The following is a 55,364-nucleotide window of genomic DNA, read 5'->3' on the forward strand; positions in this document are numbered from 1 at the left end:
TGCAGATCTACAACACAGAACGGCCCCATATGGCCCTGAAAAACAAAACGCCCGATGCGGTGCATCGGGCGTTTTGAGGCCTATCGGCCTACCTGAACAGGTGTAAACCTATTTCAGGACTAGACACAGGGTAATCGCTACCCCGCCCTGCGTAGCAACCACACCCCCGCCAGCGCACAGATTGCCGCCGGGATCACCACCGCCAGCAGCGGCGGGAAGCCGAACACCTGGCTCGAAGGGCCCAGCAGGTCCTGGGCGATGCGGAACACGAAGCCCACCAGCACCCCGGTGAACACCCGCTGGCCCAGCGTCACCGAACGCAGCGGGCCGAAGATGAACGAAACCGCCATCAGGACCAGCGCCGCCGTGACCACCGGTTGCAGCACCTTGGTCCAGAACGCCAGCCAGTAGCGCGCGTTGTTCAGGCCCTGGTCGGAGAGGTAGTGAATGTAGTCCCACAGCCCGCTGATCGACAGCGACTCGGGCGCCAGTACCACGGTGCTGAGCAGCTCGGGGGTCAGGGCGACGTCCCAGCGCTCCTCGGCATTGTGGATGACTTCGGTGTGGTCCCCACGGAAGTGCGTGGTGGTCACGTCGGTCAGTTCCCAGTGGCCCTGGGTGTATTGCGCCCTGCGCGCAAAGCTGGAGGTCTGCATGTGACGCTCGTTGTCGAAGCGATAACGCGTCACGCCCAGCAACAGCCCATTGGGCTGCACGGTGTTGATGTGCACGAACTCTTCGCCCTGGCGGTGCCACAGGCCGCGCTTGGAGCTTTGCGCCTCACCGCCACCCTGCGCCAGCGAACGGTCGGCCTGGGCCTTGTTCTCGGTCACGGGTGCCAGGTACTCGCCCATCAGCACGCCGATCAGCATCAGTACCAGCATCGGCTTCATGACCGCCCACACGATGCGCCCGATGGACACGCCGGCAGCGCGCATGATGGTCAGTTCGCTGCTGCTGGCCAGGCTGCCCAGGCCGATCAGGCAGCCGATCAGCGCGGCCATCGGCAGCATGTCGTACAGGCGCCGTGGCGCGGTCAGCAGCACGTAGTTGCCCGCGTCCCACAAGGTGTAGGTATCGCTGATGTCGCCCATCTCGTCGATGAAGGCGAACAGCGACGCCAGGCCGAGGATGATCCCCAGCACGGCGAGGATGGCCATGAACACGCTCTGGCCGATGTAGCGATCGAGTTTAGCCACGGGCCACCTCCGCACGACGGCTGGCGCGCTTGAGGCGCAGCGGTTCCCAGAACATCAGGCCCAGGCCGATCAGCAGGAACAGCCCATGCACCGGCCACAGGCCCATGCCGATCGGCAACTTGCCTTTCTCCAGGGCGCCGCGGGCGGCAATCAGAATCGTCAGGTAAGCCATATACAGAAGGATCGCCGGCAGCAGCTTGAGGAAACGGCCCTGGCGCGGGTTGACCCGCGACAGCGGCACCGCCATCAGGGTCACGATGAACACCAGCAGCGGCAGCGACAGGCGCCACTGCAGTTCGGCACGCTCGCGCAGCCCGGTACTGCCGATCAGTTCGGACGTCGGAATGGCCTCGCGCTCGGTGACTTCCTGGCTGACCTCCGGCTTGGGCAGCAGCACACCGTAGGTGTCGTACTTGATGGCGCGGTAATCGGCCTGGCCCGGGTTGCCGTCGTAGCGGTAGCCGTTTTCAAGGATCAGGTAGCGGTTGCCGTCGGCCTGCACTTCCTGACGGCCCTTTTCGGCCACCAGCACGGAGATGCCACGGTCCTTGCTCTTGTCCTGGGACAGTCGCTTCTCGGAAATGAACACGCCGGCCAGCTTTGAACGGTCATCCGACAGCTGCTCGGTGTAGGTGACCCGCGAACCGTCGCGCAGGTTCTGGAAGCGGCCCGGCACCAGGGTGTCGAACTCGGTCAGCGCATCCTGCTGGTTGATGATCTGCGATACCTGGGTCACGCCCTGGGGCGCCAGGCTCAGGCTCAGCCAGGCTACCAGCACCGCGATCAGTGCAGCCGGCATCAGGGTCATGCCCAGCAGGCGCTGCTGGCTCATGCCGGTTGCCGAGAGCACGGTCATCTCGCTTTCCAGGTACAGCCGGCCGTAGGCCAGCAGGATGCCCAGAAACAGGCCCAGCGGCAGGATCAGTTGCAGAAAGCCCGGCAGGCGGTAGCCCATGATCAGGAACAGTACGCCCGGATCGAGCATGCCCTGGGCCGCCTGGGCCAGGTATTTGATGAAGCGCCCGCTCATGATGATAACCAGCAGCACAGCGCTGACGGCACTCAAGGTCACCAGGACCTCGCGGGACAGATAACGGAAGACGATCAAACCAGACACTCCTGGGTTGTCAGGCTCGGACAGCCGAACAAGGGAAAACGTTGCAACCAAGATAGTCGCCCGCCCGCCAAAGGCGAACCCGGACAAAAGTGCGCGCATTATCCTGTGAATGGCCGTGCCTGTCACTTGGCGCCGTGCAAAGCTTCATCTCGGGGTTGTCAGCGCGCCCGCCGCAGGCTCAAACTGGGCGCTTTCTGACTGGCCCGCCACGGCGCGCCAGGCCGCTTCGAGCGCCTGCACCGCCAGCGCGCACTGACAGTTCATTCGGGGACCCTGACATGGAATTGGTTGTAAAAAGCGTAGCCGCAGCATCCTTGAAAACCGCCACCCTGGTACTGAGCGTGGGTGAAGGCCGCACACTGGGCGCTACCGCCAAGGCCGTGGACGACGCCAGCAACGGCGCCCTGAGCGCAGTGCTCAAGCGCGGCGATCTGGCCGGCAAGGTCGGCCAGACCCTGCTGCTGCAAGGCCTGGCCGGGGTCAAGGCCGAGCGCGTATTGCTGGTGGGGACCGGCAAGGACGCCCTTGCCGACCGCGCCTGGCGCAAGCTGGCGGGCAGCGTGCTCAACGTGCTCAAGGGCCTGGCTGGCAGCGATGCGGTGCTGGCACTGGACGACGTTGCCGTGACCGGCCGCGATGCCAACTACGGCAAGGTACGCCTGCTGGCCGAGAGCCTGCTCGATGGTCAATATGTATTCGATCATTACAAGAGCAAGAAGGCCGAGCCGATCGCCCTGAAGAAGATCACCCTGCTCAGCGACAAGGCCGGCCTGGCCGAGGTGGAGCGCGCCGTCAAGCACGCCACCGCGATCGCCAACGGCATGGGCTTCACCCGCGACCTGGGCAACCTGCCGCCGAACATCTGCCACCCAAGCTACCTGGCCGAACAGGCCAAGGCGCTGGGCAAGGAGTTCAAGGGCCTCAAGGTCGAGGTGCTGGACGAGAAGAAGATCAAGGACCTGGGCATGGGCGCGTTCTACGCCGTGGGCCAGGGCAGCGATCAGCCGCCACGCCTGATCGTGCTCAGCTACCAGGGCGCCGCCAAGAAGAGCGAGAAGCCTTACGTACTGGTGGGCAAGGGCATCACCTTCGACACCGGCGGCATCAGCCTCAAGCCCGGTGCCGGCATGGATGAAATGAAGTACGACATGGGCGGTGCAGCCAGCGTGTTCGGCACCCTGCGTGCCGTGCTCGAACTCAAGCTGCCGATCAACCTGGTGTGTGTACTGGCCTGTGCCGAGAACATGCCCAGCGGTGGCGCCAGCCGTCCGGGCGACATCGTCACCACCATGAGCGGGCAGACCGTCGAAATCCTCAACACCGACGCCGAAGGCCGCCTGGTGCTGTGCGACGCACTGACCTACGTGGAGCGCTTCAAGCCGCAGGCAGTGATCGACATCGCCACCCTGACCGGCGCCTGCATCGTCGCCCTGGGCAGCCATACCTCGGGCCTGATGGGCAACGACGACGAACTGATCGGCCAACTGCTGGACGCCGGCAAGCGTGCCGACGACCGCGCCTGGCAACTGCCGCTGTTCGACGAATACCAGGAGCAGCTCGACAGCCCGTTCGCCGACATCGCCAACATCGGCGGCCCGAAGGCGGGCAGCATCACCGCCGGCTGCTTCCTGTCGCGCTTTGCCAAGGCCTACCACTGGGCCCACCTGGACATCGCCGGCACGGCCTGGACCAGCGGCGGCAAGGACAAGGGCGCCACTGGCCGCCCGGTACCGCTGCTGACCCAGTACCTGCTCGACCGCGCCAACGCCTGAGGCGCCGTCCACCGGCCGCGCTGCAAGGCGTAGCCGGTGGGCCACCCCACCATGAGCAAAGTCGACTTCTATATCCTGCCCAGCCCCGCGCCTGCCGCGCGGCTGGATTTCGCCTGCAAGCTGTGCGAAAAGGCCTGGCGCCTTGGGCACCGCGTGTACCTCAACTGCAGCGATGCGGCCCAGCGCGACGAGCTGGATGCGCGGCTGTGGGCGTTCAAGGGCGAGGCCTTCGTGCCCCACAGCGCGCTCGAGGACGACCCGCACGGCGCGGTGGCGCTGGGGGTCGGTGACGACCCGGGCGATCATCAGGACCTGCTGGTCAATCTCGACCTGAAGGTACCCGGTTTTGCCGCACGCTTTGCCCGCATTGCCGAGATCGTGGTGGAGGAGCCGGCCATTCGTGCGGCGGCGCGGGAGAGTTTCCGTTTCTACCGTGAACAGGGCTATGCTCTGCAAGACCACCGTTTACAGCGACTCTGATGATGGACAAACCTGCCCCCATGCCAAAACCTGCGCATTTGCTGGACGATCTGGAGTCGATTCGCCAGTTGCTGGGTGACGATGCCCTGGAACCGCCACTGCTGACCGAGACCGTCGAGGAGCAGATACCGTTGCTGCTCGAGCCGGCCGAACCGGCAGCGCGGGCCCCGGTGGCTGCCGAGCCGGCTGCCGAGCCCGACCCGCAGGCGCGCCGCCAGGACACCCTGCTGCACCTGGACAGCGAACTGCGCGCGGCGGCGCAGTTGATCATGCAGGATGTGATCAAGGACTTTACCCCGCATATCGAGAACGAGATCAAGCGGCGCCTGGATGCCCGCCTGGAGCGGTTGTTGAACTCACGCTCGTAATCAAAAACGGGGGGGCGAGCCTTTGGCTCGCTTCGCCGGCAAGGCCGGCTCCTACGCGAAGAATTCCCCACAGTTTTTTGCCCCACTCCCGCACCTCACGCTACGCCCCGGCCCTTATCCCCGCTATACTTCTCGGCTTTCCTGAATAAATGCCATAGGGTCCCGCCGCGCATGGATAAGACCTACCAGCCGCACGCCATTGAAACTTCCTGGTACAACACCTGGGAGTCAGAGAATTATTTCGCCCCGCAAGGCGCGGGCGATTCGTACACCATCATGATCCCACCGCCGAACGTGACCGGCAGCCTGCACATGGGTCACGGCTTCAACAACGCGATCATGGACGCCCTGATCCGTTTTCGCCGCATGCAGGGTCGCAACACCCTGTGGCAACCAGGCACCGACCACGCCGGCATCGCCACGCAGATGCTGGTGGAGCGTCAACTGGAGGCCAAGGGCCAGAACCGTCACGACCTGGGCCGCGACAAATTCCTCGAGAAAGTCTGGGAATGGAAGGATCAGTCCGGTGGCAACATCAGCCGCCAGATCCGCCGCCTGGGCTCGTCGGTAGACTGGAGTCGCGAGCGCTTCACCATGGACGACGGCCTGTCCGAAGCGGTCAAGGAAGCCTTCGTGCGCCTGCATGAAGACGGCCTGATCTACCGCGGCAAGCGCCTGGTCAACTGGGACACCAAGCTGCACACGGCGATCTCCGACCTCGAAGTGGAAAGCCACGACGAGAAAGGCCATCTGTGGAACCTGCGCTACCCGCTGGCCGACGGTGCCACCACGGCCGACGGCAAGGACCACCTGGTGGTCGCCACCACCCGCCCGGAAACCCTGCTCGGCGACGCCGCCGTGGCCGTCAACCCGAACGACGAGCGCTACCAGGCGCTGATCGGCAAGTTCGTCAAGCTGCCGCTGGTCGGTCGCCTGATCCCGATCATCGCCGATGACTACTGCGACCCCGAATTCGGCACCGGCTGCGTGAAGATCACCCCGGCCCACGACTTCAACGACTACGAAGTCGGCAAGCGCCACAACCTGCCGCTGCTCAACATCTTCGACAAGAACGCTGCGGTGCTGCCGGCAGCCCAGGTGTTCAACCTCGACGGCAGCCTGAACGAAAGCCTGGACGCCAGCCTGCCTGCCGCCTACGCCGGCCTCGACCGCTTCGTGGCGCGCAAGCAGATCGTTGCCGACCTGGATGCCGCAGGCCTGCTGGTCAGCGTCGACGACCACGCCTTGAAAGTGCCCAAGGGCGACCGCTCCGGCACCATCATCGAGCCATGGCTGACCGACCAGTGGTACGTGTCGACCAAGCCGCTGGCCGAGCCTGCGATCGCCGCTGTCGAAGACGGCCGCATCCAGTTCGTGCCCAAGCAGTACGAGAACATGTACTTCTCCTGGATGCGCGACATCCAGGACTGGTGCATCAGCCGCCAGCTGTGGTGGGGCCACCGCATTCCGGCCTGGTACGACGTGTCGGGCAAGGTCTATGTGGGGCGCAGCGAAGAAGAAGTGCGCGCCAAGCACCAGCTGGGCGACGACGTGGTCCTGAACCAGGACAACGACGTGCTCGACACCTGGTTCAGCTCGGGCCTGTGGACCTTCTCCACCCTGGGCTGGCCGCAGCAGACCGAATTCCTCAAGACCTTCCACTCCACCGACGTGCTGGTGACCGGTTTCGACATCATCTTCTTCTGGGTTGCCCGGATGATCATGTTGACCATGCACCTGGTGAAGAACGAGGACGGTACCCCGCAGGTGCCGTTCAAGACCGTGTACGTGCATGGTCTGGTTCGTGATGGCCAGGGGCAGAAGATGTCCAAGTCCAAGGGCAACGTGCTCGACCCGCTGGACATCGTCGACGGCATCACCCTGGACGCGCTGCTGGAGAAACGCACCAGCGGCCTGATGCAGCCCAAGCTGGCCGACAAGATCGCCAAGCAGACCAAGGCCGAGTTCCCCGAAGGCATCGCCAGCTACGGCACCGATGCCCTGCGCTTCACCTTCTGCTCGCTGGCGTCCACCGGTCGCGACATCAAGTTCGACATGGGCCGCGTCGAAGGCTATCGCAACTTCTGCAACAAGATCTGGAACGCCGCGCGCTACGTGCTGGACAAGGGCGAGGACTGCGGCCAGAACGGCGAGGCCTACGAGCTGTCGCTGGCCGACCGCTGGATCATCTCGCAGCTGCAGCGCACCGAAGCCGAAGTGACCCGCCAGCTGGACCAGTTCCGCTTCGACCTGGCCGCCCAGGCGCTGTACGAGTTCATCTGGAACCAGTACTGCGACTGGTACCTGGAGCTGTCCAAGCCGGTACTGTGGGACGAGAACGCACCGGTCGAACGCCAGCGCGGCACCCGCCGCACCCTGGTCCGCGTGCTGGAAGTGGCGCTGCGCCTGGCGCACCCGTTCATGCCGTTCATCACCGAGGAAATCTGGCAGCGCCTGGCGCCGCTGGCCGGTATCGAAGGCAAGACCATCATGCTGCAGCCGTGGCCGGTGGCCAACGAAAGCCGCATCGATGAAGCGGCCGAAGGCGATATCGAGTGGCTCAAGGAACTGATGCTGGGCGTGCGCAACATCCGTGGCGAAATGAACATCGGCCCGGGCAAGCCATTGCAGCTGTTCCTCAAGAACGCCAGTGCCGAAGACGTGCGTCGCCTGCAGGAAAACGAGGCACTGCTCAAGAAGCTGGCCAAGATCGAATCCTTCACCGTGCTGGGCGAGCAGGACGAGGCGCCGCTGAGCGCCACCGCCCTGGTCGGTGACCTGCAGGTGCTGGTGCCGATGGCCGGGCTGATCGACAAGGATGCCGAGCTGGCGCGTCTGAACAAGGAAATCCAGCGCCTGCAAGGCGAAGTGCAGCGGGTGGGCGGCAAGCTGTCCAACCCGGCGTTCGTCGACAAGGCGCCGCCTGCGGTGATCGACAAGGAGCGCGCCAAGCTGGCCGAGGCCGAACAGGCCCTGGCCAACTTCACCGAGCAGCATGCGCGGATTGCCGCCTTGTAATAGCGCTGATCACAGCGACGCCATCGCGGGTCAAGCCCGCTCCCACCAGGAACTGTGCATGCAGCCCCTGTGGGAGCGGGCTTGACCCGCGATGCTTTTCACCGGACACAAACATGACCACACCCAACAAACCCACCCTGCACCCGCGCAACCGCCACCAGGGTCGCTACGACTTCCCGCAACTGATCAAGAGCAGCCCCGAGCTGGGCCGCTTCATGATCACCAACCCCCACGGCAAGCCGAGCATCGATTTCGCCGACCCCGAGGCAGTGCGCGTGTTCAACCGCGCCCTGCTCAAGGCCCAGTACGGCATACAGCACTGGGACATCCCGGCCGACTACCTGTGCCCGCCCATACCCGGCCGCGCCGACTACCTGCATGGTCTGGCCGACCTGCTGGCCACCGACAACGGTGGCGAGATTCCGCGGGGTGCGATGATCCAGGCACTGGATGTGGGGGTCGGGGCCAACTGCATCTATCCGCTGCTGGGTCACGTCGACTACCGCTGGCGCTTCCTGGGCTCGGACATCGACCCGGTGGCCCTGGGCGCCGCCAAGGCCATCGTGCAAGCCAACGGGCTGGGCAAGGTCATCAGCCTGCGCCAGCAGGGCAATGCGCGGCAGATCCTCGCCGGCCTGCTCAAGAGCGACGAACGCTTCGACGTCACCCTGTGCAACCCGCCCTTCCACGCCTCGCGTGACGAAGCCACCCGTGGCAGCCAGCGCAAATGGCGGGCGCTGGGCAAGGCCGACCCCAAGCGCAAGCTGCCGGTACTGAACTTTGGCGGGCAGAACAACGAGCTGTGGTGCGAAGGCGGTGAAATCCGCTTTGTCAGCCAGCTGGTGAATGAAAGCGTGGCCCTGGGCCAGCAGGTGCTGTGGTTCAGCAGCCTGGTGTCGAAGGCATCGAACCTGCCGGGTATCGAGGCGGCCCTGAACAAGGCCGGCGCAGTAGAGCACCGCGTGCTGGAGATGGGCCAGGGGCAGAAGCAGAGCCGCCTGGTGGCCTGGACCTTCCAGACACCTCAGGCGCGCGCTGCGTGGCGCCAGCTGCGCTGGACGAAACCCGCCCCCTAGGGGCATGCGCAGCACCCACAAAAAAACCGCGCCTGGCTCGCACCGGACGCGGTTTTCAGAAGCTGTTTACAATTACTTGTTTACAGCGTCGGTCAGCACTTTGGCTGGAACGAACTTGACGACTTTCTTGGCAGCGATTTCGATGGCAGCGCCAGTCGAAGGGTTACGACCGGTACGGGCAGGACGCTCGGTGATCTTCAGCTTGCCGATACCCGGCAGGGTGATTTCGCTGCCATTTTCCAGTTGATCAGCAACGATCTGGCCCAGTTGCTCCAGAGCGTTACGCGCGGTGGTTTTCGGCGCGTCGATAGCTTCGGCGATATCGGCGATCAGTTGGTCTTTGGTCAATGCCATGGTGGTGTTCCTTCCCTATCAAATTCAGTTGGTTTGCAGAGTGCAGCGTCAGCCATCGGCCCAGACCCGCGAGTCTTCGGCGGTCCGGGGTATATCCATTGCCAATCGCGTATGTAGATACACAAAAATGCGTTTGGTTCGACGTGACATCAGCGGTCTGCCAGCAATGCGCCACACGCGGTGCGCAAGACCGGGCAAAACTACCACACGAAGCGATAAATATCCGCCTCCCACAGGCCAAATGTTCTGGTTTTTCGGGGGTTTGCAGCAAATTTCGCAAAAAATCGCACAAAAAATGAACAACCCTTGCGTCGACACACATCCATACCCTGCTCAAGCCCCCGGCTGGGTTACACTTGGCCGCTTTGCAGCGCCGTATGTCGCGCCCTATTTTCAGCCGAGAATCCCATGCCGATCCGTCATTGCATCGTCCACCTGATCGACAAGAAACCCGATGGCAGCCCTGCCGTGCTGCACGCACGCGACTCGGAACTGGCCGAGTCGACCGCCATCGAGAACCTGCTGGCCGACCTCAACGACAGCTACAACGCCAAACAGGGCAAAGCCTGGGGCCTGTTCCACGCCGAGTCCGGCGCCCATCCGTTCAGCGGCTGGCTGAAGGAATACCTGGATGAAGGCAAGACCTTCACCGCCTTCAGCCGCGTGGCCGTCGAGCACCTGCAGAAGCTGATGGAAGAGTCGAACCTGTCCACCGGTGGCCACGTACTGTTCGCCCACTACCAGCAAGGCATGACCGACTACCTGGCCATTGCCCTGCTGCATCACAGCGAAGGTGTGGCGGTGAACGCCGACCTGGACGTGACCCCCTCGCGCCACCTGGACCTGGGCCAGCTGCACCTGGCTGCTCGCATCAACATCTCCGAGTGGCAGAACAACAAGCAGTCCAAGCAGTACATCTCGTTCATCAAGGGCAAGAACGGCAAGAAGGTCTCGGAGTACTTCCGCGACTTCATCGGCTGCCAGGAAGGCGTCGACGGCCCGGGAGAGACCCGCACCCTGCTCAAGGCCTTCAGCGACTTCGTCGAGAGCGAGGACCTGCCCGAGGAAGCCGCCCGCGAAAAGACCCAGACCCTGGTCGAGTACGCCACCAGCCAGACCAAGGCAGGCGAGCCAGTGACCCTGAGCGAGCTGTCGGAACTGATCGACGAGGACCGCCCACGGGCCTTCTATGACCATATCCGCAACAAGGACTACGGCCTGTCGCCGGAGATCCCGGCCGACAAGCGCACCCTGAACCAGTTCCGCCGCTTCACCGGCCGCGCCGAGGGCCTGTCGATCAGCTTCGAGGCACACCTGCTGGGCTCGAAGATCGAGTACGACGAAGAGGCCGGCACCCTGATCATCAAGGGCCTGCCCACCCAGCTCACCGATCAGCTCAAGCGTCGCAAGGACTGAGCCCCGTCCAGGAGGCCACCAGCGCCTCCTTGGCCGACTTGCGCAGCTTCTTCACCAGGCGTTCCTGGCGCAGCGCCTCGGCCTTGTCCGGCCAGGCTTCCACATACACCAGCGCCACTGCCGGGCTGGTGCTGAAGTAACGCGCACCGCGGCCGCTCTGATGGGCATTGAAACGGCGCTCGGGGTTGTCGCTGATGCCGCAGTACAACGAACCGTTGGCGGTGCGTACCAGATAGACATACCAGGGTTTGCGAGAGGTGGGGGTTTCGGTCACGGGCATCTGCGTACAGGGGTGAAGGCGACAGCTTACCCCGTCAACGCCCGGCCTGAAATGCGCGCAGGCCTTTTGCCGCCTGTTGGCGAATCTTGCCCTGTACCAGCGGTGTCCAGCCCAGCAGCAGGCCCTTGGTACCCAGCGCCTGGCGGGCCCAGCGCCACAGGTCGAAATGATCGTGATGCTCGACGATCAACCCGTCGCGGATCACGAAACGTGCCTGGATGTCGTTGACCACCACGCGACCGGTCTGGCTGAACAGGTAGGTGGCCACCCAGTGCGCAGTGGCGCTGCGCTCGTCGGCGCGCACGCTGTCGAAGGTCAGGGAGAAATCCTTGGCGCGACTGGCGAGCATGCGCCACATGTCGGCGGCGTCCTTGCCACGCAGGGTACCGAAGGCCGGGTCGCTGAACACCACCTCGGGGCTGTAGCAGGCGACCATGGCCTCGGCGTCGAGGCGCTGGAAGGCCTGGTAGAAACGTGTGATCAGCGCGATGTTGGCGTCGCTCATGGGCGCGGTCCATTACAGGGGAACGGACATGAACGATAGGCCGAGTGATGGCTGAAAGCTACGGGTATATACGGTGCGAATGATGTGCCCCATCGCGGGTCAGGCCCGCTCCCACAGGTGCAGTGCAGACCCGCGATCGCAGCCACGCAAATTCAGACCCGTTCGCTGACCACACCCACCTGCAACGACCGCCCGGCCTTGAGCCCGAAACCGATCGCACCCACGCCCAGCACCGCGAAGATCCAGCCCACTGCGTCCCAGCCACCGGTCACGTCATGCACCAGGCCCACCGCGAACGGCCCCATCGAGGCCAGGGTATAGCCGATGCCCTGGGCCATGCTCGACAGGTTGGCCGCCACATGCGAGTCCTTCGACCGCAACACGATCAGGGTCAGCGCCAGGGCAAAGGTGCCGCCCTGCCCGATACCCAGTACCACCGCCCAGCCCCACAGCCCGCCTAACGGGGCATACAGGCAGCCGAACAGGCCGGCCAGGGTCAGCAGCATCACCAGCACGATGGCCAGGCGCTGGTCCTTGCCACGGGTGGCCAGCCACGGCGCGGTCAGGGCACTGGCCAGTTGCACGATCACCGAACCGGACAGCACCAGCCCGGCCTCGGTCGGGCTCAGGCCACGGCCGATCAGAATCGAGGGCAGCCAGCCGAACACGATGTACGCCAGCGACGACTGCAGGCCCATGTACAGGGTCACCTGCCAGGCCAGCGGATCGCGCAGCAGCCCCCTCACCCGATAAGCCACCGCATGCTTGCCATGCCCGTGGCGCGCCTGGGGCAGCCAGAACAGCGCCGCCACCACCGCCGGAATCAGCCAGACACCCAGGCCCAGCGCCCAGCTGTCGTCGAAGTGCTGGCTCAACGGCACGGTGGCGCCGGCCGCCAGGGCCGCGCCCAGGCACAGGGCCATGGTGTACACGCCGGTCAGGGCGCCGGCATGCTTGGGGAAGTCGCGCTTGACGATGCCCGGCAGCAGCACGCCAATCACGCCGATGCTGGCCCCGGCCAGGATGCTGCCGGCAAACAACCCCACACTGCCCAGCGAGCTGCGCAGCAAGATACCGCACGCCAGCGTGAGCAGAATGCCCAGCACCACCCGCTCGCTGCCGAAGCGACGCGCCAGGATCGGTGCCAGCGGCGCGAACAGGCCCAGGCACAGTACCGGCAGCGTGGTCAGCAGGCCGGCCTGCGAAGCACTCAGCCCCAGGCTGTCGGACACCCGCCCGAGCAACGGCGCCATGCTCGACAGCGCCGGGCGCAGGTTCAGTGCCACCAGTACCAGCCCCAGCAGCAACAGCCACGGGCGCTGCAGCACGGCGGGCGGTTGCAGCTGGGCGTCGTCGGCTTCGGCGTCGATCAGGAGTTCTTCGAGCGGCGGGTTGGGTTTGGGCATGGCTGTCTCTGCGTCAGGCTTCATTGATAAGGGTTCTGCTCAGGGCCTTGGCCCGTTCCGGGTCGCGTTGCTCGACCGCCTGCAGGATGTCGCGGTGCAGGTCGAACACGCCCTGGCAACGCGATTCGCGCATGTTGTGGTGCACGGCGCACGCCACCACGGCGGAGAAGTAGCGGTACAGCTCGCTCAATGCCGGGTTGTGTGCGGCGTCCACCAGGCGCTGGTGAAACACCAGGTCGCAGGCCACGTAGCTGTCGAGGTCGTCGTGAAAGTGCTCGGCGCTGTGCTGCAGGGCTTCATGCAGCCCCTTGAGGTCGTCGTCGGTGCGGCGCAGCGCCGCCAGCCCGATGGCCTCGGCTTCGAGGATGTGCCGGGTTTCGCGGGCCTGCTCGAGGCTGCAACGCGACAGCACCTGCACGGTGGCCAGCGGGTCGACATTGGCGCGCAGGTAGGTACCGTCGCCCTGGCGCACTTCGACCAGGCCGCTGAAGGCGAGCACGCGCATCGCTTCACGCACGGTATTGCGGCTGATGCCCAGTTCCAGGGCCAGTTCGGGCTCGGTGGGCAGGCGCTGGCCGACGGCCCAGGCGCCATCGGCGACGCGCTGGCGCAGTTGTTCGACGGCCTGCTCGACAAGGGAGCGTTTGATGAGTTGAGTCATTGACGTGCTTACATCCAATCATCGGACGAATCTGAGGGGCGGAGAATAGCCTGTCGGGCCACGTCGATGCAATCGCCAGCTAGGCCGGCTCCCGCAGGAGCCCGCCTAGCTGGCGATTGCAAGGCGCGATCAGTTCAAGGCGTCGAGCAGCGCCTGGTTCTGCTCGGGCGTACCGATGCTGATACGCAGGAACTGCGCGATGCGCTGCTGCTTGAAGTGGCGCACGATCACGCCCTGCTCGCGCAACTTGGCCGCCAGCGTAGCGGCATCCTGGTCGGGGTGACGGGCAAAGATGAAGTTGGCCGCCGACGGCAGCACCTGGAAACCGCGGTCGGTCAACTGCGCCACCAACTGCTCCCGGCTGTCGATCACCTGACGGCAGGTCTGTTCGAAATACGCCTGGTCCTCGAACGCCGCCGCCGCGCCGACGATGGCCAGGCGATCCAGCGGATAGGAGTTGAAGCTGTTCTTGATGCGCTCCAGCGCCTCGATCAGGTCCGGGTGGCCGACCGCCAGCCCGACCCGCAGGCCGGCCAGGGAACGCGACTTGGACAAGGTCTGGGTCACCAGCAGGTTCGGGTAGCGGTCCACCAGGCTGATGGCGGTCTGGCCGCCGAAGTCGATGTAGGCTTCGTCGACCACCACCACCGAATCCGGGTTGGCCTGCAGCATCTGCTCGACTGCCTCCAGCGCCAGCAGGCAGCCAGTGGGTGCGTTCGGGTTGGGGAAGATGATGCCGCCGTTGGCGCGCTGGTAATCCTCGACACGAATCTGGAACTGCTCGTCCAGCGTTACCGCCTCATACGGGATGCCGTACAGGCCGCAGTACACCGGGTAGAAGCTGTAGCTGATGTCGGGGAACAGCAGCGGCGCATCGTGCTGGAACAGGCCGTGGAAAATGTGCGCGAGCACTTCGTCCGAACCGTTGCCCAGGAACACCTGGCTGGCCTGCACGCCGTAGTAGCTGGCCACCGCCTGCTTGAGCCGGTCGCCATTGGGGTCCGGGTACAGGCGCAGGTTGTCGTTGAGCTCGCCGCGCATGGCCTCCAGCGCCTTTGGCGAAGGGCCATAGGGGTTTTCGTTGGTGTTGAGCTTGACCAGCTTGCTCAGCTTGGGCTGCTCGCCCGGCACGTAAGGCACCAGGTCCTTGACGAAGGGGCTCCAGAATTTGCTCATGCTCAGTTGCCCTCTTTATCGACAGGGGTGTGATCGCCAAGGATGCGGTATTCGGCGCTGCGTGCGTGCGCGCTCAGGGATTCGCCACGGGCCAGCACCGACGCGGTGCGACCCAGGTCCGAAGCGCCCTGCTCGGAACAGAAGATGATCGAGGAACGCTTCTGGAAGTCGTACACCCCCAGCGGCGAGGAGAACCGTGCGGTGCCGGAGGTAGGCAGCACGTGGTTGGGGCCAGCGCAGTAGTCGCCCAGCGCTTCGCTGGTGTGGCGGCCCATGAAGATCGCACCGGCATGGCGGATCTGCGGCAACCAGGCCTGCGGGTCGGCCACCGACAGCTCCAGGTGCTCGGGGGCGATGCGGTTGGCCACCTCGATGGCCTGCTGCATGTCGCGCACGTGGATCAGTGCGCCACGGCCATTGATGGAGGTCTGGATGATCTCGGCGCGGTCCATGCCCGGCAGCAGCTTGTCGATGCTTGCGGCCACGCGGTCGAGGAACTCGGCATCGGGGCTGACCAGAATCGCCTGGGCGTCTTCGTCATGCTCAGCCTGGGAGAACAGGTCCATGGCGATCCAGTCCGGGTCGGTCTGGCCGTCGCACACCACAAGGATCTCCGACGGGCCGGCAATCATGTCGATGCCCACCTGGCCAAACACATGGCGCTTGGCGGTGGCCACGTAGATGTTGCCCGGGCCGACCACCTTGTCTACCTGCGGCACGCTCTCGGTGCCGTAGGCCAGTGCGGCAACCGCCTGGGCGCCACCGATGGTGAACACCCGGTCGACCCCGGCGATGCACGCCGCAGCCAGCACCAGCTCGTTGATTTCACCACGCGGGGTGGGTACCACCATGACCACTTCGGACACCCCGGCAACCTTGGCCGGAATCGCGTTCATCAGTACCGACGAAGGGTACGACGCCTTGCCACCCGGTACGTACAGCCCGGCGCGGTCCAGCGGCGTGACCTTCTGGCCCAGCACGGTGCCGTCGGCCTCGGTGTAGGTCCAGGAGTCCTGCTTCTGCCTTTCGTGGTAGCTGCGCACCCGGCGGGCGGCGGTTTCCAGCGCCTCGCGCTGCGCCGGGGTAATGCGGCTCAAGGCCAGCTCCAGGCGCTCGCGCCCCAGGATCAGGTCATCGATGGAGGTGGCCTGGACGCCGTCGAAACGCTGGGTGAATTCCACCAGCGCCGCGTCGCCGCGCTCGCGCACGGCCTTGATGATGTCCAGCACCCGCTGGTTGACCGCATCGTCAGACACGCTTTCCCAGCTCAGCAGATGATCCAGATGTCGGGCGAAATCCGGGTCAGCAGCGTTGAGTCGGCGAATTGCAGTGGACGTGGTCATGGCTAAGGCCTCGGTAAATGGCGGATGCTCAGGCGCCCTAAGCTACCAGTCCATCCGCGCGGGCACCCGAGAAAATTGGCTATGACGCGGATAGACGGGCGCGACAGCGAAGGTCGCGCGCAGGGGTCAGCCGCGGTGTCGCGATTCCACGGCCAGACGCAAGGCGTCGATCAGGCTCTGGATGCGTGCGTGCTGCATCTTCATCGAGGCCTTGTTGACCACCAGCCGGGAGCTGATGGTGGCGATCAGTTCCTGGGGTTCCAGGCCGTTGGCACGCAGGGTGTTGCCGGTGTCGACCACGTCGATGATCTTGTCGGCCAGGTTGATCAGCGGTGCCAGTTCCATCGACCCGTACAGCTTGATGATGTCGACCTGACGGCCCTGCTCGGCGTAGTAGCGCTTGGCGACGTTGACGAACTTGGTGGCCACGCGCAGGCGCCCCTTGGGTTCGGCAGCGCCGATGGCACCGGCGGTCATCAGCTTGCATTGGGCAATCTGCAGGTCCAGCGGTTCGTACAGGCCCTGGCCGCCGTACTCCATCAGCACGTCCTTGCCGGCCACGCCCAGGTCGGCGGCGCCATGCTCGACGTAGGTCGGCACGTCGGTGGCACGCACGATCAGCAGGCGTACATCGTCCTGGGTGGTCGGGATGATCAGCTTGCGGCTTTTGTCCGGATTCTCGGTAGGCACGATGCCCGCCTCTGCCAGCAATGGCAGGGTGTCGTCGAGAATGCGGCCCTTGGACAGCGCGATGGTCAACATGGGAAACGTCAATCCTTAAGCGGCTTTAGCCGCCGGACCCGTGCAGGCGCCCGACGGCAATCGATTCTTGTGGCGCGTCCCTGCGCCGAGTGCAGGGCTAGCCCGGTACGCGACGGATCTTCGCGCCCAGCATCTGCAGTTTCTCTTCGATGCACTCGTAGCCACGGTCTATGTGGTAGATGCGATCGATCAGGGTGTCGCCCTCGGCGACCAGCGCCGAAATGACCAGGCTGGCCGAAGCCCGCAGGTCGGTGGCCATGACCGGAGCACCCTTGAGGGTCTTGGTGCCGGTGACGATGGCAGTGTTGCCTTCGACCTGGATCTGCGCGCCCATGCGGTGCATCTCGTACACGTGCATGAAGCGGTTTTCGAAGATCGTCTCGATCACCGCGCCGGTGCCTTCGGCAATGGCGTTGAGGGAGATGAACTGCGCCTGCATGTCGGTAGGGAACGCCGGGTACGGGGCGGTGCGCAGGTTCACGGCTTTCGGCCGCTTGCCGTGCATGTCCAGCTCGATCCAGTCTTCACCGGTGGTGATTTCGGCACCGGCTTCCTTGAGCTTCTCCAGTACCGCCTCGAGGATGGTCGGATCGGTGTCCTTGACCTTGACGCGACCGCCGGTCACGGCAGCGGCTACCAGGTAGGTGCCGGTCTCGATACGGTCGGGCATCACGCGGTATACCGCCGAACCCAGGCGCTCGACGCCGTCGATGGTGATGGTGTCGGTACCGGCACCCTGCACCTTGGCGCCCATGGCGTTGAGGAAGTTGGCCAGGTCGACCACTTCCGGCTCGCGCGCGGCGTTCTGCAGCACGCTGCGGCCCTTGGCCAGGGCAGCGGCCATCATGATGTTCTCGGTACCGGTCACGCTGACGGTGTCGAAGAAGAAGTGCGCACCGCGCAGGCCGCCTTCAGGCGCCTTGGCCTTGATGTAGCCGCCTTCGACTTCGATCTTCGCGCCCATCGCCTCGAGGCCGCGGATGTGCAGGTCGACCGGACGCGAGCCAATGGCGCAACCGCCAGGCAGGGCCACTTCGGCCTCGCCGAAACGGGCGACCATCGGGCCCAGCACCAGGATCGAGGCGCGCATGGTCTTCACCAGCTCATACGGCGCGACCAAGGTCTTGATGGTGCGTGGGTCGATCTCCACCGCGAGCTTCTCGTCGATCACAGGCTCGATGCCCATGCGACCGAACAGCTCGATCATGGTGGTGATGTCGTGCAGGTGCGGCAGGTTGCCGACGGTGACCGGGCCGTCGCACAGCAGGGTGGCCGCCAGAATCGGCAGCGCTGCGTTCTTTGCGCCGGAAATGCGGATTTCGCCATCGAGACGAACGCCGCCAGTGATAATCAGTTTGTCCATTGGAATCTCGCCGCCAAGTTGGCTCAGGTGCGCTCAGCCCAGGCTGCGCTGCTGAAAAATTTCATGGTTACCGCATGGATGCTGCCATCGGTGATCCACGGGTTCAGGTGAGCATAGATCTGCTGCTGACGCTTGACCGGGCTCAGGGCCGCCAATTCGTCACTGATTACGTTCAGCTGGAAGTTGCAGCCTTCGCCTTCAACTTCGACCCGGGTTCCCGGCAACTTTTCTTCAAGGAAGTTCTTAACTTCTACGGCCTGCATGCTCAACCTCAATCGGCGCCCTGTGCGCGCGGGTCGGCCATCATACAAAAAAGCCCCTCGCCTGCGAACCCCGTAAACGAGGACTCTGACAGAGGGGCCCGTCGCGCACCCGTATTTATTGACCGGCCAGCAGCTCGCCGAGCCCGTACACCTGAGCGATTTCGTGCATGCCATGGGGCATGCCGCGCACCTCGATGGTCTTGCCCGCCGCCTGCCCGTCACGGGTGAAGGCCAGCAGCAGGGACAGACCCACGCTGCTGGAAAGCTCCACCGCCGAACAGTCCAGCACCAGCGAAGGCTCGCGACTGGCAGCAATCAGGGCCCTGCCCTGCTTGCGCAGCACCGGGCCGGTGCGGTAATCCAGCACACCGGACAGGCTCAGCACGCCGGGTGCGGCAAGGGTGACTGCCGCACTCATTGGGCCTGCTTCTCGGCCGCTTGCTCGGTGGTTTCCTTGGCCTTGGCCACTTCGCCGGCCCAGCCGTCGATGGTCTTGTCCAGGTCGTTGCCGTTGCGCTGCATGGCGTCGGCGAACTGGTCACGGAACAGCTTGCCGATGTTGATGCCGTTGACGATGACGTTACGCACCTTCCACTCGCCATTGAGCTTGGTCAGGGTGTAGGAAACCGGGTAGACGGCGCCGTTGTTGCCCTTGACCGTCATGTCGACGCTGGCACGGTCGTCGCCGTCCTTCTTCTCGGCGCCCACGGTGATGCCCTGGTTGTTGTATTCCAGCAGGGCGTTGCCATAGAACTGCATCAGGCTGCGCTTGAAGTTTTCCTGGAAGCGCTGCATCTGGGCCGGGGTAGCCTTGCGCGAGTACTTGACCGTCATGATGCTGCGGGAGATGCCATCGGCATCCACCACCGGTCCCAGGTTGGCGTTGAGCGCATCGTAGAACGCGCTGGGGTTGGCCTTGTACTGCTCCTTGTTCGCCTTGAGGTCGGACAGCAGTTGCGTGGTGGTGGTCTGGATCACTTCTTTGGGCGATTGCGTGGCCGCAACGGCCATCAACGGCAGGCTCGCCAGCAATACCAACAGGCCGCGTCGCAGGATGGAAATCATGGAAACTCCTTATTTAGCTTCTTTGCCAACGGTATTGAGCAAAAACTTGCCAATCAGATCTTCCAGTACCAGCGCCGACTGGGTGTCATGGATGGTTCCACCTTCCTTGAGCACCGCTTCCTCACCGCCCACGCTGATGCCGATGTACTTCTCGCCGAGCAACCCGGCGGTCAGGATCGAGGCGGTGGAATCGGTCGGCAGGTTGTCGACGCGTTTTTCCAGCTGCAACGTCACCCGACCGGTATAGGTATCGCGGTCCAGATCGATGGCCGTGACCTTGCCGATGGTTACACCGGCCATGGTCACTTTAGCTCTGACAGTCAAACCGGCGATATTGTCGAAGTAGGCGTAAAGTTTATAGGTATCGCTGCTCGGGCTGGCGGACAGGCCGCTGACGCGCAGGGCCAGCAGAAGCAGTGCCAGGATCCCGGCCAGGAGGAACAGGCCGACACCGATTTCCAGGGTGCGGTTTTGCATCAGAAATCTCCAAACATCAAGGCGGTCAGAATAAAGTCCAGACCCAGGACTGCCAGCGAGGCATAGACCACGGTCTTGGTAGTGGCACGGCTGATCCCCTCTGAAGTGGGCTCACAGTCATAGCCTTGGAATACGGCAATCCAGGTGACGACGAAGGCAAACACGAGGCTCTTGAGCACCCCGTTGAGTACATCGTCGACGAACGAAACGCTGTTCTGCATGTTCGACCAGAAGGAACCTTCATAGACTCCCAGCCAGTCCACCGCCACCCAGGACCCGCCCCAGATGCCGACCACGCTGAAGATCATCGCCAGCAGCGGCAGCGAGATGAAGCCGGCCCACAGGCGCGGTGCAACGATGTACTTGAGCGGGTCGACGCCGATCATCTCCAGGCTCGACAGCTGCTCGGTGGATTTCATGTTGCCGATTTCGGCGGTCAGCGCCGACCCGGCCCGCCCGGCGAACAGCAGCGCGGTCACCACCGGGCCCAGTTCACGCAGCAGGGTCAGGGCAACCATCTGCCCCACCGCCTGTTCCGAACCGTACTTGGTGAGGATGCTGAAGCCCTGCAGGGCCAGCACCATGCCGATGAACACGCCGGACACGACGATGATGGCCAGCGACATCACGCCGACCGAGTACAGCTGCTTGACCAGCAACTGGAACCCGCCGCCAATCCCGCCGCGCCCCACCAGGGCATGCAGCAGGAACAGGCAGGAGCGCCCCAGCACGGCCACCACGTCGATCGCGGAGCGACCAAACAGACGAATACGTTCGAGCAATGACTTTCTGCGCATCAACGCTTCCCCAACAGATCGGCGCGGTAATCAGGCGCAGGAAAATGAAAGGGCACCGGGCCATCCGGATCGCCTTTCATAAATTGGCGGATACGCGGGTTGTCCGACTCCATCAGCTCCTGCGGCGTACCCTGGCCCAGTACCTGGCCGTCCCCCACCACATACAGGTAGTCGGCAATGCTCGCGGTTTCTGCAAGATCGTGCGAAACCACGATGCTGGTGATGCCCAGCGCATCGTTGAGCAGGCGGATCAGGCGTACCAGCACGCCCATGGCGATCGGGTCCTGGCCGACGAAAGGTTCGTCGTACATGAGGATCTGCGGGTCCAGGGCAATCGCCCGGGCCAGTGCCACACGGCGCTTCATGCCGCCGGACAGTTCGTCGGGCATCAGTTCGATGGCGCCGCGCAAGCCCACGGCCTGCAGCTTCATCAGCACGATGTCACGGATCATTTCCTCGGGCAGCTGGGTATGCACCCGCAGCGGGAAGGCGACGTTCTCGAACACGTCGAGGTCGGTGAACAGTGCACCGCTCTGGAACAGCACGCCCATGTGCTTGCGCGCGTCGAACAGGTCGCTGCGCGACAGGGTCGGCAGGTTTTGCCCGGCCACCCACACCTCGCCGCTGGCAGGGCGCAGTTGCGCGCCCATCAGACGCAGCAGCGTGGTCTTGCCGCACCCGGAAGGCCCCATGATGCCGGTAACCTTGCCGCGGGGAATGCGTATGTCGACATTATTGAAGATGCTGCGCGCGCCGCGCTTGAAGGTCACGCCCTTCAATTCGACCGCGTAGGCGTTATCAACGCTCATCTAAACTCCTTGCGATGCAGCCTTTTCACTCAGACGCCAACCTCCTTCATGGAGGCACGCACGCTCCGAGCGGGCCGAACAGGCGGCGAACTATAGCACCGCTGATAGAGCCACCCCAAGGCCATCACCGAGGCTGTTCAGCTCAAGTTAAGGCTCACTTAAGGTTTCTGGCAGAGCATCCTTGCAATCACAGGTGAGGCTTTGGCGCATTACCGCTATAATCCCCGCCTTTTCATCAGGCAATCCGATCTACGACATGAGCCAATCCACCGACCTGATCCAATCCGCACAGCGCACCATCCGTCTCGAGATCGAAGCGGTAGAGGGCCTGCTGGCCCATATCGACGCCGATTTCGTCAAGGCCTGCGAGCTGATCCTGGCCAGCAAGGGCCGGGTCGTGGTGGTGGGCATGGGCAAATCCGGGCACATCGGCAACAAGATTGCCGCCACCCTGGCCAGCACCGGCACCACGTCGTTCTTCGTTCACCCCGCCGAGGCCAGCCACGGCGACATGGGCATGATCACCCGGGACGACATCATCCTGGCACTGTCCAACTCGGGCACCACCAACGAAATCGTGACCCTGCTGCCACTGATCAAGCGCCTGGGCATCAAGCTCATCAGCCTCACCGGCAACCCCGACTCGCCGCTGGCCAAGGCCGCCGAGGTCAACCTGGACGCCCGCGTGGGCCAGGAGGCCTGCCCGCTGAACCTGGCCCCGACGTCCTCCACCACCGCTGCGCTGGTACTCGGCGACGCCCTGGCCATCGCCCTGCTCGAGGCGCGCGGCTTCACCGCCGAAGACTTCGCCTTCTCGCACCCGGGCGGTGCCTTGGGCCGACGCCTGCTGCTCAAGGTCGAGAACGTGATGCACGGCGGTGACGAGTTGCCCCAGGTTCAGCGCGGCACGCTGCTCAAGGACGCCCTGCTTGAAATGTCTCGCAAAGGTTTGGGCATGACCGTGGTGCGCGAAAGCGACGGCCGCCTGGCCGGGGTGTTCACCGACGGCGACCTGCGCCGCAGCCTGGATCGCAACATCGACGTGCACACCACGCTGATCGACGAAGTGATGACCGTACACGGCAAGACCGCCCGCGCCGAGATGCTCGCGGCCGAGGCCCTGAAGATCATGGAAGACCACAAGATCAGCGCGCTGGTGGTGGTGGACACGCTCGACCAGCCGGTCGGCGCCCTGAACATGCACGACCTGCTGCGCGCCGGAGTGATGTAAATGAACGACGATCTGCTGCAACGCGGCAAGGCCATCAAGCTGGCGGTATTCGATGTGGACGGCGTGCTGACCGACGGTCGCCTGTACTTTCTCGAGGACGGCAGCGAATTCAAGACCTTCAACACCCTCGACGGCCAGGGCATCAAGATGCTCATGAACTCGGGCGTGACCACCGCGATCATCAGCGGGCGCAAGACGCCGGTGGTCGAACGTCGTGCGAAAAACCTCGGCATCCCGCACCTGTACCAGGGCCGCGAAGATAAACTGGTGGTGCTCGACGACCTTCTTGGTCAACTGGGCCTAAGCTATGAACAGGTTGCCTACCTGGGCGACGACCTGCCAGACCTGCCGGTGATTCGCCGGGTCGGCTTGGGCATGGCCGTAGCCAGTGCCGCTCCGTTCGTGCGCCAGCACGCCCATGGCGTGACCCTTGCGCGCGGTGGCGAAGGCGCAGCCCGCGAGTTCTGCGAACTGATCCTGCAAGCCCAGGGCAACCTGGACGCGGCGAATGCCAACTACCTGTAGAGCGATCCATGTTCAGTAAAAAGATCCGCAATATCGCGCTGTTCAGTGTGATCGCTGCCTTGTTTGCAGCGGTCGGCTACTGGAACATCAGCCCCGAGACGTTCCTCGACAAGCCCGCAGCGCAGGTCGACGAAAGCGCCATCGACTACTACGCCATCAATGCCCACAGCGTGCAGTTTCTGCCCGATGGCAAGCTGCAGTACGAGATGACCGCCGACAAGGTCGAACACCTCAAGGTCAGCGAAGTGACGCTGCTGACCACGCCGGACCTCAACATGTACCGCGGTACCGCCTACCCGTGGCACGTGCAGAGCACCCGCGGCGAGGTCAACCCGGACGGCACCGAAGTGGAACTGATCGACAACGTGCGGGTTGCCCGCACCGACGACCAGAACCGCGAAACCATCATTACCACTACCCGCATGACAGTCTTCCCGCAGAAGCAATATGCGCAGACCGAGCAAGCCGTTAGAATCGACGGCGCCGGTGGCACAACTACGGGCAAGGGAATGAAAGCGTATCTGAAAGACGGCAGGATGAACCTGCTGTCCAACGTAAGAGGACAGTATGAGGCTCGTTAAAACCCTCCCCTTTTTGCTCAGCCTGAGCGCAGCACTGGGAAGCGCGAGCGCCTGGGCCCTGCCGAACGACCGTGATCAGCCTATCCGTATCCAGGCTGACCAGGCTCAACTGGATGACAAGAAAGGCGTTGCCACCTATACCGGTGACGTGATCATCACCCAGGGCTCGATGATGATCAAAGGCAACACCGTGACCATCACCCGCACTGCCTCCGGCGATATCGACGTCGTGACCTCGGTGGGCAACCTGGCCTACTTCGAGCAGCAGCAGAGCGCAGCCAAGCCGGACAAGATGCAGGGCTACGGCAAGACCATTCAGTACAATGCGCCACAGAACCGCATCGTGCTGATCGACCGCGCCAAGGTCATCAATGAAGGCAACACCACCGAAGGCGAGAAAATCGTCTACGACACGGTGAAGCAGATCGCTACCGCTGGTCGCGGTGGCAAAGTCACCGAGTCGCGTCCGCGCATCGACATGGTGATCCAGCCGAAGAAGAAGGCCGAGTAGATGGCAACCCTCAAAGCCCAGCACCTGGCCAAGGCCTACAAAAGCCGGCAAGTCGTGCGTGATGTCAGCCTGTCCATCGACAGCGGCCAGATCGTCGGCCTGCTCGGCCCCAACGGCGCCGGCAAGACCACCTGCTTCTACATGATCGTCGGCCTGGTACAGGCCGACCAGGGCCGCGTGCTGATCGACGACCTGGACGTCAGCCACCAGCCCATGCATGGTCGCGCACGTGCCGGCATCGGCTACCTGCCGCAGGAAGCCTCGATCTTTCGCAAGCTGTCGGTGGCCGACAACATCATGGCGATCCTCGAGACCCGCAAGGAGCTCGACCGCGATGGTCGCCGCAAGGAGCTTGAAAGCCTGCTGCAGGAATTTCACATCAGCCACATCCGCGACAACCTGGGCATGAGCCTGTCCGGTGGTGAGCGGCGCAGGGTGGAGATTGCCCGGGCACTGGCCACCGCGCCCAAGTTCATCCTGCTCGACGAACCTTTCGCCGGTGTCGACCCGATCTCCGTGGGCGACATCAAGCAGATCATCCACCACCTGAAGGCCAAGGGCATCGGCGTGCTGATCACCGACCACAACGTCCGTGAAACCCTGGATATCTGCGAGACCGCCTACATCGTCAACGATGGCCAGTTGATCGCCGAAGGCGATGCACAGACCATCCTGGCCAACGACCTGGTGAAAGAGGTGTACCTCGGCCACGAGTTCCGCCTGTAAGCTGCGGCACATGGCTGAACATGGCGCTGCCTGGGCGCTGGCAAATGGCTCCACCCGGGGTTAATTGTTCCAGCGCTCTAGGCAAACGCTTTGATTTCAGGCATATAATTTGCTTAAAGTTGGCGCCTCTCGCGCCCTTGTAGTAGATGGCGCCTGTGCGCCGGCGAATAAGGTGTTAAGCCCCAGCCATGAAACCATCGCTCGTCCTAAGAATGGGCCAGCAACTGACGATGACTCCTCAGTTGCAACAGGCTATCCGACTGCTCCAGCTCTCCACCCTGGACCTGCAACAGGAAATCCAGGAGGCGCTGGAGTCCAACCCGATGCTCGAACGCCAGGAAGAAGGCGAGGATTTCGACAACAGCGACCCGATGGCCGACAACGCCGAGACCAAGCCGGTTGCCGAACCTCAGGAGAGCAGCTTCCAGGAGTCCGCCCCCACGGTGGACAACCTCGAAGAAGGCGAATGGAACGAGCGCATCCCCAACGAACTGCCGGTCGACACGGCCTGGGAAGACATCTACCAGACCAGCGCCAGCAGCCTGCCCAGCAATGACGATGACGAGTGGGACTTCACCACCCGCACCTCCGCCGGCGAGAGCCTGCAGAGCCACCTGCTGTGGCAGCTCAACCTGGCACCGATGTCCGACACCGACCGGCTGATTGCCGTGACGCTGATCGACTGCATCAACAACCAGGGGTATCTCGAGGAAACCCTCGAAGAGGTGTGCGAGTCGTTCGACCCGGAACTGGACATCGAACTCGACGAAGTCGAGGCCGTGCTGCACCGCATCCAGCAGTTCGAGCCCGCCGGCATCGGTGCCCGCAACCTCAGCGAATGCCTGCTGCTGCAACTGCGCCAGCTGCCGCCGCGTACGCCGTGGATGGCCGAGGCGCAGCGCCTGGTCAGCGACTACATCGACCTGCTCGGCAGCCGCGACTACAGCCAGCTGATGCGTCGCATGAAGCTCAAGGAAGACGAACTGCGCCAGGTCATCGAACTGGTACAGAGCCTCAACCCGCGCCCCGGCTCGCAGATCGAGTCCAGCGAAGCCGAATACGTGGTGCCCGATGTCATCGTGCGCAAGGATTCCGACCGCTGGCTGGTCGAGCTGAACCAGGAAGCCGTGCCGCGCCTGCGGGTCAACCCGCAATACGCCGGTTTCGTGCGTCGCGCCGACACCAGCGCCGACAACACCTTCATGCGCAACCAGTTGCAGGAGGCGCGCTGGTTCATCAAGAGCCTGCAGAGCCGCAACGAGACGCTGATGAAGGTGGCCACGCAGATCGTCGAGCACCAGCGCGGCTTTCTCGACCACGGCGACGAGGCGATGAAACCGCTGGTACTGCACGATATCGCCGAGGCGGTGGGCATGCACGAGTCGACCATTTCGCGGGTGACCACGCAGAAATACATGCACACCCCGCGCGGCATCTACGAACTGAAATACTTTTTCTCGAGCCACGTGAGCACCTCCGAGGGCGGCGAATGCTCGTCCACGGCGATCCGCGCGATCATCAAGAAACTGGTCGCGGCTGAAAATCAGAAAAAGCCATTGAGTGACAGCAAGATCGCTGGTTTACTGGAGGCACAAGGCATCCAGGTAGCCCGTCGCACCGTCGCCAAGTACCGCGAGTCCCTTGGCATTGCACCGTCGAGCGAACGCAAGCGATTGATGTGACATCCCCTGAGATGTGCCACCGCAATTCAGTGGCAGGCGCAACACCTGCCTCTTATGCACCGGCAACAAAAGGAGAAGCTGTATGCAAGTCAATATCAGTGGACAGCATGTAGAAGTCACTCCGCCACTGCGCGAGTATGTCGAGCAGAAGCTGAAACGACTGGAGGGTCACTTCGACAAGATCACCAACGTGACGGTGATCATGAAGGTCGAAAAGCTTCAGCAGAAAATTGAGGCTACCTTGCAGATCCCGGGCGGCGAAGTGGTTGCCAACGCCGAACATCAAGACATGTATGCAGCGATCGACGCCCTTACCGACAAGCTCGACCGCCAACTGAAAAAACACAAGGAAAAACAGCAAAGCCTCCTGCAAGGTGCAGCGGCCCGCTGATCCCCCCCACCCATGATCCGACTAGAAGATATCCTGACCCCCGGCCGTTCCCTCGTGAACGTGCCGGGCGGCAGTAAAAAGCGTGCGCTCGAACAGATTGCCAATCTGATCGGCAAGGAAGTACCCGAGCTGGACACCCAAACCGTGTTCGAGAGCCTGATCGCCCGTGAAAAACTGGGTTCGACCGGCTTCGGCAATGGTATCGCCATCCCCCACTGCCGCTTGAAAGGTTGTGAAAAACCGGTAAGCGCCCTGCTGCACCTGGACGCTCCCATCGACTTCGACGCCATCGATGGCGCCCCCGTCGACCTGCTGTTTCTGCTGCTGGTCCCGGAAGCCGCCACCGATGCGCACCTTGAGCTGCTGCGCCAGATCGCCAGCATGCTCGACCGCAAGGACGTGCGCGACAAACTGCGCGCGGCCACCGATAGCCAATCCCTGTACCAGGTCGTACTGGACGTGCAAAACGGGCACTGAACATGCGCTTGATCATCGTCAGCGGTCGCTCCGGCTCCGGCAAGAGCACCGCGCTCGCGGTACTTGAGGACAACGGCTACTACTGCATCGACAACCTGCCTGCCGGGCTGTTGCCGCAACTGGCCGAAAACGCACTGATCAATACCGAGCTGCTGCAGCCGCTGGTGGCCGTTTCCATCGACGCGCGCAACCTGCCCAGCCACCTGAGCCGCTTCCCCGAGCTGCTGGAGGATGCCCGCAGCAAGCACATCCATTGCGATGTGGTGTACCTGGACGCCGACGAGGAAACCCTGCTCAAGCGCTTCTCGGAGACGCGCCGGCGCCACCCGCTGACCAACACGCAACGCTCCCTGGCCGAAGCCATCCGGGTAGAGAGCGACCTGCTGGGGCCGATCGCCGACCTGGCCGACCTCAAGATCGACACCACCAACCTCAACCTGTACCAGCTGCGCGACTCGATCAAGCTGCGCCTGCTCAACCAGCCCGAGCCTGGCACGGCGTTTCTGGTGGAGTCGTTCGGCTTCAAGCGTGGCATGCCGGTCGACGCCGACCTGGTGTTCGATGTGCGCTGCCTGCCCAACCCCTATTGGAAGCCCGAGCTGCGGGATCATTCGGGGTTGGAGCAACCGGTCATCGACTACCTGGCCGCGCAACCGGACGTCGAGGAGATGTTCCAGGACATTTCGTCGTACCTGCTCAAGTGGCTGCCACGGTTCGCCGCCAGCAACCGGGCCTATGTCACCATCGCCATCGGCTGCACCGGCGGTCATCATCGCTCGGTGTACATCACCGAACGCCTGGGCCAGGTGCTGCAACAAACATTGAAGAACGTCCAGGTTCGCCACCGCGACCTCTAGCCCTCAGGATCCCGCCCGCGATGCCCGCAATTGAAATCGAGATTATCAACAAGCTGGGGCTGCACGCCCGGGCAGCGGCCAAGTTCGTTGGCGTGGCGGGCAAGTACCCGTGTTCGGTGCGTGTAGGCCGTACCCCGGAGTCGATGGTCGATGGCAAGAGCATCATGGCCGTGATGATGCTCGCCGCCGGCAAGGGCACGAGCATCCACCTCAAGACCGAAGGCGAACAGGAAGCCGAAGCGCTGCAAGGCCTGGTCGAACTGATCAACAACTATTTCGACGAAGGCGAGTAACCTCGCCTTCTCGCTTCAGGACAACGCGGTATCCATCACCATCATCAGGCAGAACCCGATGCACAGCCCCAGGCTGGCCAGGCGATGATTGCCGTTGCTGCGTGACTCGGGAATGATCTCCTGGGTCACCACCAGCAACATGGCCCCGGCAGCGAAAGCCAGGCCCAGCGGCAGCATCAGTTCGGCGACGCTCACCACCCACGCGCACAGTACCGCCGCCAGTGGCTCCACCAGCCCGGATGCCGCGCCGATCACAAACGCCTTGAAACGGCCCATCCCCGCTCCAGCCAGCACCAGCGCGATCACCAGCCCCTCTGGCACATCCTGCAGGGCGATACCCATGGCCAGGCTGTCGGCATCCGGCATGCCGCCACCGGCCGACACCCCGATGGCCATGCCTTCGGGGATGTTGTGGGCAATGATGGCAATCACGAACACCCAGATGCGCGCCGGAATCACCGGCCTGCCGGGCACGGCGACCAGGTCGTCCGGTGTTGCGCCCGAGACCCTGCGGTCCACCAGGTAGATGCAGAACGCACCGAACAGCAGGCCGAAGCTGATCAGGCCACCTGCCCCCCATTTGCCGAAGCCGACCGCCTGTGCGGCGTCCAGCCCCGGGATGATCAACGAGAACGCCGTGGCGGCCAGCATCACGCCTGCGCCGAACCCCATCAGGGTATCGGCCACGGCCACCGGCATGCTGCGAATCACCAACACCGGCACTGCGCCCAGGGCAGTGCCCAGCGCACACATGGCCCCGCCCTCAAGCGCACGCAACATCCGCGGTTCCAGGTCCAGCCAGGCGAAGCCCTGTACCAGCAGCAACGCCGTCCCCACCAACAGCAGCAGTGTGCCCAGCGCCAACCTGAACAGGCGCACACCGCCAATGGCCATCACCTCCGAGCGCATGCCGCTAGGACTCACACCAGGGCAGCAACGTAGCGACGCTCTACTTCGGACCAGTTGATCACGTTGTAGAAGGCGCCGATGTATTCGGGGCGACGGTTCTGGTACAGCAGGTAGTAGGCATGCTCCCACACGTCCAGGCCAAGAATGGGCGTATTGCCATTCATCAGCGGGCTGTCCTGGTTGCCGCTGCTCTCTACCACCAGGGTTTTCTGCGGCGTTACGCTCAGCCACGCCCAGCCACTGCCGAAGCGGGTCAGCGCAGCCTTGGTGAAGGCGTCCTTGAATGCCTCGAAACCGCCCAGCTGGTCATCGATCGCCTCGCCCACCGCGCCGTGGGGCTGACCGCCGCCGCCGGGCGCCATCACCGTCCAGAACAGACTGTGGTTGGCATGCCCGCCGCCCTGGTTGATCACTGCGGCCTGCAGATTCTGCGGCAGGCTCTTGACGCTGGCGACCAGCTGCTCGATCGGCCACTCGGCGTATTCGGTGCCCTCGATGGCGGCATTGAGGTTGTTGATGTAGGTCTGGTGGTGCTTGCTGTGGTGAATCTGCATGGTCTGGGTGTCGATGTGCGGTTCCAGCGCATCGTAGGCGTACGGCAATGCAGGCAAGGTATGCGGCATATCAGTGGGTTCCATAATGAAGGGCTGGGGGCTGTAGTTGTTCCTGGCCGGCAAACAGTGCCGGCTGCGCCCCCTGGCGGTAGAGCAGGCGTTCGGTACGGGGGTACTGGCCATACTCGCTGATGAAATTGAGCAGTTCGGTGTAGGTCTTGCTGCTCTGGCGCAGCGCCGCATCGCGCAGCAACGGCGAAAGGCGCTGATCCTGGCTGGCCTGCAACAGGCGCTGGTGGATGGCGCATAGGTACTCGGCGCTCTCCTGCGGCTGCTTGAGGCGCAAATGCAGGTCGGCCAGGTTGTGGTGCGAAATCACACAGGCGGCCACCGCCTCGTCGGCGTCCTGCCAGCGCTCGAACAACACCTGGGCCAAGGCCAGGGCCTGCAAGTACAACTCGCGGGCATCCACCAGATCGCCCTGTTGGAACAGGCGGTTGGCTATTTCAGTGGTGCGTTTCCAATGCTGCATGACAGAAACCTCCGAAGCGGTGGGCGGTGTCAGATACCGCCGGCCGTGAGTTTTTCAGGGTCGAGCAGGACTTCCAGCTGGCTGCGCGGCAGGTCGGTGTGTTCCAGCGCAACCTCGATGATCGGGCGCCCCTGCTTGTAGGCGGTCTTGGCGATTTCGGCAGCCTTCTGGTAGCCGATGATCGGGTTCAGCGCGGTCACCAGGATCGGGTTGCGCGCCAGGGCTTCCATGAGCTTGGGTTCGTTGACCTTGAAGGTGGCGATGGCCTTGTCGGCCAGCAGACGGCTCACATTGGCCATCAGCTCGATGCTGCCCAGCAGGTTCTGCGCAATGATCGGCAGCATCACGTTCAGTTCGAAGTTGCCCGACTGGCCCGCCACGGCGATGGCCGCGTCGTTGCCGATGACCTGCGCGGCCACCATGGCGGTGGCTTCCGGAATCACCGGGTTGACCTTGCCCGGCATGATCGAGGAGCCGGGCTGCAGCCCTTCAAGCTCGATCTCGCCCAGCCCGGCAAGCGGGCCGGAGTTCATCCAGCGCAGGTCGTTGGCGATCTTCATCAGGGCCACCGCGGTGGCCTTGAGCTGGCCGGAAACAGCCACGGCGGTGTCCTGCGAGCCGATCAGGGCAAACAGGTTTTCCCCCGGCACGAACTGCACCCCGGTCAGGCCGCTCAGTTGCTGGCTGAAACGCGCGGCGAACGCGGGGTGGGCGTTGATCCCGGTGCCCACCGCAGTGCCGCCCTGGGCCAGGGCCTGCAGGCTTGGCAGGGTGTCGTTCAGGTGACCGATGCCCGCCTTGACCTGTGCCGCCCAGCCGCCCAGCACCTGGCTCATGCGCACGGGCATGGCGTCCATCAGGTGGGTGCGACCGGTCTTGATGAACGGGTGCACCTGCTCGGCCTTGTGCTCGATCACCTGCACCAGGTGCCTGAGCGCCGGCAGCAGTTGTTCGTGCAGGGCCAGCGCGGCGCTCACGTGGATGGTGGTGGGGATGATGTCGTTGCTGCTCTGGCCGCAGTTGACATGGTCATTGGGGTTTACCGTGTCGCCCAGCACACGGCTGGCCAGGGTCGCGATCACCTCGTTGGCATTCATGTTGGAGCTGGTGCCGGAGCCGGTCTGGTACACGTCGACCGGGAAGTGCTGCATGAAATCGCCAGCCAGCAACTGTTCCACGGCGGTGACGATGGCAGCGCCCTGTGCCTGGCTGATCTGCTCCAGCTCGACGTTGGCCTTGGCGGCGGCGGCCTTGGCCAGCAGCAGGGCCCGGATGAACTGGGTCGGCATGCGCTGCTGGCTGATCGGGAAGTTGTTCACCGCGCGCTGGGTCTGGGCGCCATACAGGGCCTCGGCCGGCACCTGCAGCTCACCCATGCTGTCACGCTCGATACGGGTATTACTCATCATCAAGTCCTTGCATCAGTTCAGCGAAAGAAATCGAAGGCAGCAGCGTGCAGTTCGCCAGTTGCAGGGCGAAGGGCTGCCAGCGCTGGCCGTGCTCGCCGCCGTCGAGCTTGCGCAGCTGCAGCAGCGGCTTCCAGGCCTGGTCCAGGCACAAGCAGCGCCAATGCCACGGCAGCATGCGGTCGCACGCGGTGTCGAGCAGCAGGCGGAAGGAAGTCAAGGCGACGGTCCAGGCCGAGGTCTCGGTGCAGCAGACCAGGTAGCGACCTTCGGCCAGGTAGTGTTCGATCAGGCGCGGCTCGTCGGGCTCGAGGGCACAGCGAATTCGCCGGCTCAGCCAGCGCCAGTTTTCGAGGTAGGGCAATTCGTGAAGGACAGGTCTCATGAACATCATCGCCTAGATAATGATAGTCATTATTAAGTGATAATCATAATCAGTTCAAGTGCGACCAAAGGCGAAAAGCAAAAAGCCCGGCACGGGGCCGGGCTTCGATGTGTAACCTGAGGTGGCCCCTTCGCCGGCAACGCCGGCGCCTACGGGGACCGCGCACAGGCCGGCGGTGTCAGCTGCCGGCGACCGTCATGCGCTCGATCAGCACCGAGCCTGTGTGAATATTGCTACGGGTTTCAAGATCGTTGCCGATAGCGACAATCTGCTGGAACATGTCCTTCATGTTGCCGGCAATCGTGACTTCCTGAACCGCAAACTGGATCTCGCCGTTCTCCACCCAGTACCCCGCTGCGCCGCGCGAATAGTCACCGGTCACCATGTTCAAGCCATGCCCCATCAGCTCGGTCACCAGCAACCCGCGCCCCATGCGGCGCAGCAATGCAGCCTGATCTTCGACCCCATGCGTCACGAACAGGTTGTGCACGCCACCGGCGTTGGCGGTGCTTGGCAGCCCCAGCTTGCGTCCGGAATAGGTGCTCAGCACATACGACACCAGCTCGCCATTTTCGACGAACGGCTTGGCATAGGTCGCCAGGCCGTCCCCATCGAACGAGGCACTGCCCAGGGCACGCTGCAGGTGCGGCCGCTCGTCCAGAGTCAGCCAGCTGGGGAACAGGCGCTGGCCCATGCAGCCTTCCAGAAACGACGACTTGCGGTACAGGTTGCCGCCGGAAATCGCCGACAGGAAACTGCCGAACAACCCGCCGGCCAGCTCCGCCGAGAACAGCACCGGTACCTCGCAGGTCGGCACCGGACGTGCGCCCAGGCGCGCCGCCGCACGCTGCGCAGCGCGACGCCCGATACTCTGCGGATCGGCCAGCAGCTCGCCCTGGCGGTTCACGTCATACCAGTAGTCACGCTGCATCTGCCCGTCACCTTCGGCGATCATCACGCAGCTCAGGCTGTGGCGGGTGGAGGCGTAGCCACCGATGAAGCCGTGGCTGTTGCCGTACACCCGGCATCCCTGGTGGGTGCTGAGTGTGGTGCCATCGGCGTTCTTGATGCGGGCATCGGTGTCGAACGCCGCGGCTTCGCAGGCCAGGGCCTTTTCGATGGCCTGCTCGGGGGTGATGTCCCAGGCATGATAGAGGTCGAAGTCCTGCAGGTCACGGGCCATCAGGGCCGGGTCGGCCAGGCCCGAGCATTCGTCCTCGGAGGTGTGCTTGGCGATGGCCAGGGCCGCCGCCACGGTTTCGCGGATGGCATCGCTGCCACTGGCCGAGGTGCTTGCCGAGCCCTTGCGCTGGCCCACATACAGGGTGATGCCGAAGCCCTGGTCGCGGTTGAACTCCACCGTCTCCACCTCGCGCTGGCGCACCGAGGTCGACAACCCCTGCTCCAGCGATACGGCCACTTCGCAGGCGCTGGCGCCCTGGCGCCGGGCTTCGGCGATGATCTGTTCGACCTGTTCCTGCAACGCCGGCAGGGCCTGCGGACCTACGCTCTGGACTGCACTCATGGTTTTCTCCACTCAAATTCTGCGTTCGGCTCGGGTCAATCTACGACCGGACCGGACAAGCGGCCCCCGACTGGTTATCATGGCGGCGATTCTCAGCGGACTGCCCCCATGGTTGATTCTTACGACACCGCCTTCGACGGCGAAAAAAGCAAAACCCAAATCAAGCGCGAGATGCAGGCGCTGGTTGATATGGGCGAGCGCCTTACCACGCTCAAGCCCGATATCCTGGCCAAACTGCCCTTGACCGACGAACTGCGCGCGGCCCTGGAAGAGCACAAGCGGCACACCGCGAACGAAGCCAAGCGCCGTCACAAGTCGTTCATCGGCAAGCTGATGCGCGACCAGGACATCGACGCGATCCTCGCGCTGCTCGACCAGCTCGACGCCTCTTCACGCCAGTACAACGAACGCTTCCACAACCTCGAACGCTGGCGCGACCGGCTGATCGGCGGCACCGACGACGTACTGGAGAAGTTCGTCCAGGAATACCCGGACGCCGATCGCCAGCAGCTGCGCTCGCTGATCCGCCAGGCCCAGCACGAGCTGGCGCGCAACAAGGCGCCCACCGCCAGCCGCAAGATCTTCAAGTACATCCGCGACCTCGACGAAATCCAGCGCGGCCTGCGCTGATTCTCGCCACCGGGCAGGCACCCTGCCCGCCCGGTTCCATGCTCATGCGCCCGTGCCACCCACGGTGATCGCATCGATCTTCAGGGTCGGCTGGCCAACGCCCACCGGCACCGACTGCCCATCCTTGCCACAGGTACCCACACCACTGTCCAGCGACAGGTCGTTGCCGACCATCGACACCCGGCTCATGGCCTCGGGGCCGTTGCCGATCAGCGTCGCACCCTTGACCGGCGCGGTGATCTTGCCGTCTTCGATCAGGTAAGCCTCGCTGGTGGAGAACACGAACTTGCCGCTGGTGATGTCCACCTGGCCACCGCCGAGGTTGGCGCAGTAGATGCCACGCTTGACCGAGGCGATGATCTCCGCCGGGTCGCTTTCGCCGGCGCGCATGTAGGTGTTGGTCATGCGTGGCATCGGCAGGTGCGCATACGACTCGCGCCGCCCGTTGCCGGTGACTGCCATGCCCATCAGGCGGGCATTGAGCTTGTCCTGCATGTAGCCCTTGAGAATGCCGTTCTCGATCAGTGTGGTGCATTCGGTCGGGGTGCCTTCGTCATCCACGCTCAACGAACCGCGGCGCCCTTCGAGGGTGCCGTCGTCGACGATGGTGCACAGGCTGGACGCGACCTTCTCGCCCAGGTGGCCACTGTAGGCCGAGCTGCCCTTGCGGTTGAAATCGCCCTCCAGGCCATGCCCGACCGCCTCGTGCAGCAGCACACCGGACCACCCGGCGCCCATCACCACCGGCAAGGTGCCGGCCGGTGCCGGAATGGCCTCGAGATTGACCAGTGCCTGGCGCAGCGCCTCGCGGGCAAAACCCATCACCCGCTCGTCGGTGAAGTAGCGGTAGTCGGTGCGCCCGCCGCCGCCATGCCCACCACGTTCGCGACGGCCATTCTGCTCGACGATCACACTGACGTTGAAGCGCACCAGCGGCCGCACGTCGGCCGCCAGGCTGCCATCGGCAGCGGCCACCAGAATGCGCTCCCACACCCCGGCCATGCTCACGCTGACCTGCTGGATACGCGGGTCCAGGGCACGCGTGGCCACGTCGACACGCTTGAGCAGCTCGACCTTCTCGGCGCGGCTGAGCACATCCAGCGGGTTGCCCGGCGCATACAGCGCGGTCACGTCCTGGCTCTTGAAGGCCTGCACGCTGCCATTCTGGCCGGCGCGGGAAATGGAGCGCGCGGCGCGTGCAGCGGAAGTCAGGGCTTCGAGGTTGATCGCGTTGCTGTAGGCAAAGCCGGTCTTTTCACCAGACTGGGCGCGTACCCCGACCCCCTGGTCGAGGTTGAAGCTGCCTTCCTTGACGATGCCGTCTTCAAGCGCCCAGGACTCTGAAATCTGGCCCTGGAAGTACAGGTCGGCGGCGTCGATTCCCGGCCCGGCCAACTCGCCCAGCACCGATTGCAGGCTGTCGAGGGTCAGGCCGCCCGGCGCCAGCAGGTGATCGCTGACAGTGGATAACAACTCGCTCATAGTCACTCCGAGGTGTGCGCAGGCCGCAATGCGTCCTGCGAAAAAAAGCGCCGGTGCGAGGCCACCGGCATCCGCGCCCGAATGGACGCCTGTTCGCTGCTGTCGCGGGGCGCCAGCAGCACCGCTTCACCGCTGGCCTGCTGGGCAACGATACGCCCCCAGGGGTCGACGATGGCGGCATGGCCATGGGTTTCCCGTGGCCCCGGGTGCGTGCCGCCCTGGGCGGCCGCCAATACGTAACACTGTGTCTCTATGGCCCTGGCGCGAATCAGCACGTCCCAATGGGCCGCACCGGTTACTGCAGTAAAGGCTGCCGGTGCACTGATCAGTTCGGCCCCGGCCGCACGCAGCGCGCTGTACAGCTCGGGAAAGCGCAGGTCGTAGCACACGCTCAGGCCCAGGCGCCCCACCGGGGTATCGGCCACCACCACCCGCGCGCCGTGGGCATAATCGTCCGACTCGCGGTAGCGGCCACGGTTGTCGGCCACATCCACATCGAACAGATGCAATTTGTCGTAGCGGGCCACCTGCTCGCCGTGCTCGTCGACCAGCAGGGAGCAGGCATGGGCTTTGGCCTCGGGCCGGTCGAGCGGCGGCAGCGGCAAGGTGCCCGCTACAATCCATAACCTGAGGTCGCGGGCGGCCTGTTTCAACCATGGCAGGATCGGCCCCTCCCCCAGCGCCTCGGCCCGGCCGATGGCGGCGCTGTCGCGCCGGCCCATGGCAGCGAAGTTTTCCGGCAGCACCGCCAGCCGCGCGCCCCCTTCGGCAGCCCGCTCCAGCAGGGCACGGGCCCGCGCCAGGTTGCCCGGCACATCGTCCTGGCTGACCATCTGAATAACCGCTGACGTCATGTCCATGTTCTAGCGCGACTTCTCGAAAGGTTTGATAAAGCTAATCTTAGGCTCTTTCCACGGGCCCTCGACGCGGTAATGCACACTGGCATAGCGCGCCACCCGATCCCCCAGCAGCCGGTCCACCAGGAACAGCGCCCCGCCCACCGCTGGCGCGCCTACGATCAGCGCCGCCAGGGGCAGGTTGTTGGTCACCGGCAAGGTCACCTGCAAGGTCGCATCGACCCGGTCCCGAACCATGTCCAGGGTGCCATCGAGCTCGAGGTTGCTGGACGGGCCGGTCAGGCTGATCGGCTCGCGCGTCACATACACCCCCTCGCTTGCCACCAGCAGGCCCTTGACCCGGTCGTAGCTCAGGCCCTTGTCGAGCAGGTCGGAGAAGTCCAGGCGCAGGCGCCGGCCGATCGAGTTGAAATTGAGCAGGCCGAACACGCGCAAGGCCTGCGCTCCGCCTTCCACTTCGACGAACTGCCCCTTGCGCAGCAAGGCATCAAGGTTGCCGGAGAAGTGCTTGAGGCTGACCCAGGCCGGCGACCCGTGCCAGCGTCCGTCCACGTCCAGGCGGAAGTCGCGGCTGGTCACCGTCGGCGCGAAGCCCCAGGCGGTCAGCACATCGGCCAGGTTCTTGCCTTCCAGGCGCCCCTTGTACCAGCTGTCGCTGCGCCCCGGCGTGCCTTCCCAGGTGGCGGTGCCATCGATCGCCAGGCCCTTGAGGTTCAGGTCCAGGTCGTTCAGGGCCACGCCCTTGGAGGTGGGACGGGTTTTCAGCGCGACGCTGCCGAGCAGATCATCGCCAAGGAACAGCCTGCCGATGCTCAGGTCGATCGCCGGGATCTTGCGCGGGTCGACATCGGCCAGCGGGTCCGGTCCGTCCACTGCGCTGGCGTCGGCCGGGTCGGACGGCGGCAGGTGGAGGGTCGGCAGGTTGATCACGATCGGGGCGCCCTTGGCATCGGGCAGGCGGGCCGTGCCGATGACCTCCTTGCTGTCCAGGCGCAGGTTCCAGAAGTTGCTCCCGCGGTCCAGGCGTACCACTGCCTGGTTGAGGGTCTGGCCAAAGCCCTTGAGCTGGCCGATGCTCACGTCCACGCTGTTGAGCACCTGCCGGGCATTGCCACCCGGATCGTCACCGGCCATCTGCTCGAACTGCTTCTGCCAGGGCTCAATGTCCAGCTGGGCGAGCCGGCCACGCACCCGCAGGCCCTGACCGGCCGGCAGTTGCGCAGTGCCGTTGCCCAGCAGCAGCTCACCGCGCCCCTGGCCGAGCTTGCCGGCAGGCGCGGCATAGGCCAGCCTGGCGACGTCGGCGTAGGCCACATCGAAGCGATGTTGCGGCCCTTGCAGGTTCATCTTGAACTGCGTGGCCCGGGTTTCGCTGACCGCCTTGCCGAACGGCGCCGGCAGGTCCACTTTCAGGCCCTTGAGGGTAGAGTCGATGCTCAGCTGGTTTTCGCGGCTGCCGACACTGACCTGCAACTGGTAGGGGATTTCTCCGGAGGCTGGCAAGGGCTGGGTGAATTTCAGCCAGTCGGTCAGCGCCTTCAAGGCGATCTGGCCCTTGGCGGCGATACGGGTCTGCAGTTGCCCAGGCTGCCCCTCGGCAAAGATCTGTGCGCTGATGGGCTTGTCGAAGGCGCGCGCGGTGATGTTCTGGCCGCTGAGCCCCTTGTCGAAGTCGAAGCGGAAAGTGCCGTTCAACTGGCTCAGCTCAAGCGGCGGTTCACTCAGCTTCAGGCGCGCCTGTTCGGTGCTGAAGTCCACCAGCACCTTGGGCTGCTGGCCGTGCTCCAGGGGGATATCGAGCTTGAGCTTGCCCTGCAGCGGGCCCTCGCCTTCCCAGCCGGCGAAGGTCGGGCCGGTACCGATCGGCGCGTCCTGCAGGATCTTCACCCCGTCGGCCAGGCGCCCGTCGAACTCTCCGTTCAGGTACAGGTGGGTATGCTCGCCTTCGTTCACATGGGGAATGTTCACGTCCACATTGCGCACCCGGGTGCCGAGCAACTGGCCGCTGCGCGCCTTGACCCGCACACCGGTGTCCTCGATGAACACGTCGCCATCGACCTTGCTCACGTGGGGCCAGCCGGGCTGGAAGTCCAGTTCGGCGTCATGCACCTTGAAGAACAGGCTGATGCTGCGCGACTCGGGGGTCGCGCCGTGGTGCAGCGAGCCCTGGTACTGGAAGTAGCCTTCATCCACCGCGCCCTTGAGGATTGCGGTGCGCAACCAGTGGTCCAGCGCAGGGCTGAGCACTTCGGGCAGGTACTTGGCGGTGTAGCGGCCATCGCCGTCGACCAGGCCCACACGCAGGTCCATGTAGTCTTCGCGTGCATCGTCGAACAGCAGCCGGATCAGGAAGTCGCCGGCAATCCTGCCCTCGTCACCCAGCACCTTAAGGTACGGCGCAACCAGGGTGAAACCCTCGGAGTCCAGTCGCCAGGTCAGGCGTGCATTGGCCTTCAGGTAATGCCAGGGGTCGGCGAAGATCGGCGTCAGGTGCAGCATGAACTTGTCGGTGTCCAGGCGCAGTTCGCCCTGGCCCAGGTCGCCGCTGATGCTGCCGCTGACATTCCCGGCAGCCGGGGCGCCGTGGTAGGCATTGAAGCCGACGCGGTCCAGGTTGGCTGCAAAGTTCAGGCGCTGATCGCCTTCGGCCCTGGGCCGCACGTCCAGGCGCACATTGCGCAGGCCGCCAGTGACCTTGAGGCCCTCGACCACGGCCATGCCCGCCTCCGGCAGCGGCGCGAGCGCCTGGATCAGCGGGGTCAGCGGGGTCAAATCGAGGCGGTCGGCCTGGATTGCCCACACTTCATCGGCCGGCTCGGTGGCGGCGCTCTGCCTGAGTTGAACGTGGGATTCCCAGCGGGTGTCGCCCAGGCTCATGGCCAGGGAATCGAGCACCACGTCAAAGCCCTTGTCGCTACGCCTGAACCAGGCATTGAGCGCCAGGTTCTCGACCTTTACCGCCTTGCGACCGGCATGCGCACCCTTGAGCTGCGGCGCGTTGAGGCGCAGCGTCGCGGTCTGCAACTGGCCTTTGCCCCACCCTACCCAGGCCTCGCCACCGGCACGCAGTTCGCTGGCCGTGTACGGGCCCAGCAGCCGCGCCGGCACCCATTTGGCCCAGTCGCTCTGTGGCAGGCTGAGGTAGGCATCCACCGCACCGTCGCGCCACTGGTCGGCGCGCACGCGGCTGCGCAGGCTCAGGCTCATCGGCTGGCCGTCGGGCAGGGTCAGGCGCGCATCCAGGCGCTGGCGCACGCTGCCGGTCTGCAGCCCGAGGCTCACATAGGTCAGGGTCATCGGCTCATGCGCGAACGGCTCCAGGGTCACCTGGCTGTCGAGCACCGACACCTTCGCCACCACCTGGCTGCGTTCGAGCAACTGCTGTACATCCAGTGGCTGATCGTCCTGCACCGGCAGACCCTTGAGGCTCCAGTGACCGTTTTCATCTTCGTGCAGGTTCAGTTGCAGGCCGCCCAGTTCGACCTGGGCCAGGCGGACCTGACGCTGCATCAGGCTGGCCCACAGGTCAGGCACCACCTTGACCTCGTCCAGGCGCAAGGCGCCGGCGCCTTCGCCCAGCTGCACGTCGCGCACGCGCAACACCGGCGCAAGGCCGCTCCAGCGGCCTTCCAGGGCACCGATATGCACCGGCATGCCCAGTGCGGCCTCGGCCTTCTGCTCTACCTCGGCGCGGTACTCGGCAACCAGTGGCACCAGCTCGCGGCCAAGGCTGACGTACAACGCCACCAGCACGGCAAGCAAGGCGCACAGGCCAAGCCCCCAACGGGTCAAGATGCCCAGAACGCGGATCAGACGCTCCATGGCAAGGGCTCCCCGTGTGGTCCGTTAACTATGGCCCGGTACGCGCAGTTTTCCAGCGCAGGGTAGGTTTCAACGCGAGTCAGAGCAGCACCACATCGTATTGTTCCTGGGAATACATGGACTCCACCTGGAAGCGGATGGTTCGCCCGATGAATGCCTCCAGCTCCGCCACGTTGCCCGATTCCTCGTCGAGCAGGCGGTCCACCACCTTCTGGTTGGCCAGCACCCGGTAGCCTTCGGCCTGGTAGGCGCGGGCCTCGCGCAGGATCTCGCGGAAAATTTCGTAACAGATGGTCTCAGGGGTCTTCAGCTTCCCGCGGCCCTGGCAACTGGCGCATGGTTCGCACAGCACCTGTTCAAGGCTTTCGCGGGTGCGCTTGCGGGTCATCTGCACCAGCCCCAGCTCGGTGATGCCGATGATGTTGGTCTTGGCGTGATCACGTTCCAGCTGTTTTTCCAGGGTACGCAGTACCTGGCGCTGGTGCTCTTCGTCTTCCATGTCGATGAAGTCGATGATGATGATGCCGCCGATGTTGCGCAGGCGCAGCTGGCGGGCAATCGCCGTGGCAGCCTCCAGGTTGGTCTTGAAGATGGTCTCTTCGAGGTTGCGGTGGCCGACGAAGGCCCCGGTGTTGACGTCGATGGTGGTCATCGCCTCGGCCGGGTCGACCACCAGGTAGCCACCGGACTTGAGCGGCACCTTGCGCTCCAGCGCACGCTGGATCTCGTCCTCGACGCCATACAGGTCGAAGATCGGCCGCTCCCCCGGGTAGTGCTCCAGGCGGTCGGCGATTTCCGGCATCAGCTCGGCGACGAACTGCGTGGTCTTCTGGAAGGTTTCCCGTGAATCGATGCGGATCTTCTCGATCTTGGGGTTGACCAGGTCGCGCAGGGTACGCAGGGCCAGGCCCAGGTCTTCGTAGATTTCGGTGGGTGCGCCAACGGTCTTGATCTGGGCGCCGATCTGGTCCCACAAGCGACGCAGGTAGCGGATGTCCATGACGATCTCGTCGGCGCCGGCGCCCTCGGCCGCGGTGCGCAGGATGAACCCGCCGGCGTCCTGGATGTTTTCCTGGGCGATGCAGTCGGTGACCACCTGCTTGAGCCGCTCGCGTTCGCCTTCGTCCTCGATCTTGAGCGAGATGCCCACATGGCTGGTACGCGGCATGTACACCAGATAGCGCGACGGGATCGACAGCTGGGTAGTCAGGCGTGCGCCCTTGGAGCCGATCGGGTCCTTGGTCACCTGCACCACCAGGCTCTGGCCTTCGTGCACCAGGGCACTGATGGTCTCGACACTGGCGCCTTCGCGCTGGGAGATTTCCGAGGCGTGGATGAACGCCGCGCGCTCCAGGCCGATGTCGACGAACGCCGCCTGCATGCCGGGCAGCACCCGCACCACCTTGCCTTTGTAGATGTTGCCGACGATGCCCCGCCGCTGGGTGCGCTCGACGTGCACCTCCTGAAGAACACCGTTCTCCACCACCGCCACGCGTGATTCCATCGGCGTGATATTGATCAGAATCTCTTCACTCATGGCAGGCTCTCGTCAAAGGTCTTCAGCTAATGATGGATTGCCCGGCGGTCGCTGGCGAGCAATTAAAGGGGTACGGGCAGTTCCTCGCTCAACGGGGCGGCAGGCCTTGCCAGCAGGGAATGGCAAATTGCTCCAGCAGCTCGGCGGTTTCGCTCAACGGCAAGCCGACCACCGCCGAGTAGCTGCCCTGCAGCGCCTTGACGAAAATTGCCGCCAGGCCCTGGATCGCGTAGCTGCCGGCCTTGTCCTGCGGCTCGCCGCTGGCCCAGTAGGCCAGGGCCTGTTCGGGGCTGATGGGGCGCAGGCTGACGCGGCTGGCAACGTTCACGCTCAGGCAGCGCTCGCCATCGGTCACCGCCACTGCCGTCAGCACGTCGTGCTCGCGTCCGGACAATGCGGCCAGCATGGCCAGGGCGTCGGCCTGCCCCTGCGGCTTGCCGAGGATCTGCCCGTCGAGCACCACCGCAGTGTCGGCGCCCAGTACCGCCAGGTGCCCTTCCACGCCGCTGGCGCGCAACACCGCCAGGCCGGCAGCCGCCTTCTCGCGCGCCAGGCGCTCGACATAAGCGTCAGCCGGTTCGGCATCCAGAGGGGTTTCATCGATGCTGGCGGCCACCGGGGTGAACGGCACGCCGATCTGGGAGAGCAGCTCACGTCGGCGTGGCGAACCAGAGGCCAGGTACAGCGGGGTCATGTGACGTCTCCGTGTCAGCGTCGGTGGGCAACGCGAATCAGTTGATACTCAGGCGTCGGCGCAGGCCGCGCAAGGCGAAGCTGATCCAGGGCCACAGCAGCGCACTGATCACCGCCGGCCACACCAGCGCCAGGGTCGGCTGGCGGTTGCCGGTCAGGGCGCTGAGCCACAGCTGAACCAGCTGGGCCAGGCCGAAGATCACCAGAATCACCAGGCTCTGCTGCCACATGGGGAACATGCGCAGGCGCTGCTGCAGCGACAGCACCAGGAAGGTGATAAGCACCAGCACCAGAGCGTTCTGCCCCAGCAGCGTGCCGTACAGCACGTCCTCGGCAAGCCCCAGCACGAATGCGGTGGTCATGCCGACCTTGTGCGGCAGGTGCAGCGTCCAGAAGGCCAGCAGCAGGGCCAGCCACAGCGGACGGAAAATCTCCATGAACGGCAGCGTGGGCCACACGCTCAGCAGCAGGCCGATCAGGAAGGTCAACCAGACCACCCAACCGTTGCGGCTACGGGTACTGCTCATCAGTGTCTCTCCCGAGAAGTGGCCGGGGCGGCTGCAGGGGCAGCGGGCGCGGCGGCAGGAGCAGGTGCAGGGGTTGGCGCAGGCGTGCCCGGCGCAGCGGGTGCGGCAGGTGTGCCCGGCGCGGCAGCCGGCATGCTGCCATCGATCGGGCTCTGCGCCTGGCGATCAGCCGCTTCCTGAGCCTGCGCGGCATCGGCGGCGCGCTGTTCGGGGGTACGGCTGTCGGAAAACACCAGCAGCATGTAGCGGCTGCGGTTGAGCGCCGCGGTCGGCACCGCCCGCACGATGGCGAACGGCTGCCCGGAGTCGTGGATCACCTCGCGCACCGTGGCCACCGGGTAGCCGGCCGGGAAGCGCTGGCCCAGGCCGGAACTGACCAGCAGGTCGCCTTCCTTGATGTCGGCGGTATCGGCCACGTGGCGCAGTTCCAGGCGTTCGGGATTGCCGGTGCCGCTGGCAATCGCGCGCAGGCCGTTGCGGTTGACCTGCACCGGAATGCTGTGGGTGGTGTCGGTGAGCAGCAGCACCCGCGAGGTGTACGGCATCAGCTCGACCACCTGGCCCATCAGGCCACGGGCGTCGAGCACCGGCTGGCCCAGCACCACGCCGTCGCGTTCGCCCTTGTTGATCAGGATGCGGTGGGTAAAGGGGTTGGGGTCGACGCCGATCAGCTCGGCCACCTCGACCTTCTCGTTGACCAGCGCCGAGGAGTTGAGCAACTCGCGCAGGCGCACGTTCTGCTCGGTCAGGGCCGCCAGCTTCTGCAGGCGACCTTGCAGCAGCAAGGCTTCGGTCTTGAGTTTCTCGTTCTCGGCGATCAGCTCGGTGCGGCTGCCGAACTGGCTGGCCACGCCCTGCCACATGCGTTGCGGGAAGTCGCTGATGGTATAGGAAGGCATCAGCACCAGCGCCATCTGGCTGCGCAGCGGCTTGAGCAAGGTAAAGCGGGCGTCCACCACCATCAGGGCGATAGACAGCACAACCAGCACAAGCAGGTGCACGCCCAGCGAAGGGCCTTTGGCGAAAAGCGGTTTAATAGGCCGCTCCTCGAAGATTCAGGGGGTCATTCATACGGCAACGCACCGGCCTGCTTGCAGGATGGATGGAAACGACGCCCACACGCGCCACCAGCACATACAGGTAGCACTGTGGGCGCTACCTGTAAACCGGGGGACGGGGTGGGCGGTCAGCAAATCACTCGCTGGAGAGCAGGTCCATGGTGTGTTTGTCCATCATCTCCAGCGCGCGACCGCCGCCACGGGCGACACAGGTCAGCGGGTCTTCGGCGACGATCACCGGCAGGCCGGTTTCCTGGGCCAGCAGCTTGTCCAGGTCGCGCAGCAGCGCACCACCACCCGTCAGCACCAGGCCGCGCTCGGCGATGTCCGAAGCCAGCTCCGGTGGCGATTGCTCCAGGGCGCTCTTGACCGCCTGCACGATGGTCGCCAGCGATTCCTGAAGGGCTTCGAGCACTTCGTTGGAGTTCAGGGTGAAGGCACGTGGCACGCCTTCGGCCAGGTTGCGGCCGCGTACGTCGACTTCACGCACTTCGCCGCCCGGGTAGGCAGTACCGATTTCCTGCTTGATACGCTCGGCGGTGGACTCGCCGATCAGGCTGCCGTAGTTGCGGCGCACGTAGGTGACGATGGCCTCGTCGAAACGGTCGCCACCCACACGCACGGATTCGGCGTACACCACACCATTGAGGGAGATCAGTGCGATTTCGGTGGTACCACCACCAATATCGACGACCATCGAACCACGGGCTTCCTCGACCGGCAGGCCGGCACCGATGGCGGCGGCCATTGGCTCTTCGATCAGGAACACTTCACGGGCACCGGCACCGAGGGCCGACTCGCGAATGGCGCGGCGCTCTACCTGGGTCGACTTGCACGGAACGCAGATCAGCACGCGAGGGCTGGGCTGCAGAAAACTGTTTTCGTGAACCTTGTTGATGAAGTACTGCAGCATCTTTTCGCAGACGCTGAAATCGGCGATCACGCCGTCCTTCATCGGACGAATGGCAGCGATGTTGCCGGGCGTACGGCCGAGCATGCGCTTGGCCTCGGTGCCGACAGCGACGACACTTTTCTGGTTGCCGTGAGTACGAATGGCCACAACCGAAGGCTCATTCAGGACGATACCGCGCTCACGCACGTAAATAAGGGTGTTGGCAGTGCCCAGGTCGATGGAAAGATCGCTGGAAAACATGCCACGCAGTTTCTTGAACATGGGAAAGTGACCCTAGGCAACGCGTGGGTAAAAAAGTGCGGCAAACTCTAACAACGGCGGGGATTTTGGGCAAGGCGCCAATATGTTAAATTGGCAGTTTTTCCGAGCAAGCCAGCACACAATCGCGGCCTTATGACCGTAAATCTGCCAGCATGTTCCTCATTCGCGGACCAATTCCGTTTTTTGTTTTCCCCTGGAGATCCCCATGGCGCTTGAACGCTGCGACGTGGAAAAGATCGCTCACCTGGCCCGCCTGGGCCTCAATGAAGCCGATCTTCCGCGCACTACCGATGCCTTGAACAGTATTCTGGGTTTGGTCGACCAGATGCAAGCGGTCGACACCACTGGCATCGAGCCACTGGCCCACCCCCTTGAAGCCCGTCAGCGCCTGCGTGCCGACGTGGTAACAGAAAGTAACCAGAGAGACAGCTACCAGGCCATCGCCCCGGCGACCGAAAGCGGCCTGTACCTGGTTCCTAAAGTCATCGAGTAAGGGAATAGAGCCTGCCATGCATCAACTGACCCTGGCCGAGATCGCCCGCGGACTCGCCGACAAAGCCTTTTCTGCCGAAGAGCTGACCCGCACGCTGCTGGTGCGCATCCAGCAGCTCGACCCGCAAATCAACAGTTTCATCAGCGTCACCGAAGACCTGGCCCTGGACCAGGCGCGTGCCGCCGACGCCCGCCGTGCTGGCGGTGAAACCGGCGCCCTGCTGGGCGCCCCCATCGCCCACAAGGACCTGTTCTGCACCCAGGGCGTGCGCACCAGCTGCGGCTCGAAGATGCTCGACAACTTCGTCTCGCCGTATGACGCCACCGTGGTCAGCAAGCTGGCCGAGGCCGGCATGGTCACCCTGGGCAAGACCAACATGGACGAGTTCGCCATGGGTTCGGCCAACGAATCCAGCCACTACGGCGCGGTGAAGAACCCGTGGAACCTCGAACACGTGCCGGGCGGTTCGTCCGGCGGTTCGGCCGCCGCCGTGGCCGCGCGCCTGCTGCCGGCCACCACCGGCACCGACACCGGCGGTTCGATCCGCCAGCCGGCGGCGCTGACCAACCTCACCGGCCTCAAGCCGACCTACGGTCGCGTGTCGCGCTGGGGCATGATTGCCTACGCCTCCAGCCTCGACCAGGGTGGCCCGCTGGCGCGTACCGCCGAAGACTGCGCGCTGCTGCTGCAGGCCATGGCCGGTTTCGACGCCAAGGACTCCACCAGCATCGACGAACCGGTGCCCGATTACAGCGCCCCGCTCAACGCCTCGCTGCAGGGCCTGCGCATCGGCCTGCCGAAGGAATACTTCGGTGCCGGCCTGGACCCGCGCATCGCCGACCTGATCCAGGCCAGCGTCAAGGAGCTGGAAAAGCTCGGCGCGGTGGTCAAGCAGATCAGCCTGCCGAACATGCAGCACGCGATCCCTGCGTACTACGTCATCGCCCCGGCCGAAGCTTCGTCCAACCTCTCGCGTTTCGACGGCGTGCGCTTCGGCTACCGCTGCGAAGACCCCAAGGACCTCACCGACCTGTACAAGCGTTCGCGCGGTGAAGGCTTCGGCCCCGAGGTGCAGCGGCGCATCATGGTCGGCGCCTACGCGCTGTCGGCCGGCTACTACGATGCCTACTACCTGCAGGCGCAGAAGATCCGCCGCCTGATCAAGAACGACTTCATGGCCGCCTTCGAAGAGGTCGACGTGATTCTCGGCCCGACCACGCCCAACCCGGCCTGGAAGCTTGGCGCCAAGAACAGCGACCCGGTCGCCGCCTACCTGGAAGACGTCTACACCATCACCGCCAACCTCGCCGGCCTGCCAGGCCTGTCGATGCCGGCCGGTTTTGTCGACGGCCTGCCGGTCGGCGTGCAACTGCTGGCCCCGTATTTCCAGGAAGGCCGCCTGCTCAACGTCGCGCACCGCTATCAGCAAGTGACTGATTGGCACACCCGCGCACCTACCGGCTTCTGAGGGACAGACACATGCAATGGGAAGTTGTGATCGGGCTGGAAATTCATACCCAGCTCGCCACCCAGTCGAAGATTTTCTCCGGCAGCGCCACCACGTTCGGCTCCGAGCCGAACACCCAGGCCAGCCTGATCGACCTGGGCATGCCCGGCGTACTGCCGGTGCTCAACGAAGAAGCCGTGCGCATGGCCTGCATGTTCGGCCTGGCGATCGACGCCGAAATCGGCGAGCACAACGTGTTCGCGCGCAAGAACTACTTCTACCCCGACCTGCCCAAGGGCTACCAGATCAGCCAGATGGAGCTGCCGATCGTCGGCAAGGGCTACCTGGACATCGCCCTTGAAGACGGCACCGTCAAGCGCATCGGCATCACCCGCGCACACCTGGAGGAAGACGCCGGCAAGAGCCTGCACGAAGACTTCAGCGGCGCCACCGGCATCGACCTGAACCGCGCCGGCACGCCGCTGCTGGAAATCGTCTCCGAGCCGGAAATGCGCAGCGCCAAGGAAGCCGTGGCCTACGTCAAGGCGATCCACGCACTGGTGCGCTACCTGGGCATCTGCGACGGCAACATGGCCGAGGGCTCGCTGCGCTGCGACTGCAACGTGTCGATCCGGCCCAAGGGCCAGGTCGAGTTCGGCACCCGCTGCGAGATCAAGAACGTCAACTCGTTCCGCTTCATCGAGAAGGCGATCAACACCGAGGTGCAGCGCCAGATCGAACTGATCGAGGATGGCGGCCGGGTGATCCAGGAAACCCGCCTGTACGACCCGAACAAGGACGAGACCCGCTCCATGCGCAGCAAGGAGGAGGCCAACGACTACCGTTACTTCCCCGACCCGGACCTGCTGCCGGTGGTCATCGAGCCGGCGTTCCTCGACGCCATCCGCGCCACCCTGCCCGAACTGCCGCCACAGAAGCGCGAGCGCTTCCAGAGCCAGTTCGGCCTGTCGGCCTACGACGCCAACGTGCTGGCCTCCAGCCGCGAGCAGGCCGACTACTTCGAGCAGGTGGTCGGTGTGTGTGGCGATGCCAAGCTGGCGGCCAACTGGGTCATGGTCGAGCTGGGCAGCCTGCTGAACAAGCTGGGCCTGGAGATCGACCAGGCGCCGGTCAGCGCCGCGCAACTGGGCGGCATGCTGCAGCGCATTCTGGACAACACCATCAGCGGCAAGATCGCCAAGGTGGTGTTCGAGAAGATGGCCGCCGGTGAAGGCGATGCCGACCAGATCATCGAGGCCGAAGGCCTGAAACAGGTGACCGACACCGGCGCGATCGAGAAGGTGCTGGACGAAGTGCTGGCGGCCAACGCCGAGCAGGTCGAGCAGTACCGCGCGGCGGACGAGGCCAAGCGCGGCAAGATGTTCGGCTTCTTCGTCGGCCAGGCGATGAAGGCGTCCAAGGGCAAGGCCAACCCGCAACAGGTGAACCAATTGCTCAAGAGCAAGCTCGAAGGCTGAACCGCGTCGCCTGCATTCGCCGGCAACGCCGGCTCCTACAAGGACGCACCAATCCCTGCAGGAGCCGGCGTTGTCGGCGAAGGCCACACCACGGAGTAACCGGATACATGTGGCGTTCCCTCAGCGCACTGCTCGCGCTTTTCACCCTGCTCGCCGGCTGTGCCAGCCACACCCTCGACCCCCGCGGTTACGACCAGACCGGCACTGCCTCCTATTACGGTTCCCGCCATCACGGCAAACGCACCGCCAGTGGCGAACCCTTCGACCAGCACGGCCTGACCGCCGCCCATCGCAGCCTGCCCTTCGGCACCCGCGTGCAGGTCACCAACCTCGCCAACGACCGCCGCGTCGTGGTACGCATCAACGACCGCGGCCCGCATACCCGGGGTCGACTCATCGACCTGTCACGCGCCGCCGCCGACCAACTGGGCATGCTCCGTAGCGGAACCGCGCGGGTACGGGTACAAAGTCTCAGCAACTGACCCTGCTTCGGAGCACGACCATTTTCGACCTGGCCGCTTTACCCACCTTCAGCCTGCTGCAACTGGCCCTGGGCCTGCTGCTGCTGATCACCGGCGCCGAACTGCTGGTGCGCGCCGCCCTGCGCCTGGCCGCCAGCCTGCAGGTGCGTCCGCTGATCATCGGCCTGAGCCTGGTGGCCTTCGGCAGCAGCGCCCCGCAACTGACCGTGAGCCTGCAGGCGGCCTACACCGGCGCACCCGACGTGGCGGTGGGCAGCGTGATCGGCAGCAACATCTTCAACGTGCTGGTCACCCTGGGCCTGGCCGCCCTGATCATCCCCCTGCGCGTTTCGCGGCAACTGGTACGCCTGGATATCCCGCTGATGATCGGCGCCAGCCTGCTGGTGTACCTGCTGGCCCTGGACGAACGCATCGGCCGCCTCGAAGGCGCCCTGCTGCTGCTCGGGCTGGTTGCCTACCTGGCCATCCTGTGGCACCAGTCACGCCACCACGCACGCACCTACCCCGCCCCCGGCCCGCGGCCGCAGCGTGGCGTCGGCTTCTGGTTCGGCACCCTGGCACTGATGCTCACCGGCCTGGGCCTGCTGAGCCTGGCCGGGCACCTGTTGCTGGAGGCAGCAGTGGAAGTGGCCGTAGACCTGGGCCTGTCGGAGCGGGTGATCGGCCTGACCGTGGTGGCGGTATGCACCTCGCTGCCGGAGCTGGCCACCTCGCTGATCGCCGCCTTGCGCGGCGAGCGTGAAATCGCCGTGGGCAACGTGATCGGCAGCAACCTTTTCAACCTGCTGGCGGTGCTCGGGCTGACCGCGCTGGTGGCCCCGGTGCCGCTGTCGATCTCGCCCAACGCGCTGGCCTTCGACCTGCCGGTGATGCTCGGCGTGGCCGTGCTGACCCTGCCGGTGTTCTATTCCGGCTACCGCGTCACCCGCGCCGAAGGTCTGGTGTTCCTGTGTCTTTACCTGGCCTATGGTCTGCACGTGGTGGCCTTCACCACCGGCATGCCGCTGGCCAACCGTCTGGAGCAGCTGATGCTGCTTTATGTCCTGCCGACGCTGGCGGTGGTGCTGATGTACACCACCGTGCGCGCCTGGCGCCGCCAACACTAAGGAAAACAACATGGGCGAGAGCAACAAAACCGGCGAACAGGTTCGCCGCCAGGTCATGGGCGATGCATTCGTGGACCGTGCACTGGGCAATGCCACCGAGTTCACCGAGCCGCTGCAGGCGTTCGTCAACGAGCACGCCTGGGGCAGCGTGTGGAGCCGCGAAGGCCTGCCGCTGAAAACCCGCAGCCTGATCACCCTGGCGGCGCTGACCGCGCTCAAGTGCCCGCAGGAGCTCAAGGGCCACGTGCGTGGCGCCCTGAACAACGGCTGTACGGTGGAAGAGATTCGCGAGGCGTTGCTGCATTGCGCCGTGTACGCCGGCGTACCGGCGGCGATCGATGCGTTTCGCGCCGCCCAGGAAGTGATCGACAGCTACCAGCAGGGCTGACCGATCACCCCGCAGGGCCGTCAGCCGGCGACGGCGGCGGCCTTCTGCCCCTTCTTCTTGAGCCAGAACGCCACGCCCAGGGTGGCGATCCAGGCCGGAATCAGCAGTACCGAGATGCGGATCGGCGGGGTCAGGTACATCACCACCAGAATCAGCACGATGAACGCCAGGCACAGGTAATTGGTCACCGGGTGCCCCCAGCTCTTGTAGAAGGTCGACTCGCCGGCAGCGATCTTGGCCTTGCGAAACTTCAGGTGGGTGATGCTGATGCTCGCCCAGTTGATCACCAGTGCCGACACCGCCAGCGCCATCAGCAGGCCGAAGGCTTCGCCCGGCATCAGATAGTTGATCAGCACGCACAGGCCGGTGGCCACCGCCGATACGCCCAGCGCCGCCAGCGGCACGCCACGACGGTTGATCTTGAGCAGTGCCCGCGGCGCATCACCCTGGCTGGCCAGGCCGAACAGCATGCGGCTGTTGCAGTACACGCAGCTGTTGTACACCGACAGCGCGGCAGTCAGCACCACCACGTTGAGAATGGTGGCCACCAGGTTGCTGTCCAGGTTGTGGAAGATCATCACGAACGGGCTGCCGCCCTGCACCACCTTCTGCCAGGGGTACAGCGACAGCAGCACCGCCAGTGCGCCGATGTAGAAGATCAGGATGCGGTACACCACCTGGTTGGTCGCGCGTGGAATGCTGTAGCGCGGGTTGTCCGCCTCGGCCGCGGTGATGCCGACCAGCTCCAGCCCGCCGAAGGAGAACATGATCACCGCCATCGCCATCACCAGCCCGGTGATGCCATTGGGGAAGAACCCGCCGTACTGCCACAGGTTGGCCACGCTGGCATCCGGCCCGCCGCTGCCGCTGGCCAGCAGCCAGGCGCCGAAGCCGATCATGCTGACGATGGCGATCACCTTGACCAGCGCGAACCAGAATTCCAGCTCGCCGTACACCTTGACCTGGGTGAGGTTGATCAGGTTGATCGCCACGAAGAAGATCGCTGCAGTGGCCCAGGTGGGGAAGTCCGGCCACCAGTACTGCACGTAGATACCCACCGCCGTCAGTTCGGCCATGCCCACCAGCACATAGACCACCCAGTAGTTCCAGCCCGAGACGAAGCCGGCGAACTCGTTCCAGTAGCGGTGCGCAAAGTGGCTGAAGCTGCCCGCCACCGGTTCCTCGACCACCATCTCACCCAGCTGGCGCATGATGAAAAAGGCCATCAGGCCGGCGATGGCGTAGCCCAGCAGCACGGCAGGGCCTGCCATCTGGATGGTCTGGGCGATGCCCAGGAACAACCCGGTGCCGATGGCGCCGCCCAGCGCGATCAACTGGATGTGACGGTTCTTCAGGCCGCGATGCAAACGCTCGGGCGTGATCTGGTCTTGCATGAAGTGTCCTCAGGCAGGGAGGCCGTTATTTTGAGTGTGGGCGACAGGATCTAGATCCAGCCGCCCCACTGCAAGATAAATATGCCGATATTCGTCGTAACTGCGGCCATCAGCGTGGTAATCACGATGATCGAGGCGGCCAGCTGGTGATTGCCGTTGGCCGCGCGCGCCATCACGTAGCTGGACGCGGCGGTGGGGCTGGCGATGTACAGGAACAGCACCCCCAGCTCCGCGCCGCGAAAGCCGCACAACCAGGCACCGAAGGTGGCCAGCAGCGGCAGCCACACCATCTTTACCAGGCTGGCGCTCAGCGCCATGCGCCCGCTGGCGTGCAACGAGGCCATCGACAGCGTGCCGCCGATGCAGATCAGCGCCAGCGGCAGGGTCATCTGCGCCAGGTAGTCACCGGAGGTCAGCAGCCAGTTGGGCAGCCCCACCTTGGCATACGCCAGCACGCCGGCCACCAGCACACTGATGATCAGCGGGTTGCGCAGGATGCTCTTGAGGATGCTCCAGGGGTCGGACTTGATGGTCGGGCTGTACACCGCCAGCACCACGGCCGACAGCGAGTTGTAGAGCAGGATCACCAGCCCGGCCAGCACCGCGCCGATGGAGATGCCATGATCGCCGTACATGCTCCCGGCCAGCGCCAGGCCGATGACCGCATTGTTGCCGCGAAAGCCGCCCTGGGCGTAGATGCCGCGATCTTCACGCGGGCAGCGCCAGATCGCGATCAGCCAGGCCAGGCCGAAACTGCCCAGGGTGGCGACGGTGAAGTAGAGCAGCAGCGAGGGCTGGACCGCCGCCTCGAGATCGGCGTGGTAGATACCCAGAAACAGCAGCGCCGGCATGCTCACGTTGAACACCAGGGCCGAGGCGGTCTGGATGAAGCTGTCGTTGATGGCGTTGATGCGGCGCAGCAGCACGCCCATGAACATCATCGCGAACACCGGCGCGGTGATGTTCAGGGTCTGGAGAAAAAGGGCGAGCATGCAGGTGGTCCCGTCGGCGTCGTTAGGGAGCTAATCATACGTCAACCTTGGGGCTGCCATGCAGCCCCTTCGGCGCCAGTGCCGGCGCCATCAGGTTCACACCGACCACGTAGGAGCCGGCCTTGCCGGCGAAGAGGCCCTGAGGTTCAGCGCCGAACCGGGCGCTTCTGCAATTTGCGCTGCAGGGTACGCCGGTGCATGCCCAGCGCCCGCGCCGTGGCCGAGATATTGCCCTCATGCTCGGTCAGCACACGCTGGATGTGCTCCCACTGCAGGCGGTCCACCGACATCGGGTTTTCCGGTACCAGCGTGTCCAGGTCGGCGTGCTCGGACGCCAGCGCCGCCAGCACGTCGTCGGCATCGGCCGGCTTGCACAGGTAATTGCAGGCGCCGCGCTTGATCGCCTCCACCGCGGTGGCAATGCTCGAATAGCCGGTGAGGATCACCACGCGCATCTCCGGGTCCAGCTCCAGCAGCTTGGGCAGCAGCACCAGCCCGGAGTCGCCCTCCATCTTCAGGTCCAGCGTGGCGTAGTCCGGCACGTCCTGCTGGGCAATCTGCAGGCCCTCTTCGGCAGAACCCGCCGTGCTCACGCGAAACCCGCGCCGGCTCATGGCCCGGGCCATCACCCGGGTAAACGTGGCGTCGTCATCCACCAGCAGCAGGTGCGGCAGCTCTTCGCCTTCAGCCTGAATTTCATCACTCATCACACGTCTCCTCGCGCGTCACGCGGCAGGCGCAGCTCGGTGAGCGTACCGCCTTCCTCATGACTATAGAGTTTTACCGAGCCGCCAGCACGGGTCACGCTGGCCTTGCTCAAGAACAGGCCCAGGCCGAAGCCCTTGCCCTTGGTGGTAAAGAAGGGTTTGCCGATCTGCTCGGCGATCGCCACCGGCACGCCGGGGCCATGGTCGCGAATGCTGATCACGATGTCCTCGGCGTCCCAGTCCAGGTACACCTCCAGGTCAGTGGGGCAGGCATCGGCTGCATTGTTCAACAGGTTCAGCAGGGCCTGGGTCAGGTCCGGCGGCGGCGCCAGGCGCGGCACCGTACCCTGGCCCAGGCGCTGGAAGCGATAGCTGGCCTCGGGGCGCATCAGGTGCCAGCGGTTGAGCGCCTCGTCCAGCCAGAAGCTCGCCTCCTGCTCCTGCACCGCCATGCGCCGGTTGGCCTCGGCGGCGCGCACCAGGTTCTGCAAGGTGTGCTTGCACTGCTTGACCTGCTCCTGCAGCGTCTCCAGGTCTTCCTGCAGCAGCGGGTCGGTGTGGTCCTGGCGCATCTCGTTGATCAGCACGCTCATGGTCGCCAGCGGCGTGCCCAGCTCATGGGCGGCACCGGCGGCCTGGGTGGCCACGGCCAGCAGTTGCTGGTCGCGCAGGCCTTCCTCGCGGCGCTGGGCCTGGAACTGCTGCTGGCGACGCAGCTCTTCGGCCATCTTGGCGGCAAAGAAGGTGATCACCCCGGCGGCCAGGGCAAAACTCAGCCACATGCCGTAGATCTGCATCTTCTCGC

General features: G+C 64.6%; 58 protein-coding genes (1 of these 58 running past the window's edge). 23 read left to right on the plus strand and 35 right to left on the minus strand.

The window, feature by feature from the left end:
* Positions 1 to 137: 137 nt before the first annotated feature.
* Both lptG and lptF read right to left on the minus strand, forming a co-directional pair.
* On the minus strand, positions 138 to 1,199 hold the full coding sequence (gene lptG / locus QMX96_RS10375; protein ID WP_043862433.1) for an LPS export ABC transporter permease LptG: 1,062 nt from the start codon (positions 1,197 to 1,199) through the stop codon (positions 138 to 140).
* On the minus strand, positions 1,192 to 2,307 hold the full coding sequence (gene lptF / locus QMX96_RS10380) for an LPS export ABC transporter permease LptF (protein WP_282361735.1): 1,116 nt from the start codon (positions 2,305 to 2,307) through the stop codon (positions 1,192 to 1,194). The genes lptG and lptF overlap by 8 nt, the downstream gene beginning before the upstream one ends.
* Positions 2,308 to 2,594: 287 nt before the next feature.
* On the opposite strand from lptF, the gene QMX96_RS10385 reads away from it, so the two are divergent.
* The 5 genes from QMX96_RS10385 (at position 2,595) to rlmF (ending at position 9,030) form a co-directional block, all read left to right on the plus strand.
* Positions 2,595 to 4,088: a leucyl aminopeptidase gene (locus QMX96_RS10385; protein ID WP_054916377.1), complete on the plus strand. Its 1,494-nt coding sequence runs from the start codon at positions 2,595 to 2,597 to the stop codon at positions 4,086 to 4,088.
* Between the two features lie 51 nt (positions 4,089 to 4,139).
* Positions 4,140 to 4,568 carry a DNA polymerase III subunit chi gene (locus QMX96_RS10390; RefSeq protein ID WP_043862523.1) on the plus strand — a complete coding sequence of 143 codons (429 nt, stop codon included), beginning with the start codon at positions 4,140 to 4,142 and terminating at the stop codon, positions 4,566 to 4,568.
* Between the two features lie 2 nt (positions 4,569 to 4,570).
* Positions 4,571 to 4,936 carry a hypothetical protein gene (locus QMX96_RS10395; RefSeq protein ID WP_043862436.1) on the plus strand — a complete coding sequence of 122 codons (366 nt, stop codon included), beginning with the start codon at positions 4,571 to 4,573 and terminating at the stop codon, positions 4,934 to 4,936.
* Between the two features lie 171 nt (positions 4,937 to 5,107).
* Positions 5,108 to 7,954, plus strand: coding sequence for a valine--tRNA ligase (locus QMX96_RS10400; protein ID WP_043862437.1), 2,847 nt, complete (start codon positions 5,108 to 5,110; stop codon positions 7,952 to 7,954).
* 113 nt (positions 7,955 to 8,067) lie between these two features.
* Positions 8,068 to 9,030 (plus strand): 23S rRNA (adenine(1618)-N(6))-methyltransferase RlmF, encoded by a 963-nt coding sequence (gene rlmF / locus QMX96_RS10405; RefSeq protein ID WP_043862438.1) that lies wholly within the window; start codon positions 8,068 to 8,070, stop codon positions 9,028 to 9,030.
* Between the two features lie 72 nt (positions 9,031 to 9,102).
* Here rlmF and QMX96_RS10410 read toward each other — a convergent pair whose 3' ends face one another.
* Complete coding sequence (locus QMX96_RS10410; RefSeq protein ID WP_009398256.1) at positions 9,103 to 9,384, minus strand: HU family DNA-binding protein; 282 nt, start codon at positions 9,382 to 9,384, stop codon at positions 9,103 to 9,105.
* Positions 9,385 to 9,792: 408 nt separating this feature from the next.
* Here QMX96_RS10410 and yejK point away from each other — a divergent pair, with 408 nt between their 5' ends.
* Positions 9,793 to 10,800 carry a nucleoid-associated protein YejK gene (yejK, locus tag QMX96_RS10415; protein ID WP_043862439.1) on the plus strand — a complete coding sequence of 336 codons (1,008 nt, stop codon included), beginning with the start codon at positions 9,793 to 9,795 and terminating at the stop codon, positions 10,798 to 10,800.
* On the opposite strand, the gene QMX96_RS10420 is transcribed toward yejK, so the two are convergent.
* From QMX96_RS10420 to QMX96_RS10485, 14 genes are all read right to left on the minus strand, one after another.
* A complete protein-coding gene (locus tag QMX96_RS10420; protein WP_229589547.1) occupies positions 10,781 to 11,074 on the minus strand; it encodes a GIY-YIG nuclease family protein in 294 nt (97 codons plus the stop codon). The two genes, yejK and QMX96_RS10420, sit on opposite strands and share 20 nt — an antisense overlap.
* Before the next feature lie 40 nt (positions 11,075 to 11,114).
* Entirely contained in the window at positions 11,115 to 11,585 is a 471-nt protein-coding gene (locus tag QMX96_RS10425) for a nuclear transport factor 2 family protein (RefSeq protein ID WP_043862441.1), read from the minus strand.
* A gap of 152 nt (positions 11,586 to 11,737) precedes the next feature.
* Complete coding sequence (locus QMX96_RS10430; RefSeq protein WP_282361750.1) at positions 11,738 to 12,991, minus strand: MFS transporter; 1,254 nt, start codon at positions 12,989 to 12,991, stop codon at positions 11,738 to 11,740.
* Between the two features lie 13 nt (positions 12,992 to 13,004).
* Positions 13,005 to 13,652, minus strand: a complete 648-nt coding sequence (locus tag QMX96_RS10435) for a FadR/GntR family transcriptional regulator (protein ID WP_043862443.1) — start codon at positions 13,650 to 13,652, stop codon at positions 13,005 to 13,007.
* 129 nt (positions 13,653 to 13,781) lie between these two features.
* On the minus strand, positions 13,782 to 14,828 hold the full coding sequence (gene hisC, locus QMX96_RS10440; protein WP_282361753.1) for a histidinol-phosphate transaminase: 1,047 nt from the start codon (positions 14,826 to 14,828) through the stop codon (positions 13,782 to 13,784).
* 2 nt (positions 14,829 to 14,830) lie between these two features.
* Positions 14,831 to 16,171: a histidinol dehydrogenase gene (hisD, locus tag QMX96_RS10445; RefSeq protein WP_043862445.1), complete on the minus strand. Its 1,341-nt coding sequence runs from the start codon at positions 16,169 to 16,171 to the stop codon at positions 14,831 to 14,833.
* 126 nt (positions 16,172 to 16,297) lie between these two features.
* Complete coding sequence (gene hisG, locus QMX96_RS10450; protein ID WP_043862446.1) at positions 16,298 to 16,933, minus strand: ATP phosphoribosyltransferase; 636 nt, start codon at positions 16,931 to 16,933, stop codon at positions 16,298 to 16,300.
* A 97-nt stretch (positions 16,934 to 17,030) separates the two neighbouring features.
* On the minus strand, positions 17,031 to 18,296 hold the full coding sequence (murA, locus tag QMX96_RS10455; RefSeq protein WP_043862447.1) for a UDP-N-acetylglucosamine 1-carboxyvinyltransferase: 1,266 nt from the start codon (positions 18,294 to 18,296) through the stop codon (positions 17,031 to 17,033).
* 23 nt (positions 18,297 to 18,319) lie between these two features.
* A complete protein-coding gene (locus tag QMX96_RS10460) occupies positions 18,320 to 18,559 on the minus strand; it encodes a BolA family protein (RefSeq protein WP_010223373.1) in 240 nt (79 codons plus the stop codon).
* 115 nt (positions 18,560 to 18,674) lie between these two features.
* Positions 18,675 to 18,977: an STAS domain-containing protein gene (locus QMX96_RS10465; RefSeq protein ID WP_054916378.1), complete on the minus strand. Its 303-nt coding sequence runs from the start codon at positions 18,975 to 18,977 to the stop codon at positions 18,675 to 18,677.
* On the minus strand, positions 18,974 to 19,624 hold the full coding sequence (locus tag QMX96_RS10470) for an ABC transporter substrate-binding protein (RefSeq protein ID WP_043862449.1): 651 nt from the start codon (positions 19,622 to 19,624) through the stop codon (positions 18,974 to 18,976). Before QMX96_RS10470 ends, QMX96_RS10465 begins: the two co-directional genes overlap by 4 nt.
* Positions 19,625 to 19,633: 9 nt before the next feature.
* Complete coding sequence (gene mlaD, locus QMX96_RS10475) at positions 19,634 to 20,101, minus strand: outer membrane lipid asymmetry maintenance protein MlaD (RefSeq protein ID WP_043862450.1); 468 nt, start codon at positions 20,099 to 20,101, stop codon at positions 19,634 to 19,636.
* Positions 20,101 to 20,898, minus strand: coding sequence for a lipid asymmetry maintenance ABC transporter permease subunit MlaE (mlaE, locus tag QMX96_RS10480; protein WP_043862451.1), 798 nt, complete (start codon positions 20,896 to 20,898; stop codon positions 20,101 to 20,103). Before mlaE ends, mlaD begins: the two co-directional genes overlap by 1 nt.
* Positions 20,898 to 21,707 carry an ATP-binding cassette domain-containing protein gene (locus QMX96_RS10485; RefSeq protein WP_043862452.1) on the minus strand — a complete coding sequence of 270 codons (810 nt, stop codon included), beginning with the start codon at positions 21,705 to 21,707 and terminating at the stop codon, positions 20,898 to 20,900. The genes mlaE and QMX96_RS10485 overlap by 1 nt, the downstream gene beginning before the upstream one ends.
* 256 nt (positions 21,708 to 21,963) lie before the next feature.
* On the opposite strand from QMX96_RS10485, the gene QMX96_RS10490 reads away from it, so the two are divergent.
* From QMX96_RS10490 to QMX96_RS10535, 10 genes are all read left to right on the plus strand, one after another.
* Positions 21,964 to 22,938: a KpsF/GutQ family sugar-phosphate isomerase gene (locus tag QMX96_RS10490; RefSeq protein WP_043862453.1), complete on the plus strand. Its 975-nt coding sequence runs from the start codon at positions 21,964 to 21,966 to the stop codon at positions 22,936 to 22,938.
* Positions 22,939 to 23,463 carry an HAD family hydrolase gene (locus tag QMX96_RS10495; protein WP_043862454.1) on the plus strand — a complete coding sequence of 175 codons (525 nt, stop codon included), beginning with the start codon at positions 22,939 to 22,941 and terminating at the stop codon, positions 23,461 to 23,463.
* Positions 23,464 to 23,471: 8 nt separating this feature from the next.
* A complete protein-coding gene (lptC, locus tag QMX96_RS10500; RefSeq protein WP_282361762.1) occupies positions 23,472 to 24,044 on the plus strand; it encodes an LPS export ABC transporter periplasmic protein LptC in 573 nt (190 codons plus the stop codon).
* Positions 24,031 to 24,555 carry a lipopolysaccharide transport periplasmic protein LptA gene (lptA, locus tag QMX96_RS10505; protein ID WP_054916380.1) on the plus strand — a complete coding sequence of 175 codons (525 nt, stop codon included), beginning with the start codon at positions 24,031 to 24,033 and terminating at the stop codon, positions 24,553 to 24,555. Before lptC ends, lptA begins: the two co-directional genes overlap by 14 nt.
* The gene (lptB, locus tag QMX96_RS10510) at positions 24,556 to 25,281 is read left to right on the plus strand and encodes an LPS export ABC transporter ATP-binding protein (RefSeq protein WP_043862457.1); all 726 of its coding nucleotides are present in this window, start codon (positions 24,556 to 24,558) and stop codon (positions 25,279 to 25,281) included.
* A gap of 188 nt (positions 25,282 to 25,469) precedes the next feature.
* Positions 25,470 to 26,963, plus strand: coding sequence for an RNA polymerase factor sigma-54 (locus tag QMX96_RS10515; RefSeq protein WP_043862458.1), 1,494 nt, complete (start codon positions 25,470 to 25,472; stop codon positions 26,961 to 26,963).
* An 82-nt stretch (positions 26,964 to 27,045) separates the two neighbouring features.
* Positions 27,046 to 27,354 carry a ribosome-associated translation inhibitor RaiA gene (raiA, locus tag QMX96_RS10520; RefSeq protein ID WP_043862459.1) on the plus strand — a complete coding sequence of 103 codons (309 nt, stop codon included), beginning with the start codon at positions 27,046 to 27,048 and terminating at the stop codon, positions 27,352 to 27,354.
* 12 nt (positions 27,355 to 27,366) lie between these two features.
* Positions 27,367 to 27,831 carry a PTS IIA-like nitrogen regulatory protein PtsN gene (gene ptsN / locus QMX96_RS10525; RefSeq protein WP_043862460.1) on the plus strand — a complete coding sequence of 155 codons (465 nt, stop codon included), beginning with the start codon at positions 27,367 to 27,369 and terminating at the stop codon, positions 27,829 to 27,831.
* 2 nt (positions 27,832 to 27,833) lie between these two features.
* Positions 27,834 to 28,688: an RNase adapter RapZ gene (gene rapZ, locus QMX96_RS10530; RefSeq protein WP_043862461.1), complete on the plus strand. Its 855-nt coding sequence runs from the start codon at positions 27,834 to 27,836 to the stop codon at positions 28,686 to 28,688.
* Positions 28,689 to 28,708: 20 nt separating this feature from the next.
* Complete coding sequence (locus QMX96_RS10535; RefSeq protein ID WP_043862462.1) at positions 28,709 to 28,981, plus strand: HPr family phosphocarrier protein; 273 nt, start codon at positions 28,709 to 28,711, stop codon at positions 28,979 to 28,981.
* A 15-nt stretch (positions 28,982 to 28,996) separates the two neighbouring features.
* Here QMX96_RS10535 and QMX96_RS10540 read toward each other — a convergent pair whose 3' ends face one another.
* From QMX96_RS10540 to pmbA, 6 genes are all read right to left on the minus strand, one after another.
* Positions 28,997 to 29,890 carry a ZIP family metal transporter gene (locus QMX96_RS10540; protein WP_078479973.1) on the minus strand — a complete coding sequence of 298 codons (894 nt, stop codon included), beginning with the start codon at positions 29,888 to 29,890 and terminating at the stop codon, positions 28,997 to 28,999.
* 11 nt (positions 29,891 to 29,901) lie between these two features.
* Positions 29,902 to 30,513 carry a superoxide dismutase gene (locus QMX96_RS10545; RefSeq protein ID WP_043862464.1) on the minus strand — a complete coding sequence of 204 codons (612 nt, stop codon included), beginning with the start codon at positions 30,511 to 30,513 and terminating at the stop codon, positions 29,902 to 29,904.
* 1 nt (position 30,514) lies between these two features.
* Complete coding sequence (locus QMX96_RS10550) at positions 30,515 to 30,976, minus strand: hypothetical protein (protein ID WP_043862465.1); 462 nt, start codon at positions 30,974 to 30,976, stop codon at positions 30,515 to 30,517.
* 29 nt (positions 30,977 to 31,005) lie between these two features.
* The gene (locus QMX96_RS10555) at positions 31,006 to 32,382 is read right to left on the minus strand and encodes a class II fumarate hydratase (RefSeq protein ID WP_282361766.1); all 1,377 of its coding nucleotides are present in this window, start codon (positions 32,380 to 32,382) and stop codon (positions 31,006 to 31,008) included.
* Complete coding sequence (locus QMX96_RS10560; protein ID WP_043862467.1) at positions 32,375 to 32,776, minus strand: hypothetical protein; 402 nt, start codon at positions 32,774 to 32,776, stop codon at positions 32,375 to 32,377. Before QMX96_RS10560 ends, QMX96_RS10555 begins: the two co-directional genes overlap by 8 nt.
* A gap of 169 nt (positions 32,777 to 32,945) precedes the next feature.
* Positions 32,946 to 34,292 (minus strand): metalloprotease PmbA, encoded by a 1,347-nt coding sequence (pmbA, locus tag QMX96_RS10565; RefSeq protein ID WP_043862468.1) that lies wholly within the window; start codon positions 34,290 to 34,292, stop codon positions 32,946 to 32,948.
* A gap of 108 nt (positions 34,293 to 34,400) precedes the next feature.
* On the opposite strand from pmbA, the gene yjgA reads away from it, so the two are divergent.
* Complete coding sequence (gene yjgA, locus QMX96_RS10570; RefSeq protein ID WP_043862469.1) at positions 34,401 to 34,922, plus strand: ribosome biogenesis factor YjgA; 522 nt, start codon at positions 34,401 to 34,403, stop codon at positions 34,920 to 34,922.
* A 42-nt stretch (positions 34,923 to 34,964) separates the two neighbouring features.
* Here the strand turns inward: yjgA and tldD are convergent, their stop codons facing one another.
* From tldD to mreB, 8 genes are all read right to left on the minus strand, one after another.
* Positions 34,965 to 36,404: a metalloprotease TldD gene (gene tldD, locus QMX96_RS10575; RefSeq protein WP_043862470.1), complete on the minus strand. Its 1,440-nt coding sequence runs from the start codon at positions 36,402 to 36,404 to the stop codon at positions 34,965 to 34,967.
* A 2-nt stretch (positions 36,405 to 36,406) separates the two neighbouring features.
* Positions 36,407 to 37,258, minus strand: a complete 852-nt coding sequence (locus QMX96_RS10580) for a carbon-nitrogen hydrolase family protein (RefSeq protein ID WP_054916383.1) — start codon at positions 37,256 to 37,258, stop codon at positions 36,407 to 36,409.
* 9 nt (positions 37,259 to 37,267) lie between these two features.
* The gene (locus tag QMX96_RS10585) at positions 37,268 to 41,083 is read right to left on the minus strand and encodes a YhdP family protein (RefSeq protein ID WP_282361767.1); all 3,816 of its coding nucleotides are present in this window, start codon (positions 41,081 to 41,083) and stop codon (positions 37,268 to 37,270) included.
* 79 nt (positions 41,084 to 41,162) lie between these two features.
* Positions 41,163 to 42,620: a ribonuclease G gene (gene rng / locus QMX96_RS10590; protein WP_043862473.1), complete on the minus strand. Its 1,458-nt coding sequence runs from the start codon at positions 42,618 to 42,620 to the stop codon at positions 41,163 to 41,165.
* A gap of 88 nt (positions 42,621 to 42,708) precedes the next feature.
* Entirely contained in the window at positions 42,709 to 43,314 is a 606-nt protein-coding gene (locus QMX96_RS10595; RefSeq protein WP_043862474.1) for a Maf family protein, read from the minus strand.
* 37 nt (positions 43,315 to 43,351) lie between these two features.
* Entirely contained in the window at positions 43,352 to 43,840 is a 489-nt protein-coding gene (mreD, locus tag QMX96_RS10600) for a rod shape-determining protein MreD (protein ID WP_043862475.1), read from the minus strand.
* A complete protein-coding gene (gene mreC, locus QMX96_RS10605) occupies positions 43,840 to 44,877 on the minus strand; it encodes a rod shape-determining protein MreC (protein ID WP_080922886.1) in 1,038 nt (345 codons plus the stop codon). The genes mreD and mreC overlap by 1 nt, the downstream gene beginning before the upstream one ends.
* A 157-nt stretch (positions 44,878 to 45,034) precedes the next feature.
* Positions 45,035 to 46,072 carry a rod shape-determining protein MreB gene (gene mreB, locus QMX96_RS10610; protein WP_008371426.1) on the minus strand — a complete coding sequence of 346 codons (1,038 nt, stop codon included), beginning with the start codon at positions 46,070 to 46,072 and terminating at the stop codon, positions 45,035 to 45,037.
* Positions 46,073 to 46,277: 205 nt separating this feature from the next.
* Between mreB and gatC the strand changes: the two genes are divergently transcribed.
* From gatC to QMX96_RS10640, 6 genes are all read left to right on the plus strand, one after another.
* Positions 46,278 to 46,565 carry an Asp-tRNA(Asn)/Glu-tRNA(Gln) amidotransferase subunit GatC gene (gatC, locus tag QMX96_RS10615; RefSeq protein ID WP_043862477.1) on the plus strand — a complete coding sequence of 96 codons (288 nt, stop codon included), beginning with the start codon at positions 46,278 to 46,280 and terminating at the stop codon, positions 46,563 to 46,565.
* A 16-nt stretch (positions 46,566 to 46,581) separates the two neighbouring features.
* The gene (gene gatA, locus QMX96_RS10620; protein WP_282361768.1) at positions 46,582 to 48,033 is read left to right on the plus strand and encodes an Asp-tRNA(Asn)/Glu-tRNA(Gln) amidotransferase subunit GatA; all 1,452 of its coding nucleotides are present in this window, start codon (positions 46,582 to 46,584) and stop codon (positions 48,031 to 48,033) included.
* A gap of 11 nt (positions 48,034 to 48,044) precedes the next feature.
* Complete coding sequence (gatB, locus tag QMX96_RS10625; protein WP_054916385.1) at positions 48,045 to 49,490, plus strand: Asp-tRNA(Asn)/Glu-tRNA(Gln) amidotransferase subunit GatB; 1,446 nt, start codon at positions 48,045 to 48,047, stop codon at positions 49,488 to 49,490.
* A gap of 107 nt (positions 49,491 to 49,597) precedes the next feature.
* Positions 49,598 to 49,972: a septal ring lytic transglycosylase RlpA family protein gene (locus tag QMX96_RS10630; protein ID WP_282361769.1), complete on the plus strand. Its 375-nt coding sequence runs from the start codon at positions 49,598 to 49,600 to the stop codon at positions 49,970 to 49,972.
* A gap of 62 nt (positions 49,973 to 50,034) precedes the next feature.
* On the plus strand, positions 50,035 to 51,078 hold the full coding sequence (locus QMX96_RS10635; protein ID WP_043862481.1) for a calcium/sodium antiporter: 1,044 nt from the start codon (positions 50,035 to 50,037) through the stop codon (positions 51,076 to 51,078).
* Between the two features lie 10 nt (positions 51,079 to 51,088).
* Positions 51,089 to 51,466 (plus strand): carboxymuconolactone decarboxylase family protein, encoded by a 378-nt coding sequence (locus QMX96_RS10640; RefSeq protein ID WP_043862482.1) that lies wholly within the window; start codon positions 51,089 to 51,091, stop codon positions 51,464 to 51,466.
* Between the two features lie 20 nt (positions 51,467 to 51,486).
* Here the strand turns inward: QMX96_RS10640 and QMX96_RS10645 are convergent, their stop codons facing one another.
* The 4 genes from QMX96_RS10645 to QMX96_RS10660 form a co-directional block, all read right to left on the minus strand.
* A complete protein-coding gene (locus QMX96_RS10645) occupies positions 51,487 to 52,860 on the minus strand; it encodes an amino acid permease (protein WP_043862483.1) in 1,374 nt (457 codons plus the stop codon).
* 50 nt (positions 52,861 to 52,910) lie between these two features.
* On the minus strand, positions 52,911 to 53,852 hold the full coding sequence (locus QMX96_RS10650) for an AEC family transporter (protein ID WP_054916387.1): 942 nt from the start codon (positions 53,850 to 53,852) through the stop codon (positions 52,911 to 52,913).
* 146 nt (positions 53,853 to 53,998) lie between these two features.
* Positions 53,999 to 54,559 carry a response regulator transcription factor gene (locus QMX96_RS10655; RefSeq protein WP_043862485.1) on the minus strand — a complete coding sequence of 187 codons (561 nt, stop codon included), beginning with the start codon at positions 54,557 to 54,559 and terminating at the stop codon, positions 53,999 to 54,001.
* A protein-coding gene (locus tag QMX96_RS10660) for an ATP-binding protein (RefSeq protein WP_282361770.1) crosses the window boundary here: on the minus strand, positions 54,559 to 55,364 show its 3' portion. Its footprint extends 451 nt past the window's final position; the window shows 806 of its 1,257 coding nt (coding positions 452-1,257); the start codon falls outside the window, past its right edge; the stop codon is at positions 54,559 to 54,561. Before QMX96_RS10660 ends, QMX96_RS10655 begins: the two co-directional genes overlap by 1 nt.

The sequence above is a fragment of the Pseudomonas sp. PS01300 genome (genome assembly GCF_029960155.1).
In the GTDB taxonomy this organism is placed as follows: Bacteria; Pseudomonadota; Gammaproteobacteria; order Pseudomonadales; family Pseudomonadaceae; genus Aquipseudomonas; species Aquipseudomonas palmensis.

Excerpts from the sequence above, each read along its gene's own strand:
- raiA (WP_043862459.1), top strand. The coding sequence starts at position 27,046 with ATGCAAGTCAATATCAGTGGACAGCATGTAGAAGTCACTCCGCCACTG.
- QMX96_RS10650 (WP_054916387.1), bottom strand. The coding sequence starts at position 53,852 with ATGCTCGCCCTTTTTCTCCAGACCCTGAACATCACCGCGCCGGTGTTC.
- yejK (WP_043862439.1), top strand. The coding sequence starts at position 9,793 with ATGCCGATCCGTCATTGCATCGTCCACCTGATCGACAAGAAACCCGAT.
- QMX96_RS10585 (WP_282361767.1), bottom strand. The coding sequence starts at position 41,083 with ATGGAGCGTCTGATCCGCGTTCTGGGCATCTTGACCCGTTGGGGGCTT.
- gatA (WP_282361768.1), top strand. The coding sequence starts at position 46,582 with ATGCATCAACTGACCCTGGCCGAGATCGCCCGCGGACTCGCCGACAAA.
- hisC (WP_282361753.1), bottom strand. The coding sequence starts at position 14,828 with ATGAGCAAATTCTGGAGCCCCTTCGTCAAGGACCTGGTGCCTTACGTG.
- lptA (WP_054916380.1), top strand. The coding sequence starts at position 24,031 with ATGAGGCTCGTTAAAACCCTCCCCTTTTTGCTCAGCCTGAGCGCAGCA.
- QMX96_RS10550 (WP_043862465.1), bottom strand. The coding sequence starts at position 30,976 with ATGCAGCATTGGAAACGCACCACTGAAATAGCCAACCGCCTGTTCCAA.
- QMX96_RS10485 (WP_043862452.1), bottom strand. The coding sequence starts at position 21,707 with ATGAGCGTTGATAACGCCTACGCGGTCGAATTGAAGGGCGTGACCTTC.
- QMX96_RS10395 (WP_043862436.1), top strand. The coding sequence starts at position 4,571 with ATGGACAAACCTGCCCCCATGCCAAAACCTGCGCATTTGCTGGACGAT.
- QMX96_RS10645 (WP_043862483.1), bottom strand. The coding sequence starts at position 52,860 with ATGCAAGACCAGATCACGCCCGAGCGTTTGCATCGCGGCCTGAAGAAC.
- gatB (WP_054916385.1), top strand. The coding sequence starts at position 48,045 with ATGCAATGGGAAGTTGTGATCGGGCTGGAAATTCATACCCAGCTCGCC.
- hisG (WP_043862446.1), bottom strand. The coding sequence starts at position 16,933 with ATGTTGACCATCGCGCTGTCCAAGGGCCGCATTCTCGACGACACCCTG.
- rng (WP_043862473.1), bottom strand. The coding sequence starts at position 42,620 with ATGAGTGAAGAGATTCTGATCAATATCACGCCGATGGAATCACGCGTG.
- QMX96_RS10490 (WP_043862453.1), top strand. The coding sequence starts at position 21,964 with ATGAGCCAATCCACCGACCTGATCCAATCCGCACAGCGCACCATCCGT.
- pmbA (WP_043862468.1), bottom strand. The coding sequence starts at position 34,292 with ATGAGTGCAGTCCAGAGCGTAGGTCCGCAGGCCCTGCCGGCGTTGCAG.
- murA (WP_043862447.1), bottom strand. The coding sequence starts at position 18,296 with ATGGACAAACTGATTATCACTGGCGGCGTTCGTCTCGATGGCGAAATC.
- lptB (WP_043862457.1), top strand. The coding sequence starts at position 24,556 with ATGGCAACCCTCAAAGCCCAGCACCTGGCCAAGGCCTACAAAAGCCGG.
- QMX96_RS10435 (WP_043862443.1), bottom strand. The coding sequence starts at position 13,652 with ATGACTCAACTCATCAAACGCTCCCTTGTCGAGCAGGCCGTCGAACAA.
- QMX96_RS10390 (WP_043862523.1), top strand. The coding sequence starts at position 4,140 with ATGAGCAAAGTCGACTTCTATATCCTGCCCAGCCCCGCGCCTGCCGCG.
- gatC (WP_043862477.1), top strand. The coding sequence starts at position 46,278 with ATGGCGCTTGAACGCTGCGACGTGGAAAAGATCGCTCACCTGGCCCGC.
- QMX96_RS10655 (WP_043862485.1), bottom strand. The coding sequence starts at position 54,559 with ATGAGTGATGAAATTCAGGCTGAAGGCGAAGAGCTGCCGCACCTGCTG.
- QMX96_RS10560 (WP_043862467.1), bottom strand. The coding sequence starts at position 32,776 with ATGATGTTCATGAGACCTGTCCTTCACGAATTGCCCTACCTCGAAAAC.
- rlmF (WP_043862438.1), top strand. The coding sequence starts at position 8,068 with ATGACCACACCCAACAAACCCACCCTGCACCCGCGCAACCGCCACCAG.
- mreB (WP_008371426.1), bottom strand. The coding sequence starts at position 46,072 with ATGTTCAAGAAACTGCGTGGCATGTTTTCCAGCGATCTTTCCATCGAC.
- mlaD (WP_043862450.1), bottom strand. The coding sequence starts at position 20,101 with ATGCAAAACCGCACCCTGGAAATCGGTGTCGGCCTGTTCCTCCTGGCC.
- mlaE (WP_043862451.1), bottom strand. The coding sequence starts at position 20,898 with ATGCGCAGAAAGTCATTGCTCGAACGTATTCGTCTGTTTGGTCGCTCC.
- ptsN (WP_043862460.1), top strand. The coding sequence starts at position 27,367 with ATGATCCGACTAGAAGATATCCTGACCCCCGGCCGTTCCCTCGTGAAC.
- QMX96_RS10630 (WP_282361769.1), top strand. The coding sequence starts at position 49,598 with ATGTGGCGTTCCCTCAGCGCACTGCTCGCGCTTTTCACCCTGCTCGCC.
- QMX96_RS10535 (WP_043862462.1), top strand. The coding sequence starts at position 28,709 with ATGCCCGCAATTGAAATCGAGATTATCAACAAGCTGGGGCTGCACGCC.
- QMX96_RS10540 (WP_078479973.1), bottom strand. The coding sequence starts at position 29,890 with ATGCGCTCGGAGGTGATGGCCATTGGCGGTGTGCGCCTGTTCAGGTTG.
- QMX96_RS10470 (WP_043862449.1), bottom strand. The coding sequence starts at position 19,624 with ATGATTTCCATCCTGCGACGCGGCCTGTTGGTATTGCTGGCGAGCCTG.
- QMX96_RS10400 (WP_043862437.1), top strand. The coding sequence starts at position 5,108 with ATGGATAAGACCTACCAGCCGCACGCCATTGAAACTTCCTGGTACAAC.
- hisD (WP_043862445.1), bottom strand. The coding sequence starts at position 16,171 with ATGACCACGTCCACTGCAATTCGCCGACTCAACGCTGCTGACCCGGAT.
- QMX96_RS10595 (WP_043862474.1), bottom strand. The coding sequence starts at position 43,314 with ATGACCCCGCTGTACCTGGCCTCTGGTTCGCCACGCCGACGTGAGCTG.
- QMX96_RS10580 (WP_054916383.1), bottom strand. The coding sequence starts at position 37,258 with ATGACGTCAGCGGTTATTCAGATGGTCAGCCAGGACGATGTGCCGGGC.
- QMX96_RS10385 (WP_054916377.1), top strand. The coding sequence starts at position 2,595 with ATGGAATTGGTTGTAAAAAGCGTAGCCGCAGCATCCTTGAAAACCGCC.
- lptC (WP_282361762.1), top strand. The coding sequence starts at position 23,472 with ATGTTCAGTAAAAAGATCCGCAATATCGCGCTGTTCAGTGTGATCGCT.
- QMX96_RS10555 (WP_282361766.1), bottom strand. The coding sequence starts at position 32,382 with ATGAGTAATACCCGTATCGAGCGTGACAGCATGGGTGAGCTGCAGGTG.
- QMX96_RS10430 (WP_282361750.1), bottom strand. The coding sequence starts at position 12,991 with ATGCCCAAACCCAACCCGCCGCTCGAAGAACTCCTGATCGACGCCGAA.
- tldD (WP_043862470.1), bottom strand. The coding sequence starts at position 36,404 with ATGAGCGAGTTGTTATCCACTGTCAGCGATCACCTGCTGGCGCCGGGC.
- rapZ (WP_043862461.1), top strand. The coding sequence starts at position 27,834 with ATGCGCTTGATCATCGTCAGCGGTCGCTCCGGCTCCGGCAAGAGCACC.
- QMX96_RS10515 (WP_043862458.1), top strand. The coding sequence starts at position 25,470 with ATGAAACCATCGCTCGTCCTAAGAATGGGCCAGCAACTGACGATGACT.
- QMX96_RS10465 (WP_054916378.1), bottom strand. The coding sequence starts at position 18,977 with ATGAGTGCGGCAGTCACCCTTGCCGCACCCGGCGTGCTGAGCCTGTCC.
- QMX96_RS10640 (WP_043862482.1), top strand. The coding sequence starts at position 51,089 with ATGGGCGAGAGCAACAAAACCGGCGAACAGGTTCGCCGCCAGGTCATG.
- yjgA (WP_043862469.1), top strand. The coding sequence starts at position 34,401 with ATGGTTGATTCTTACGACACCGCCTTCGACGGCGAAAAAAGCAAAACC.
- QMX96_RS10410 (WP_009398256.1), bottom strand. The coding sequence starts at position 9,384 with ATGGCATTGACCAAAGACCAACTGATCGCCGATATCGCCGAAGCTATC.
- QMX96_RS10425 (WP_043862441.1), bottom strand. The coding sequence starts at position 11,585 with ATGAGCGACGCCAACATCGCGCTGATCACACGTTTCTACCAGGCCTTC.
- QMX96_RS10545 (WP_043862464.1), bottom strand. The coding sequence starts at position 30,513 with ATGCCGCATACCTTGCCTGCATTGCCGTACGCCTACGATGCGCTGGAA.
- QMX96_RS10495 (WP_043862454.1), top strand. The coding sequence starts at position 22,939 with ATGAACGACGATCTGCTGCAACGCGGCAAGGCCATCAAGCTGGCGGTA.
- mreD (WP_043862475.1), bottom strand. The coding sequence starts at position 43,840 with ATGAGCAGTACCCGTAGCCGCAACGGTTGGGTGGTCTGGTTGACCTTC.
- QMX96_RS10460 (WP_010223373.1), bottom strand. The coding sequence starts at position 18,559 with ATGCAGGCCGTAGAAGTTAAGAACTTCCTTGAAGAAAAGTTGCCGGGA.